This is a genomic window from Micromonospora sp. NBC_00389, from assembly GCF_036059255.1.
Taxonomy (GTDB): Bacteria; Actinomycetota; Actinomycetes; order Mycobacteriales; family Micromonosporaceae; genus Micromonospora.
The window spans coordinates 7,411,843-7,468,617 of the sequence record NZ_CP107947.1; the positions used below are offsets into that span (position 1 = coordinate 7,411,843).

Here is a 56,775-nt window from a genome sequence, read left to right on the forward strand (position 1 = left end):
TCGGGTGGTGCGGAGGAAGACGCACCGGGTGTGGCCGGCCGGGTGTGGATGCTTCCCCACACCACACCCGGCCGGCGTACCGGCGGGTTCGTCGCCCGCCGCCCGGGGGTCGTGGGCGGCGAGCGACGCTCCTGCCTGATGGGACCGGGCTCGCGACTGCCCGGAAACCCAGGTGCGGCCCGCGGAGCCACACCGCCCGGAGGTGGTGCCGCGAAACACCGCGCTCCGGCTGGTTGGAACGGGCGTTCGAGGCAATCGAACACTCGTTCTAACTGCTGCTGACAGTACACCTCCCCTCCGACGAAAATGCAACGTGTGACGCGCCGGCCGGTGCACCAGAGTGAACCCGGCACCGCGGACCGGGAAGAATGGCGGGATGCAGCCACACCCGAACGTACGGGCGGTGCAGGACGCGCTCACCGACGCCGGCGCACTCGACGGCGCTGGCCAGCCCAGCACGGTCCGCCTGCTGCCCGACGCGGTGCACACCGCCGCGGCAGCCGCCGAGGCGCTCGGCGTCCAGGTCGGCCAGATCGCCAACTCGCTGATCTTCGACGCGGACGACGCGCCGCTGCTCGTGCTCACCTCCGGCGCGCACCGGGTGGACACCGCCGGTCTGGCCGCGTCGATCGGGGTCACCCGGCTGCGCCGGGCCACCCCGGAGTTCGTCCGGACGCACACCGGGCAGCCGATCGGCGGGGTCGCTCCGCTCGGGCACCCGCGCGTACTGCGCACCCTGGTGGACACCGCGCTGGCGGCGTACCCGGAGGTCTGGGCCGCTGGCGGCGTACCGCAGGCGGTCTTCCCGACCACCTACGCCGAGCTGCTGCGGGTCACCGCCGGCACCCCGACCGAGGTGGCGTGAGCGAGCGAACCAGCAGGCACAGCAGCGAGGCGCTCGCGAAGCCGCGAAGCGGTGGCGTGAGCAGCGTCGGAGAGCTGGTCACCCTGCACGTGTGGCGGACGTCCCGCGGCGCGCTGCCCCGGGCGCTGACCCGGATGGCGGTGGACCCGGGCCGACTGCGTGCCCTCCCGGGCGTCCGGTTCGGCAAGCTGCTGGGCACCGGGACCGGCACCGGCTTCGGCCCGGGTGACGCCGACCTGACCCGGTGGGCGGCGCTGACCGTCTGGGACTCCCCCGCCGCGGCGGCCGGCTTCGACGACTCGCCGGTCGGGCGCGCCTGGGCGCGGATCGCCCACGCCCACGCCCGGGTCGACCTGCGCCCACTGAGCAGCCGGGGTGAGTGGTCCGGGCAGCGGCCGTTCGGCGAGCCGTCGGGCGGCCGGGTCACCGGGCCGGTGCTGGCGCTGACCCGGGCCCGGCTGCGGGCCCGCCGGGCGGCCACCTTCTGGCGGGCGATCCCCCCGGTGGCTGCCGCCCTGCGCGACGCTCCCGGGCTGCTGGCCCGGTTCGGCGTCGGCGAGGCGCCACTGGGTTGGCAGGGCACGGTGAGCGTGTGGCGCGACCCGACGGACCTGGTGGCGTTCGCGTACCGTCACCCGGAGCACCGGGCGGCGATCATGCGAACTCCCACCGCGGGCTGGTACGCCGAGGAGTTGTTCGCGCGGTTCGAGGTGCGCGACGTGGTCGGCGACCGGACGGTGCTCGGATGGGTCGCCGACGGCGACCCGGGAACGGTGAAGGGTGGACGGGCATGAGGTTGGTGCGCTGGACGCCGGACGATCTCGTCCGGCGGCTGGACGACGTGGTGACCGTCTACGGCGAGGCGATGGGTTACCGCACCGACCTGCTGGAGGCCCGGCGCGGCTACATCGCCACCCACGTCCGCCGACCCGGGTTCCGGGCCGTGGCCAGCCTGACCAGCGAGGGGCACCTCGCCGGCTTCGGCTACGGCTACCTGGGCGGCCCCGGCCAGTGGTGGCACGACCAGGTGCACCGGGCACTGGACGTCCCGACCCGGCAGCGCTGGCTCACCCACTGCTTCGAGGTGGTCGAGCTGCACGTCCGGCCGCCCGCGCAGGGGCACGGCCTGGGCGCCGGCCAGCTGCGCGCGCTGCTCACCATGGCCGAGGGCGACACCACGCTGCTGTCCACCCCGGAGGCCGAGGAGCAGACCTCGCGGGCCTGGCGGCTGTACCGGCGGTTCGGCTTCGTCGACGTGCTGCGCGACTTCCACTTCCCCGGCGACGAGCGACCGTTCGGCGTACTCGGTCGGGACCTGCCGCTCGAGCCACCGGCGTCATGACCCGGCGGGTCTCCTGGACGCTGCTCGCGGTCCTGGTGCTCGCCCAGATCTGCTACCCGCTCACCAGCGGCGCCACGCGGGCCGGGCTCACCGTGGCCACCGTCGTGCTCGGTTGGCTGCTCTCGGTCGGCCACGCGCTGCTCAGCCGGGGCCTCCGGGCCGCGGCGGCGCTGGTCGCGGTGGCCACCGGCGGCGGGTTCGCGATCGAGGCGATCGGGGTGGCCACCGGCGTGCCGTTCGGCAGCTACGACTACTCCGGGGAGCTCGGTCCCAAGCTGGCCGGGGTGCCGCTGATCATCCCGCTGGCCTGGACCTGGATGGCCTGGCCGGCCTGGCTGGCGGCGGTCCGGCTGACCGGCGGCAACGGGTCGACGGCTGGTGGCAACGGGTCGACGGCTGGCGGCAGCGGGTCGACGGCTGACCGGCGGGTCCGGCGGGTCGCGCTGGCCGCACTGGGGTTGGCCGCCTGGGACCTCTTCCTCGATCCGCAGATGGTGGCCGAGGGCTACTGGACCTGGCGGAACGCCACCCCGGCGCTGCCCGGCCTGCCCGGCATCCCGGTCAGCAACTACCTGGGCTGGCTGCTCTTCGCGGTGCTGCTGATGAGCGCGCTGCGCCCGCTGGCCGGCCTGACCGCCGAGCACACCGACCAGCGGGATCACCCGATGATCGCGCTCTACCTGTGGACGTACTTCTCCAGCATCCTGGCCCACGCGGTCTTCCTCGACCTGCCCGCCTCGGCGCTCTGGGGCGCGGCCGGCATGTCGGTGATCGCCGTGCCGCTGGCGGTGACCCTGCTGCGCGCCCGCCAGGCCCGCGACAACCACCGGGTGGATCACCAACCGCACCGGCCCGGCGTCGACGCGACCCGATGACCGTCCTGCTCGCCCTGCTGCTCGCCGTCGCCGCGCTGACCGGGCACACCTGGCTCAACGCCGCCCGCTGGCTGCGCCGGCCCACCGACCGATCGGACGAGGTCGGTGAGCTGGTCGCCGTACTGCTGCCGCTGCGCGACGAGGCCGCCCGCGTCACCGGATGCCTGCGCGCCCTACTCGCCCAGCGCGGCGTGCCCGGGCTGCGCGTCGTGGTCCTCGACGACGGGTCCACCGACGGCACCGCCGAGGTGGTCCGTGCGGTGGCCGGCGACGACCCTCGGGTCACCCTCCTCACCGGGGTCGCCCCGCCGCCGGGCTGGCTGGGCAAGCCGCACGCCTGCTGGCAACTGGCCACCCGGGCCGACCCGGCGGCCACCGCGCTGGTCTTCGTCGACGCCGACGTGGTGCTCGCCCCGCACGCCGTGGCGGCGGCCGTCACCGAACTGCGCGCCGCCCGCGCGACGCTGCTGTCGCCGTACCCCCGGATCGTGGTGACGACGGCGGCCGACCGGCTGGTGCAGCCGCTGTTGCAGTGGCTCTGGCTGACCTTCCTGCCGTTGCGCGCGATGGAACGCTCGCCGCGGCCGTCGCTGGCCGCGGCGGGCGGGCAGTTCCTGGTGGTGGACCGGGCCGGCTACACCGCCGCCGGCGGGCACGCCGCGGTCGCCGACAAGATCCTGGAGGACATCGAGCTGGCCCGGGCGGTCAAACGGGCCGGCGGGCGCATCGCCCTGGCCGACGGCTCCCGGCTGGCCACCTGCCGGATGTACGACGACTGGCCGCAGCTGCGCGATGGGTACTCGAAGTCGCTCTGGGCGTCGTTCGGGCACCCGGGCGCGGCGGCCGCCGTGGTGGCGCTGCTGCTCCTGCTCTACACCGCACCGCCGCTGGTCGCGCTGGCCGGCGTGGCGGCCGGCGCTCCGGTGGTGGCCGCCGTGGGTCTGGCCGGCTACCTGCTCGGAGCGGCCGGACGGGTGCTCACCGCCCGGGCGACCGGGGGACGGTGGTGGCCCGACGCGCTCGCACACCCCGTGTCGGTCGTGGTCCTCGGTTGGCTGACCCTGCGGTCGTACCATCTGCGAAAGCGTCGCCGCCTGACCTGGCGGGGCCGCCCGGTCAGCTAGGAGGGCGCGACATGGCGCGGATCGTGGTCGTCGGCGCCGGGGTGGGTGGCCTCGCCACCGCCGCCCGGCTGGCCGCCACCGGGCACCAGGTGACCGTCTTCGAGCGGGCCGACACGGTCGGCGGCAAGCTCGGCCGGTACACGCACGACACCCCGGCCGGGTCGTTCCACTTCGACACCGGGCCGAGCCTGCTCACCCTGCCCGAGGTCTTTCACGACCTGTTCGAGGCGACCGGGGCGAAGCTCGACGAATACCTCGACCTGGCCCCGCTGGACCCGATCGTCCGGCACGTCTTCCCCGACGGCGGCCCGGCGCTGGACTCCTGCACCGACCCGGTGGAGTTCGCCGCCCGGATCGGGGCCGCCTTCGGTGATCGGGCAGCGGCCGACTGGCAGCGGCTGTGGCGCCGGGCCGCACGGGTGTGGCACGCCTCCTCGCGGGACATCCTGCGCCGTACCGTCGACTCCCCCCGCGACCTCGCGTCGCTGGCCTGGCGCATCGGCGACCTGGCCGCCATCGCCCCGGGCCGCACCCTGCGCGGGCTGGGCCGCCGGCACCTGTCCGACCCGCGGCTGCGGATGCTGCTGGACCGGTACGCCACCTACACCGGTGCCGACCCGCGCCGGGCGCCGGCGGCGCTGGCCGCGGTCCCCTACGCCGAGCTGACCTTCGGCGGCTGGTACCTGCGCGGCGGGCTGGGTACGCTCGCCGACGCGCTGCTGACGCGCTGCCTGGACCTCGGCGTGGTCGTGCAGACCGGCGCCGCGGTGACCCGGATCGACGCCACCGGCGGCCGGGTCCACGGGGTACGCCTCGCCGGCGTCGCCGCGCCGGTGCCCGCCGACGTGGTGGTGGCCAACGTGGACGCGCTCACCGTCTATCGCGACCTGCTGCCGCATCCGCGCCGGTTGGCCGGGCTGACCGACCGCAGCCTGGCCGGTTTCGTGCTGCTGCTCGGCGTCTCGGGCAGCACCGGGCTGGCGCACCACAACGTCTTCTTCCCGCGCGACTACGACGCGGAGTTCGACGCGGTCTTCGGCGACCCGGGACGCGGCGTACGGGCCCGGCCGGCGGCCGACCCGACGGTGTTCGTCACCGTGGCCGACGACCCGATGGTCCGCCCGGCCGGGCACGAGGCGTGGTTCGTGCTGGTCAACGCCGCCCGGCAGGGCACCGCAGCGGGCGCGGTCGACTGGCGACGCCCGGGGCTGGCCGACGCGTACGCCGACCGGATCCTGGACGTGCTGGCCCAGCGCGGCGTCGACGTGCGCGACCGGTTGCTGTTCCGCGAGGTCCGCACCCCGGCCGACCTGGACGTGGCGACCGGCGCGCCGGGTGGCTCGATCTACGGCACCGCCGGTGGGCTGCTCCGCCCGGCCAACCGGGGCCCTGCGCACGGACTGTGGCTGGTGGGCGGCTCCAGCCACCCCGGTGGCGGGCTGCCGATGGTGACCCTCTCCGCGCAGATCGTCGCCGACGAGATCGGCCCGGCCTGGTAGGGACGTTGTTGACGCCTGCGGGCAGCGCGAGGTCAGCCGGCGTCGAGCAGCGCGAGGTCAGCCGGCGTCGAGCAGCGCGCGGCGGACGGTGGAGAGCAGCTGCCCCAGGCCGAAGCCGGCCAGCAGCACCCACACCGCGGTCGCCATGGTGATGGTGCCGGCGGCCAGGTCCGGCTCGATCAGCCCGGCCAACCCGGCGACCAGCAACCCGACCAGCGCCACCGAGACCCGGGTGGGGCGTTCGCCCACGGTCACCGCGCCGATCTCGCGCATGCCGGCGGAGATCGCTCGGGACCGGACGTACTCGTGCAGCCAGGACAGCGCGCCGCCCGCGACGACCAGCGCGCCCGGCGCGCCGACCAGCCAGAACGCCAGCAGCCAGGCCACCTCACCGAGCCGGTCGGCGAGCGAGTCGTAGACGTAGCCGAGCCGGGTGGTGCGACCGGTGGCCACCGCCACCGCCCCGTCCACGCTGTCGGCCACCGAGGCGAGCAGCACGAACAGCGCGCCGAGGAACGGCCCGTCCCCCGGCCGGGTCGCCAGCAACGGTACGCAGAAGCAGAGCAGCACCCCGGCCACGGTGACCGGGGTGGGGGTGACCCGCAGCCGGCCCAGCACGTACCCGACGTGGTACGAGAACCGCAGCCAGGCGCGCACCACCGGCGCAGCGGTCCGGGGGTCAAACCCGCCGTGCAGCCGCGCCCACGCCGTGGCGTACTGGTCCCAGTTCAGCTGTGTGCCCACCACGGATCAACCGTCGTGCCGGTCATCAGGTGTCGCGGACTTCCTGGTCACACCCGCGCGCCGGCCTTGAGGTTCTGCCAGACCTCGCGGGTCGCGGTGGACCGGTTGAGGGTGATGAAGTGGATCCCCGGCACGCCCTCGTCCAGCAGTCGGCGGCACATGTCGCTGGCCTGCTCGATGCCGAGCTGGCGGACCGCCTCGGGGTCGTCGGCGACCCGCTCGAAGCGCGTCGCAAGCGCCGACGGAAAGGGCGCCCCGGACAGCTGCACGGACCGCTCGATGGTGCCGATCTGGGTCACCGGCATCACACCGGCCAGGATCGGCGTGTCGCAGCCGGCGGCGGCGACCCGGTCGCGCAGCCGCAGGTAGTCATCGGCGTCGAAGAACATCTGGGTGACCGCGAACTCGGCGCCGGCCCGACACTTGCGGACGAAGTGCGCGGTGTCGCTGGCCACGTCGGCTGAGCGGGGGTGCTTGTACGGGAAGGCCGCCACACCCACGCTGAAGTCACCGGAGTCGCGCACCAGGCGGACCAGGTCCTCGGCGTAGTCCACGCCCTCGGGGTGGCGCACCCATTCGCCGCCCGGATCGCCCGGCGGGTCACCGCGCACCGCCAGCACGTTGCGGACGCCCACCCCGGCGAGCCGGCCGATCACGTGCCGTAGCTCGGCGACGGAGTGGTTGACCGCGGTCAGGTGGGCCATCGGCAGCAGGGTGGTTTCGGTGGCGATCCGCTCGGTCACCGCCACGGTGGTGTCCCGGGTGGAGCCGCCCGCGCCGTAGGTGATCGACACGAACGACGGGCGCAGCGACTCCAGCTCGCGGATCGCCTGCCAGAGCAGCCGCTCCCCCGCCTCGGTCTTGGGCGGGAAGAACTCGAACGAGAAGGTCGGCTGGCGGTCACGGATGAGCTCCCCGATCGCCGGCTGCGGATTGGGGAGTACCGAGGGAAGACCGAGCGCCACGACTCGACTCTAGCGGGCGGCGCCACCGCCACCCAGACGCTTCCCACGCCGGTATACGGATCGACAGGTCCGTGGGCGTATCCGGGCCCCGCCCGGCGACCGGCGGGGGCCCGTCCGCCCGGCCCGGCGGGCGCGAAGCCGTCGTACCCACGGGGTAGGAATGGGTGGCGCGGGAGGGGCGGCGGGGGCGGCCCGGGGGCACGCGCGGGGGTCAGCAGCCGACCGGTGACGCCGGTCCGTCCGCTCAGGCGGGCGGGTCGTCACCGCACCGACCCCCGCCGGGAGGACCGATGACCCCGTCCCCACCACCGCGCCCGCCACAGCTCGGGCCGCTGCTCGCCCTGCGCCGGTCGGCTCTGGGCTGGAGTCAGCAGCGCACCGCCGCCGAGTTGTGTACCGCCGCGGGGGTGCCGACGCTGAGCCGGCACGAGGTGTCCCGGTGGGAACGGCAGCGGCGTGTCCCCGGAGGGTTCTGGCTCGGCTGGCTCGCCATCGTGCTGGACGTGCCGCTGGTGGTGCTCGCCGAGGCCGCCGCGAGCACCCGGCGAGCAGGCCCGACGCGGGTCGGCGGGCCGGGGCGGGCAACCGTGGCCAGCGCGCGGCCGGTCGGGCGGACGGGTCCGGGCCGCGCCGCCGGGCGGGCCGGCGGGACTACGCGTGGCGGTGGAGCGCGGGCCATGACGACCGGCTAGCGTCGTGGCGTGACCCACGCTGCTCCCGTGTCTCCCGTCGACCGCGCCGGCCTGCGACAGCGGGTCGACAAGGCCCTCACCGAGTTCCTGGCCGGCCAGCGGGCCCGGTTGACCCGGGTGGACGACGCCCTGGTCCCGGTGGCGGAGGCGATCGAGGCGTTCGTGCTCGGCGGCGGCAAGCGGCTGCGTCCGGCCTTCGCGTACTGGGGCTTCCGAGGCGCCGGCGGGGTGGACTCCGACCAGGTGCTCACCGCCCTGGCCGCGCTGGAGTTCGTGCAGGCCAGCGCCCTGATCCACGACGACCTGATGGACCGCTCCGACACCCGGCGCGGTGAGCCGGCGGTGCACCGGCGGTTCGCCGCCCGACACCGGGCGGCTGGCTGGGGCGGCGACCCGGACGGGTTCGGTGACGCCGCGGCGCTCCTGCTCGGCGATCTCTGCCTGGTCTGGTCCGACGAGCTGCTGCACTCCGCCGGGCTGGACCTACGGGCGGTGGTCCGCGCCCGGCCCGTCTTCGACGAGATGCGCACCGAGGTCACCGTCGGGCAGTACCTCGACGTGCTGACCCAGGCCACCGGGGACACCTCGGTGGAGCGGGCCAGCAAGGTCGCCCGGTACAAGTCGGCGAAGTACACGGTCGAACGTCCGCTGCTGCTCGGCGCCGCACTGGCCGACGCGACGGCCGACGTGCGGACGGCCTATTCGGCGTACGGGCTGCCGTTGGGCGAGGCGTTCCAGCTCCGCGACGACGTGCTGGGGGTCTTCGGCGACCCGGCGCAGACCGGCAAGCCCGCCGGGGACGATCTGCGCGAGGGCAAGCGCACGTACCTGGTCGCGGCGGCCGTGGAGGCCACCGACGACGCCGGCCGGGAGCTGCTGCTCGGCCGGCTCGGCGACCCGGAGCTGGACGAGCAGGGGGTGGCCCGGCTGCGTGAGCTGATCTCCGCGAGCGGCGCGCTGGCCCGCACCGAGCAGCGGATCGTCACGCTCACCGACAGCGCGCTGGCGGCGCTGGCCGCCGTAGACCTGGACACCGAGGCCCGCCAGGCCCTGGTCGACCTAGCCATAGCCGCCACCCGCCGCGCCGACTAACCCCCCTCCCCCCTCCCCCCTCCCGGCTCGGGCCTCCCGCCCCGGTCGATCATGAAGTTAGCGGCACGACTCGCCGGTGCGGACGCCGCTAACTTCATGATCGACGCGGGGCGCGCGGGGAGGGCCGGGGGCGGGGTTAGAAGCCGAGGGCTTGGGCTCGGCGTTTGACTTCGCGGGCCTGGTCGCCGGAGAGGGCTGCGGCGGGGGTGGCTCCGGGGAGGGTCTCGTCCGGCTCGTAGAGCCAGCGCAGCGCGGCCTCGTCGTCGTAGCCGTTGTCGGAGAGCAGGTTGAGCACACCGGGCAGGTGCTTGAGCACGGTCTGGTTGGCCACCAGATCCGCCGGGATCCGCCGGATGCCGTCGCGGCGGACCGCCAGCAACTCCCGGTCGCGGATCATCTGGTGCACCTTGCTGATCGACACGTCGAGGCGCTCGGCGACGTCGGGCAGGGTGAGCCAGTCGGCCAGGTCGGCGGGTCCGGCGAGCGCGAGGCCGGGTACGGCCTGGTCGGGTATGGGTTCGGTCACCCGATCACCCTGCCACGCCACTGCCCGGACGAGCCACCGGCACCCCGGATGACCGGCACCAACCCGTCGGGACGGGGGCGGCGAACGCGGCGGGACGGACCAGGCCCAGCCCCGGCCTGTAGCATCCTGTTCAAACTTCGCCCCTTGGACACATAGACTCCCTGCCGATGGACACACAGGTCGCCGACACGTTGCTGGGCTCGCTTATCGACGGGCGCTACCGCATTCGCGGTCGCGTGGCCCGTGGCGGCATGGCGACCGTGTACACCGCCACCGACGAACGCCTCGAGCGCACCGTCGCTGTAAAGATCATTCATCCGACCCAGGCCCCCGAAGCCCGTGCCCGGATCGCGAACTTCGTGACCCGGTTCACCGACGAGGCGAAGACCATCGCCCGGCTGACCCATCCGAACGTGGTGGCGGTCTACGACCAGGGCACCCATGCCGGTCTGCCGTACCTGGTGATGGAGTACGTCCGCGGCCGCACGCTGCGCGACGTGCTGGCCGAGCGACGCCGGCTCAACCCGGACGAGGTGCTGGCCATCTCCGAGCAGATGCTCGCCGCGATCGCCGCCGCGCACCGGGCCGGCCTGGTGCACCGCGACGTCAAGCCGGAGAACGTGCTGGTCGCCGAGGCGCCCACCGGCGGCGTGGCCAACCTGGTGGACAGCGTCGTCAAGGTGGCCGACTTCGGGCTGGCCCGGGCGGTCGAGGCGAGCGCCGACGAGGAGCAGGGCAACCAGCTGATGGCCACCGTGGCGTACGTCGCCCCGGAGCTGGTCACCGAGGGTCGGGCCGACCCGCGTACCGATGTCTACTCGGCCGGCATCGTGCTGTTCGAGATGCTCACCGGTCGGGTGCCCTACGACGGGGACCGTCCGGTGGACGTCGCCTGGCAACACGTCGACCGGGACGTGCCGGCACCCTCGACGCTGGTGCCCGGCCTGCCGTCGATCCTCGACGACCTGGTTCAGCGGGCCACCCGGCGCGATCCGGGTGCCCGGCCAGCCGACGCTGGCGTGCTGCTGGCCGAGGTGCAGGTGGCCCGGGACGCCCTGGGCGACGCCAACAGCCGTACCACCGTGCTGCGCCGGGTGACCGACGAGCCGCCGGTCTCCCAGCCGACCATGATGGTCGCCACGGTCCGCCCGGCTGAGCGCCCTGCCTGGGCCCGGCTGCCCGAGGGCGGCAACCAGGGGCCGGGCCGGCGGCGGGCCGCCCCCGAGCCGGCGGAGGGGCTGTGGTCCCGGCTCGCCGAGCTGCGCAGCACGGTGATGGGCAACCCGCGGGGCCGGCTGGCCGTCGCGGCCGTGGTGGTGGTGCTGGGTCTGGTGGCCGCCGTCGGCGGCTGGTGGTTCGGCGTCGGTCGCTACACGGCCGCCCCGCAGTTGGTCAGCCTGAGCAACGCCGACGCGCAGGCGCGGGCCGACCGCGCCGGGCTCACCCTGGCGTACGGCGAGCCGCGCTACGACGAGAAGGCCCCGAAGGACAGCGTGCTGGGGCAGAGCCCGGCGTCGACCACCAAGATCGTCAAGGGTGGCACGATCACCCTGACCCTCTCCCTCGGCCCGGAGCGCTTCCCGGTCCCGGACGTGATCGGCAAGGAGTTCGAGCTGGCCGAGGCGGACCTGGTCAACGCGAAGCTGGTGGTGGCCAAGGGCACCGCCCGTTACGACGACAGCCTGCCGGCCGGGGTCGTGGTGGACAGCTCCCCCAAGGTGGGCGCCGAGGTCAAACCGGGCGCGAAGATCACCCTCATCCTGAGCCGGGGCCGGGCGCCGGTGTCGGTGCCGAACCTGGTCGGCAAGAGCCTGACCGAGGCCCGGACCACCCTGGCCCAACTCAACCTGGTGCCGGTGGAGACCTACAAGGACTCCGACAAGCCCAAGGACGAGATCCTGGGTCAGAGCCCGGCCGACGGCGCCGGCGTGGAGAAGGGCACCCAGGTCAAACTGGAGGTCAGCAAGGGCCCGCCGGCGGTGGTCGTACCCCGCGTGATCGACCTGCCCTGCCCGCAGGCCAAGCAGGTGCTGGAGAGCCAGGGCTTCCCGGTGGCGATCCAGTTCAACCCGAACGCCGTGGTCCGGTTCCAGAACCCCGGCGAGAACTCGCAGGTGCCGCCGGGCACCCAGGTCACCATCGGATGCTTCTGAGATGCCGGTGACCCGCTCCCGACCGGTCGGCGCACACACCCCCACCTCCGGTGGGCTGGCCAAGGCCGCCCTGCCGTACGTCGACGCGACCGGCGCCGAGGTGGTGCAGGTGTACGTCTCCAACTCGCGGGGCTGGGCGCTGCCCGCCGGTGACCCGACGCAGGACGTGCTGTTCCGCGACGGCTGCGCCGAGCGGGGCATCCCGACCTTCATCCACGCCTCGCTGCTGGTCAACCTGGGCTCGCCCACCCCGGCCACGGTCGAACGGTCGGCGCAGACGCTGGCGCACGCGCTGCGCCGGGGGGTTGCGATCGGCGCTCAGGCGGTGGTGTTCCACGCCGGCAGCTCGGTCGACGAGGGGCACGCCGAGGCGGCGATGCGACAGGTCCGCCAGGAGCTACTGCCGCTGCTCGACTGGGCCGCCGAGGCCGGCGGGCCGATGCTGCTGGTGGAGCCGAGCGCGGGCGGCGGGCGGTCGCTCGCCTCCCGGGTGGAGCAGCTCGGGCCCTACCTGGACGCGGTGGACCGGCACCCCATGCTGGGGGTCTGCTTCGACACCTGTCACGCCTGGGCCGCCGGGCACGACCTGGCCGTCGAGGGCGGGATGACGGCGACCCTGGACACGCTGGTGGCCACGGTGGGGGCGGACCGGCTGCGGCTGGTGCACGCCAACGACTCGAAGGATCTGTGCGGTTCCACCCGGGACCGGCACGAGAACATCGGCAAGGGCACCATCGGCGAGCCGGCCTTCGCCGAGCTGATGGCCCACCCGGCCACCGCCGGCGTCCCGGTCGTCGTGGAGACCCCCAGTGAGAAGCAGATCGGCCACGCCGCCGACATCGCCACCCTCACCCGCCTCCACCCCTAACCCCCACCCCACCCCGCCCAACCTGTTGATCAAGAGGTTTGCGTCATCCGGAGGCCGGAATCTGACGCAAACCTCTTGATCAACAGCGAGGACCGCGGGGTGGGGTCAGGCGGACAGGACGCTGGTCAGGACGGTGGTGGCGCGGCTGATGTCCGTGTCGTCGAGGCCCAGGTGGGTCACCAGGCGGGCGGTACGGGGGCCGAGCACGGAGATCAGTACGCCCTCGGCCCGCGCGGCGGCGGCCAGGGCGCGGGCGTCCAGCGCGTGCTTGGTCAGGTCCAGCGGGACCAGGTTGGTGCGGACTGCGGTGGCGAGCACGCCGAACGGCGCGACCGCCTCGGCGAGCCGGGCCGCCCTGGCGTGGTCCTCGGCCAGCCGGTCGACGTGGTGCGCGAGCGCGTACCGGCCGGCGGCGGCGAGGATGCCGGCCTGACGCATGCCGCCGCCCATCCGCTTGCGGATCAGCCGGGCGCGTTCGATCTTCTCCGCGCTGCCCACCACCAGCGAGCCGACCGGTGCGCCGAGGCCCTTGGAGAGGCAGACCGACATCGTGTCGAAGAGCCGGCCGTACTCGATCAGGGGCACCCCGTCGGCGACGTGCGCGTGCCAGATCCGGGCGCCGTCGCAGTGCAGCGCCACCCCCGCGTCGTCGGCGACCCGGCGCAGCGCCCGGAGGGTGGAGAGCGGGATCACCCCGCCGCCGCCTCGGTTGTGGGTCTGCTCGACGGCGATCGCGCGGGTGGGGACGGCGAAGTAGCCGTCCGGCCGGATCATCCCGGCGACCGTCTCCGGGTCGATGTCCGCGCCGACCGCAGGCCAGGTCCGCGAGGAGATCCCGCCGTACGCGGCCGCGGCACCGATCTCGTACGTGACCACGTGCGCGTCGGCGTCGCAGAGCAGCTCGTCGCCGGGCGACACCAGCAGTTGCAGGGCGATCTGGTTGGCCATCGACCCGCTCGGGGCGAACAGCGCCGCCTCGTGCCCGAACAGCGCGGCGACCTCGGCCTCCAGCGCGTTGACGGTCGGGTCCTCGCCGTAGACGTCGTCACCGACCTCTGCGGTGGCCATCGCCTCCCGCATGCCAGCGGTCGGCCGGGTCACCGTGTCGGAGCGCAAATCCACGAACATGTCAGCCACAGTTGTCCTTTCGGCTGCCGACTGCGGGGCTCGCAAGCTCACTCCTCGCGTCAGCCACGGAGCATCTCCGCTACCAGGAAGGCCAGCTCCAATGACTGCTGGGTGTTCAGTCGCGGGTCGCAGGCGGTTTCGTACCGGTCGGGCAGGTCGAGGTCCTCGATGCCCTGGGCGCCGCCGAGACACTCGGTGACGTCCTCGCCGGTCAACTCGACGTGCAGGCCACCGGGGTGGGTGTCCAGCCCCCGGTGCACCTCGAAGTAGCCGAGCACCTCGTCGACGATGCGGTCGAAGTGCCGGGTCTTGTAGCCGTTGGACGACTCGTGCGTGTTGCCGTGCATCGGGTCGCACTGCCAGACCACCTTGGCGCCGGCGGCGGTGACCTTGGCCACGATCGGCGGCAGGGCGTCGCGCACCCGGTGGTTGCCCATCCGGCTGATCAGGGTGAGCCGGCCGGGGACATTGTCCGGGTTGAGCTTCTCGCACAGCTCGATCGCCTCGTCGGGGGAGGTGGTCGGGCCGAGCTTGACGCCGATCGGGTTGGCGATCCGGGAGATGAAGTCGATGTGCGCGCCGGTGATCTGCCGGGTGCGCTCGCCGATCCAGAGGAAGTGCCCGGAGAGCCCGTACGCCCGGCGGTCGGAGACCCGGGTGAGCGCCCGGTCGTACTCCAGGGCCAGGGCCTCGTGGGAGCAGTAGAGGGTGACGGTGCGCAGCGCCTCGTCCTCGGTCATCCCGCAGGCCCGGATGAAGGCCAGCGCCCGGTCGATCTCCCGGGCGATCGCCTCGTAGCGCTCCCCGGCCGGGGAGTTCTTCACGAAGCCCTTGTTCCAGTCGTGCACCGCGTGCAGGTCGGCGAGCCCACCGGCGAGGTACGCCCGGAGCATGTTCATCGCCGCCGCCGAGTTGGCGTACGCCCGGATCATGCGCTGCGGGTCGGCGACCCGGGCGGCCGGGTCGGCCTCCAGCGAATTGATCATGTCGCCGCGGTACGCGGGCAGGCCGCGCGCGTCGGTGGGCAGCGAGCGGGGCTTGGTGTACTGTCCGGCGACCCGGGCCACCTTGACCACCGGCAGCGAGGCGCCGTAGGTGAGCACGATCGCCATCTGGAGCAGGGTCCGGGCGTTGGCCAGCAGGTGGCTCTCGGTGTTGTCGGCGAAGGTCTCGGCGCAGTCGCCGCCCTGGAGCAGGAAAGCCTTGCCCTCGCAGACCAGGGCCAGCTTCTGCCGGAGCTGATCCACCTCGTAGGGCGCGACGACCGACGGAACGGTGTCGAGCACCTTGCAGACCTCGGCGACCGTGGCCGGGTCGGACCACGGCGGGGTCTGCTCGCGGGGCAACTCCCGCCATCGGTCCAGGCCGAGGGCCGCGTCCTCGGCGGAGTCGACGGTCGGTCGGCTGGTCTGCAGGCCCGGGCTGCCCACCCCGGGATGGCTCAGCTGATGCCACTCATGGCGCATGACAGAAAGCCTACGGCGGCCGTCGGGGTGCCCGGGCGGCGAGGGTGACGGTTCCGGCTGTTGGGAGATCAATCCCAGCGGGCGCAGGTCAGGACGCGGGCGAGGGGGCGACGCCGGTCGGCGTCGCGGCGGCCGGGACGCCACCCGGCGCCTCCCCCGCGATGCACCAGTCGCCGCCGTCGCGGGTGACGGTGAACACCAGCGGTCGGGTGACCTTGCGCGTGCCGGCGGTGACCGAGACCGAGACGCTGACCTCCTGGCCGCGCGAGCCGGACCGGACATCGGTGATGGCCGCCTCGGGCACCTCGAAATGGTCCGCGAAGTCGCCGTTGGGGCCGGTGGCACCCAGGTCGAAGCCCTCGTGCAGCAGCGCGCAGAGCTGGCTGCGGCCGGCCGCGACATCCTTGGCGGTCATCGCGTCGAGGTACGCCTGCACCCGCTCACGGGACCGGGTTGCGGCCTCCTCGGCGGGGGCACGCTCAGGCTTGGCGGCCGGCTCATCGCCGCCGCCGCCGATCCCGCAGCCGACCAGGGCGACCGGCAGCAGCACCAGCCCAGCGGCGGTCGCGGCCAGCCTGCGGTGGGTCGAGCGCATGATCACCTCCGTCGACGGGGACATCGAGACTGCCGAGCCGCGAGTCTGCCACATCGGGGCCGGCCCGCCCAACGCCAGCGGCCCGGCCGACGCTGTGCGTCGACCGGGCCGGTCCGTCACGGGCGGGGAGGGACGGTGCGGCCCCTCCCCGCCGTGTGGGTGGTGCGTCGGCCCTCGGCTCAGCCGAGACCGCCCTTGATGGCGCCGATGAGCTCGCCGTTGCCGGTGTCACCGGAGAGCTCCCAGAAGAACGCGCCACCGAGGCCCTGGTTGTTCGCGTACGTCATCTTGCCGTTGATGGTCGACGGGGTGTCGTAGCTCCACCAGTTGTTGCCGCACTTGGCGTACGCGGTGCCGGCAACCGTGCCGGTGGCCGGGCAGGTGTTCTTGAGGACCTTGTAGTCCTCGATGCCCGCCTCGTAGGTGCCCGGTGCCGCACCGGTGGCGCTGCCGCCCGGGGCGGCCTGGGTGACGCCGGTCCAGCCCCGGCCGTAGAAGCCGACGCCGAGCAGCAGCTTGTTGGCCGGTACGCCCTTGCTCTTGAGCTTCTGGATCGCCGCGTCGGAGTTGAACCCCTGCTGCGGGATGCCGGTGTACGAGGTGAGCGGCGAGTGCGGGGCGGTCGGGCCCTGGGCGTTGAACGCGCCGAAGTAGTCGTACGTCATCGGCATCAGCCAGTTGAGACTGCCCATGGCCCCGGCGTAGTCGGTGGCGTCGATCTTGCCGCCGTTGCTGCCGTCCGCGGTGATCGCGGCGGTGACCAGGGCGTTGGAGCCGAACTTGGTCCGCAGCGCGCCGACCACGTTCTTGAACGCGTTCGGACCGCTGCTGTCACAGGTCAGGCCGCAGGCGTTCGGGTACTCCCAGTCGACGTCGATGCCGTCGAAGACGTCCGCCCAGCGCGGGTCCTCGACCAGGTTGTAGCAGCTCTCGGCGAAGGCGGCCGGGTTCTGCGCGGCCTGCGTGAAGCCGCCGGACCAGGTCCAGCCGCCGAAGGACCAGATCACCTTCAGGTGCGGGTTCAACTGCTTGAGCTTGCGCAGCTGGTTGAAGCTGCCGCGCAGCGGCTGATCCCAGGTGTCGGCGACGCCGTCGACACTGTCCGCCGCGGTGTACGCCTTCTCGTAGTCGGCGTAGCTGTCGCCGATGGAGCAGCGGCCGCCGGTGGTGTTGCCGAAGGCGTACAGGATGTGGGTCAGCTTGGCTGCCGAGCCGCTGGTCTGGATGTTCTTGACGTGGTAGTTGCGGGCGTAGACGCCCCACTCGGCGAAGTAGCCGACGACCTTCTTGGCACCCGGGTTCGGCGGGGGCGTGGTCGGCGGCGGCGTCGTCGGCGGCGGGGTGGTCGGCGGGGGCGTGGTCGGCGGCGGAGTGGTCGGCGGGGTGGTGCCTCCGCCGCACGCGGCGCCGTTGACGGTGCAGTTCAACGGCGCCTTGTAGGCGCCGGTGCCGTTGTAGCCCCAGCTGAACGAGGCGCCCGGGGCGAGACCGCCCGCCCAGCTCTTCTTGACCGCGACGTAGTGGTTGCCGCTGCTGGTCACATCGGCGTCCCAGGCGCTGCTGATGGTGGTGCCCGACGGTAGGTCGAACTCGATGCGCCAGGTGCTGACCGTGGCGCTCGACCCGTTGTTGACGGTCACCCTCGTCTCGTGACCGGTCCCCCAGTCCTGTGCCTTGGCGAACGTGGCGGTGACGGTGCCGGCGCCGAACGCGGTGGTCATCGGCACCGCGGTGAGGGTCAAGGCGACCACGGCACCGGCCCAGAGGGCCCGGCGGAGCGATCTTTTCATGAGGCGTCTCCCGAACTGTTAGGAAACTTTCCAAAAGAGATGGTGAGACGGTACTCAGCGCGTCATCACTTCGTCAAGATGTGCATGTATCGATTTCTCCTGGTGCGTGGAGTGCACCTGCTCCACCCGTCACCGGCGCCCCGTCGGCCGGCAAGTAGCCTCGAACCATGACCGTCTTCGACATCCCGATCGACGCTCTCAGCGGCGGCCCCGCCGACCTGGCCCGCTACCGCGGCAAGGCGCTGCTGGTCGTCAACGTCGCCTCCCGCTGCGGCCTGACCCCCCAGTACGCCGGCCTGCAGGCCCTCGCAGACTCCTACGCCGACCGCGGCCTGGTGGTGCTCGGCGTGCCCTGCAACCAGTTCGCCGGGCAGGAGCCCGGCAGCGCTGCCGAGATCAGCGACTTCTGCCAGGTCAACTACGGGGTCACGTTCCCGCTGACCGAGAAGGTCGACGTCAACGGCCCCAACCGGCACCCGCTCTACGCCGCGCTGGTGGACACCCCGGACGCCGACGGGCACACCGGGGACGTCCGGTGGAACTTCGAGAAGTTCCTGGTGGCCCCGGACGGCACGGCCGCCGCTCGGTTCGCCCCCACCGTCGAGCCCGGTGCCGACGAGCTACACGCCGCCATAGAGAAGCTGCTTCCCCCCACCCCCTAACCCACAACCCGACCCACAACCCGACCCACGGGCCGATCATGGACTTGTGGTGCCCGACGCGTCATGGTTCGCCGGATTCGTCCCCCGCCACAACTCCATGATCGACCGTGGGAGGGGCGTTAGCGCGCGACGAAGCGCCACTGGGGCACGTCGACCTTCGGGCGGTAGCCGAGCACCTGGTAGATCCGGTTGCTGGTCGGATTGGCCAGGTCGGTGTAGAGCGTGCAGGCGGCGGCGCCGGTATTCAGCGCGTACCGGCTGACGTGCGCGACACAGGCGCTGGCGAAGCCGTGCCCCCGCCACTTTGGCGGGGTGTACACGCCGCTGACCCGGACCACCCCCGCCACCGGCCGGCTCAGCCAGGCCGTCGCGACCGGCGTACCGGCCTGTTCCCACAGCCAGAGCAGGTCGCCGTGCGGCAGCCGGGCGTCGATCTGCCGGGCGGGGTCCACCGGCGGCCCGCCGGGCGCCGTCTCGGCGAGGAACGCGGCGGCCCAGGTAATCAGCAGGTCCCGGTCCGCGGTGGTGGCGGGTCGAGCCCGCCCGGGTACGCCGACCGGCGACCGGACCGCGGCCAGCTCGAAGATCCGCTGCGCCGTGCCGGGTACGGCCACCAGGTGGGCGCACTCGGCGTACCGCTCGGCGAACTCCCCGACGGCCGGAACCGGGCCGTGCACCTCGGCCAGCGGTGGCGCCGCCCGGACGAAGTGGTCGGCCAGTGCTCGCGCGGCGGCCACCGACACCGCGCCGAGCAGCGGCCCGCGCGGCGGGGTGTGCACCGCCACGCCCACCGTCGCGCCGCCGTCGACCACCCGGACGAACTGCTCGTCACCGGAGAGTGGCACGTCCCCGGACAGCCGGTCCGCGACCAGCGTGAGCAGTACGTTGTGCAGGACAGGCTCGCGGCGCAGCCAGGCGTCGGCTGCGGCGGTGAAGGTCGCGAGATCCTCGGTCAGACACTGCACGGACGGGATTCTGCGCACCGGTCGGCACGCCGGCAACCGGAATAACCCACCGCACCAGTCGGGAATGTGTCGCGGGTGGACGGAGTTGGGAACGAGCATGACAACTGTGGGACTGATCGGCAGTGGCCACATCGGTGGCAACGTGGCCCGGCTGGCGGTGGCCGCCGGGTACGACGTGGTGCTGAGCAACTCGCGCGGGCCGGAGACGCTCACCGACCTGGTCGAGGAGTTGGGCAAGCATGCCAGCGCCGGCACGGCACAGGACGCGGCGCAGGTGGGCGATCTGGTGGTGGTCAGCGTTCCGCTGAAGGCGTACCGGGCGGTGCCGGTGGAGCCGCTGGCCGGCAAGGTCGTCATCGACACCAACAACTACTACCCGCAGCGCGACGGGAACTTCCCGGAGCTGGACTCCGGCGAGATCACCAGCAGCGAACTGCTCCAGCAGCACCTGCCGGAGTCCCGGGTGGTGAAGGTCTTCAACAACATCTTCTTCAAGCACCTGGCCGCGCTGCCCCGGCCCGGCGGCGCGGCCGACCGCAGCGCCCTCGCGATCGCCGGCGACGACGCCGCCGCGAAGGCCGAGGTGACCGCCTTCCTGGACCGGATCGGCTACGACGCGGTGGATGCCGGGTCGCTGGCCGAGGGGTGGCGCTACCAGCCGGACACCCCGGCCTATGGGACCATCTACTCCGCCGACCCGACCAACTGGGAGCACCCGGCCCAGAGCGACGCCGAGAAGCTGCGCACCGCCCTGGCCGCCGCCACCCGCTGACCACCACCGCCGGGCGGGCCGCCCTCGGCCCACCCGGCGACCGGTCGGCTCCGCGCAGTTCTCATGGGGACCGGCACTCTTCTCCCAGCCATTCGACGCGCCACTCCGAGAGACGGAAGAGGTTGGCCAACTCGTCCCGGTCCTTGGCCCAGTAGTCTCCGCCGCCGGAGGGATTCGCCAGGTCGTCGACCAGATGGACGTAATACCCGCCGGTGATCTCAGCGTCAAAGTGGACGTGAATGAGGTATCCCTCGTTCTCTCCGGTCACTATTCGGCCGTACCGGTCAAGCGGAATGTCCGACACCTCGCGCAGCCTCCCCTATCGGGTGGTCGTGCGGAGGGCGGCGGCGAGTTCGTCGTCGTAGTTGGCGATCGGCTGGCCGTCCGAGGCGTACGCGATGAGCCGACCCTGCGCCATGCTCGCCGACCGGAACGAGAACGTCCGGGTCCCCGGATACGCGTCGAGCAGGGGGATGGCCCGGGGCGCCCCGCCTGGCGCGGAGTAGTACTCCAATCGGGCCACCTGCGGGGAGACCACGCCGTTGACCCGTACCTTGGTCTTCTCGGCGCGGGTGCCGAAGGTGACCGGCGCGTCGGTGCGATAGGCGGCGCACTCGACCGGGCCCCGACAGACGAAGAAGTACCGCGGGTTGACCACGTCGTCGAGGTTGTACGCCTTGAAGGTCGGGTCCGCTCCGGCGGGCAGGGGTTGGACGGCGAAGAACGCGACAGCCACCGTGGCCGCGATGCCCACCCGCCACCAGGCTCGCCCGGTGGCCGGCCGCCGGTTCGTCCGGGCGGCGGCGACCGCGACGCCCCCGAAGCCGGCCAGGCACAGCAGGCACACCCCGACGGCGCGGGCGTTCTCGAACAGGAACTGCACGCCCGGCCGCGTCGATACCGGGCTGAGGACCGCACCCAACGAGACGACCATCGTGCCGAGCAGCGCGGCGCCAGCGGCCCGCTGGGTGACGCCGGACGCGCCGATCAACAGCATCGCGGCGAGCACCGGCCACACCTGGTGGTGGGTCCAGGACACCGGGGACGCGGCCACGGTGGCGCAGCCGACGAGCACCGCGCCGTGTGCGGAGCGGCCCTGCGCCGTCAACTGCCGGGCCCGCAGCAGCGCCGCCGCGCAGATGAGCGCCACCAGGCCGGCCCAGAGCAGAGGCAGCGATGCCTCGTCGACACCGACGCGCAGCAGCATCCCGTGCAGGGACTGGTTGCCCAGCGACGCCAGGTTGCCGATCCGGGAGGTCTGCCGCACGGACTCGGTCCAGTAGGTCCAACTCTCCCGGGGTAGCACGATCGCGGCGAGCCCGGCGCAGGCCACGAACGTCGCCGCCGCACGGCCGGCGTCGCGGTAGCGGCCGGTGGCGAGGAAGTACACCACGAACAGCAGCGGGGTCAGCTTGATCGCCGCGGCCATGCCGACCAGCACCCCGCGCAGTCGGGGTGGGACGACGCCCATCCCGTCGAGCAGAGCCATCAGCACGATGAAGATGCTGACCTGGCCGAAGCGCAGGTTGCTCTGCACCGGCGCGGAGAGCATCAGCACCGTGGCCGCCACCGCCACGACGAGCGGGCGCCGGGACCGTCGGGCGGTCAGCGCGACGCCGACCGTCCCGGCGATGGCGACGACCGCCGCGCACGTCGCGACCAGCCAGATCCCCTGCAGTACGCCCTCGCTGACGGCGGTGATCGGCCTCAGCACGAGCGCGGCGAACGGCGGATAGGTGAACGGGCCGCCGTTCTCCGCCTTGTACCCGTACAGCGGCCGGCCGGAGTGCAGGTCGGACAGCGCCCCGTAGTAGATGTGCAGGTCGGAGAGGCGGTCCTCGCGCCGCAGCACGAGCACGCAGGACAGCAGCGCGACGACCACAAAGGCCGCCCACGCCAGCGCCACCCGGCGATCCCGCATCGACCGAGAATAAGGGACCGCGACGACCGGCGGCGGCCCGCCAGCGCCGCGTCTGCCCTCGGGAGAACGGATGCCGCGCGGCGCGTCCCGATCCCTAGCATCGGCTGATGGGAGCGACGAGCACACCCGCGTACGACGCCCACGCGGACTGGTACGAGGACTTCATCTCGGCCGGGGGTGGATATCTCCGGCGGGTGCACACGACGGTGGCGGACCTGCTGGGCGCGGGCGAAGGCCCCTGCCTGGACATCTGCTGCGGCACCGGCGCGCACGCCGCCGTGCCGGCGAGTCTGGGTTGGACACCGGTGGGCGTGGACCTGTCCGGCGGGCAGTTGCGGCACGCCTCCGGGCGGCTGCCGGTGACCCGGGCCGACGCTGTCGCGCTGCCGATCGCCGACGCGTCGCTGCCCGCGGCGATGTGCGTGCTGTCCAGCACGGACGTACCCGACTACCCGGCCGTGCTGCGCGAGGTCGCCCGGGTGCTACGCCTTGGCGGGCGGTTCGTGCACGTGGGCGTGCACCCCTGCTTCGTGGGGGCGTTCGCGGACTGGAGCCAGCGGCCGAGCGTCGTCGTGGACGAGCGGTACGCCGACCGGTCACGCAGCTTGGCCAGTTGGAACACCAGCGGTGTCCGGGTGCGGGTGGGCGCCTGGCACGTGCCACTCGCCGACCTGCTCAACGCGACGGTGGCCGCCGGCCTACGGCTGGTCCGGGTCGCCGAGGCTGGCCCGGGTGGCGTCCCGGATCTGCTCGCTTTCCTCGCCGTCAAGGACTGACCGGCCCGTCACGCACTCGGCACGGGTGACAAAAATCCGGCGACATCCCCGGGGCGACTTGCGTGATGGTCCCGTACACGGGACTCTGTCCGTGGGTTGCCGCCCGCTCACCGAACGTGCCTCGGAGGCGACATGCACACGCTCCGTACCGTGCCCCGCCGGCTGCTGGCCGGCGCTGGCGCGCTCCTGCTCGGCACCACCCTCGCCGCCGCCGGCACGCCGATGCCGGTCAGCGCCGCGACCGGCGCGGCCACCGTCGGATACGTCCGGCTCGCCCATCTCTCCCCCGACACCCCGGCGGTGGACGTCTACCTGGCCGCCCCCGACGCCGCGAAGCCGCAGGTCTTCCCCGGGGTCGGCTATGGCGTGGTCTCCGACTACCTGGAGCTGGCGCCCGGCCGGTACGCGGTGGCGATGCGCGAGGCCGGCGCCCCCGCCAGCGATCCCCCGGTGCTCACCACCGAGGTCGCGGTGACCAGTGGCGACGCGTACACGGTGGCCGGCGTCGGTCGGCACGCCGACCTGGGGCTGCGGGTGCTCAACGACGACCTCAGCGCGCCCGCCCAGGGCCGGGCCAAGGTGCGCGTCGTGCAGGCGTCGGTGCGGACCCCGGTGCTCGATGTGGCCGCCGCCGACGGTCCGATGATCGCCAACGGCGTCCAGTTCGCCACCACCACCGCCTACCAGCAGGTCGAGCCGGGTAGCTGGCGGCTGAAGCTGACCGGCGCCGGTGGGCCGAGCACCGACACCGAGGTGCAGCTGACCCGAGGCGTGGTCTACTCGCTGCTGGTGCTCGACGCGAAGCAGGGCGGGCTCACCGCCGAGCTGCGCCGCGACGCTGAGGGCGGCACCGTCGTACCGGCCGGTGGCGTGGACACCGGCGCCGGCGGCACCGCCGGGACCGGGCGTGGCGCGTACCCCCTGGTGGCCGGCGGGCTGGCCGCGGCGGCCGTCGCGGTGAGCCTGCTGCTGTGGCGCCGGCGGCGGCGCACGACCTGGTGAGCACCGGGCCCGACCTCGCGATCCGACGGCACCGCGACCGCCGGGTGCCGCTGGCCGCGCTGGTCGCGGCCGGCGCGGCGCTCTGCCTGGCCGCCGGTACCGGGGTCGGGCTCGCCACCACCGGCCCGGCGCTGCCGCCGCCGTCGGCGAGCTGGCAGCCGGGCTGCGCCGACGACTGCCCGTCGCCCGCCGCCGTGCCCGCGCCGCAGGGCCCACCCACCCGGGTACGCGTGCCGCGGATCGGCGTCGACTCGACGCTCACCGTGCTGGGCCTGGACCGGGCCGGCGCGCTGATCCCGCCGACCGACTTCGAGACCGCCGGCTGGTACGGCGGCGGCCCGGCCCCCGGCGACACCGGCCCGGCCGTGCTCGCCGGCCACCTGGACTCGCGGCGCGGCCCGGCGGTCTTCGCGCGGCTCGGCGAGCTTCGTCCGGGCGACCGGGTGGAGGTGTGGCGTGGCGGGCAGCGACTGTCGTTCCGGGTGACCGGGTCGCTGCGCACGCGCAAGGACCAGTTCCCCACCGCCGTGGTCTACGGCCCGACGCCCGGCGCAGAGCTACGCCTGGTCACCTGCGGCGGCGACTTCGACCGACGGCGCGGGCACTACCGGGACAACGTGGTGGTGTTCGCGGTGACCGACGCCGCCGGCCCGGTGCTGCCGGACTCCGCCGCGGGTTGAGCACCCGGTCGCCGGCCCTGGCCAGTGCGCACTCAGACCGGGCGGCGGCCGGCGAAGCCGCACTCGGCCCGGTGGTACCAGCGCACGTCGGAGTCCCCCTCCAGCCAGCACCAGAGCACGGCGCGGCCGGCCCGCTCGCCGGGGAAGTCGAGCAGCACCGGTGCGATGCCCTTGACCTGGATGTCGTGCTGGTGCAGCTCGTCGACGACGCCGTGCAGCCGGGCCTCCAGCCCCTTCACCTCGGCCAACCCGCCGAGCGCGCTGACGCCGTGGTCGGTGAGGTCGGCGCGCAGCTCGGCCAGGTCGGCCCGCAGCCGGATCAACTCGTCGACACGCGGCTGCAGGGTGGCCACCAGGTGCCGGGCCTGGGCGAGTGTGAACACCGGGCCAGTATGCGGCACCCACCCGGGCGTGCAGGGCCCCGCGACGGGCGACAGTCTCAGTCGGCCTGGGCGGCCAGCTCGCGGGCGCGGTCCCGGGCAGCCTCCAGCGCCGCCAGCATGGCCGCCCGGACGCCGTGCTTCTCCAGCTCGCGGATGGCGGAGATGGTGGTGCCGGCCGGCGAGGTGACCGCCTCGCGCAGCTTGACCGGGTGCTCGCCGGAGTCGCGCAGCATCACCGCGGAGCCGATCGCGGTCTGCACGATCAGCTCGTGCGCCACCTGCCGGGGCAGCCCGAGCAGGATCCCGGCGTCGATCATGGCCTCGACCAGCAGGTAGAAGTAGGCCGGACCGGAGCCGGAGAGCGCGGTGACCGCGTCCTGCTGCGACTCGGGCACCCGGATCGTCTGGCCGAGGGGCTTGAACATCTCCTCCGCGAGGGCCAGGTGCGTCCCGGTGGCGTACGCGCCCGCCGAGATCGCCGTCATCGCCTCGTCGACCAGTGCCGGAGTGTTGGTCATCACCCGGACCACCGGGGTGCCCTCGGGCAGCCGGCGGTTGAAGAAGCTGGTGGGCAGCCCGGCGCAGAGCGAGATGACCAGCTTGTCGGCGGGCACCTTGGGGCCGATCTCGTCCAGCAGCGCGGCGGCGTCCTGCGGCTTGACCGAGACCGCGAGCACCGCCGCCTCGTCCACCGCGGCCAGGTTGTCGACCACTCGGACGCCGTAGCGGGCGGTCAGCTCCTCGGCGCGTGCCGGTCGGCGGGCGGTGGCCAACAGCCGGTCGACCGGCCATCCCGAGCGCAGCAGCCCGGAGAGCATCAGCTCACCGATCTTGCCTGCGCCGATCACCGCGACCGTGTGCACACCGGCGGACATCTCGGTCGTACCCCCTCGCGTCGGGTCGCGGCACGGCGGACCCGCAGGCCCACCGCGCCGTCGACCGTCGATCAGCTGCCGAAGAAGACCTCAGCCTCGGCGTACCGCTCCAGCGGCACGGTCTTCAGCTCGCGGGTGGCCTCGGCCAGCGGCACCCGGACGATGTCGGTGCTCTGCATCGCGACCATCTTGCCCCAGTCACCCTCGTGCACCGCGTCGATGGCCTGCAGGCCGAGCCGGGTGGCGAGCACCCGGTCGAAGGCGGTCGGGGTGCCACCGCGCTGGATGTGACCCAGCACCACGGTGCGGGCCTCCTTGCCGGTCTTGGCCTCCAACTGCTCGGCCAGCCACTGGCCGATGCCGCCGAGGCGGACGTGACCGAACGAGTCCAGCTCCTGGTTGGCCAGCACCATCTGGCCGTCCAGCGGCTGGGCGCCCTCGGCGACCACCACGATCGGGGCGTACTGGTGCTGGAAGCGCTTCTCGACGTAGCCGGCCACCTGCTCGACGTCGAACTGCCGCTCCGGCAGCAGGATCACGTTGGCGCCACCGGCCAGGCCGGCGTGCAGGGCGATCCAGCCGGCGTGCCGGCCCATCACCTCGACGACCAGGGTGCGGTGGTGGCTCTCCGCGGTGGTGTGCAGCCGGTCGATGGCCTCCATCGCGATGTTGACCGCGGTGTCGAAGCCGAAGGTGTAGTCGGTGGCGCCCAGGTCGTTGTCGATCGTCTTCGGTACGCCGACCACGTGCACGCCCAGCTCGTAGAGCTTGGTGGCCACGCCGAGGGTGTCCTCGCCGCCGATCGCGATCAGGGCGTCCACGCCCTGCTCCGCGAGGTTGTCCTTGATCCGCTCGACGCCGTTCTCGATCTTGAACGGGTTGGTCCGGGACGAGCCGAGGATGGTGCCACCGCGGGGCAGGATGCCGCGGACGTCGGCGATGTCGAGCGGCCGGGACAGACCCTCCAGCGGGCCCTTCCAGCCGTCCCGGAAGCCTACGAACTCGTGACCGTAAGTGGCGACGCCCTTGCGGACGACCGCCCGGATGACCGCGTTGAGACCTGGGCAGTCGCCGCCGCCGGTGAGCACGCCGATACGCATGATCCGCTCATCCTCCTGGAGCATCAGGTAAAGCCCGATATGCCCCAGGATATGTGTCAGGTCAGACCATCGGCGCCGTTGCCGGCCCGGGGCGGGCCGTCACTGCGCACTGTAGTCGGCCTGCCTGTGCGGTGACAGCGCGCCCCGGGTCGACCGGCCACCTCTCGCGGGTCAGAACGTCACCTCGTGGTTCTCGCCGGCCTCCGGCGGCCGGCCCGTGACGGCGGCCCTGGCGAAGCCGAGCAGGTTGACCACGGTGCTGCTGGGCGAGTCCCAGTACTCGGCGGAGCTGGCGTGCACCTTGATCATCGTCAGGCCGGAGGTGTCCAACCCGTCCGGAAACCAGGCCTTGAGCACCGGGCTCCAGAGCCGGTCCGCGCGGGACCGGTCGAACCCCTCGTTGGCGGTGCCGGAGATCGATACCCAGGCGTTGTGCCTCTGGTCGGAGAAGGCGACGTTGACCTCCGGGTTCACCCGGATCTGGCGGACCTTGGCCGAGTCCGCGGAGGCGAAGAACCACAGGTCGCCGTCGAACTCGGCCTCCTGCAGGCCCATCGGCCGGCTCACCTGCCGCCCGTCCAGGGCGATCGTGGTGAGCATGCAGACCCGCGCGGCCCGGGCCAGCTCGGTGACTCGGGCCCGGGCCTCGGCGGCGCTGGTCGACTCGTTGCTCATGGCACTCTCCCTCGGCTCGACTCGTCGAACCGGTGCCCTGGACAGAACCGGTCAAACCTCCGCCGGTGCGGCCGTCACCGGTCGCCGCTCAGCGGGCCGTCATCGCCCGCCAGCGGGCCAGGTTGTGCCGGGCGTCGACCAGGGCGTCGTGCCGGGCCGCGTCCGCGTCCGGCAGGGTTGGCCGGCCACGGTCGTCCCAGAGCTGCCGCAACTCCTTGGTGAATCGGGGGATCTCCCGGGGCAACGCCGGCATCGCACCCCAGAGCTGGGCGAGCACCACGTGGTCGTACGCGGCGAACCAGGCCCACAGCTCCAGCTGCTCCCCCGGCCGGTCCCGGACCGGTTCGACCAGGAAGTCGTACAGGTCGTCGCGGATGCGCTCCCGCGAGCGCCAGGCCCGGTCGGCCGGCGACGGCAGCTTGTCCAGCACGTTGCGCCGGACCCAGGGCACGGCGCGGGAGTCGTCGAACTCGGTGGAGACCGCGTAGAACTCGCGGCCGTACTCGTCGACGACACCGATCGAGACGAGGTCGACGGTCTGGCCGTCCTCGATGAACTCGCAGTCGTAGAAGTAGCGGTAGACCATTCCGGCCATCCTCGCCCACCGCCACGCGGCGCTGACCGGCGGGGCCGGCGGACGGCCGCGGGCCGCGCCGGCGAAGACCCGTGCCGCCGGCCTGGATCTGCACCCCAGAAAGCGGTACGCCGCAGCTCGGGACGGTCACGGAAGTGCTTCGAGGGGTGTACAGCAAGCGACCGGACCGTCATGATCTGATGTGTACCGCTACCGGACGCCGAACCGGTGTCAGTTCACCTTGTCGGGGCCATCAGGTTCGCCCGGTGAGCGAGTTGTGGTCCTTTACCGGGGAGGGGTTGGCCCGTGGAGGTTCGCCTGCCGGAGCCGGGTGACGCGCTCACGGGTGTCGAGATGTTCGCTGGGCTGGAGCCCGAGGTGCGGCAGCGGGTCATCGCCGCCGCCGTCCCGCGCACCTACCGCAAGGGTCAGTTGCTCTTCGTGGAGAACGACCCGGGCGAGTCGTTGATCGTGCTCCGCCGGGGCGCGGTGGCCGTCTTCCGCACCGCACCCACCGGCGAGCGGGCCGTGCTGTCGGTGATCCGTCCACCGGACGTGCTCGGCGAGGTCTCCCTGCTCGACGCCTCCACCCGGTCGGCCTCGGCCGAGGCCATTGAGGACTGCGCGGCGCTCGCGCTGTCCCGGGGGGCGTTCATGGAGCTGGTGCACTCCAACCCGCGCATCCTGGACGCGGTGATGCGCTCGCTGGGCGGGCTGATCCGCCGGCTCACCGAGCAGAACGCCGACCACGTCTTCCTCGACCTGCCCGGTCGGGTGGCCAAGACGCTGGTCCGGCTGGCCGGCGAGAGCCAGGCGCCGATGATCACCATCGAGCTCAACCAGAGCCAGCTGGCCGAGATGGCCGGCGGCTCCCGGCAGAGCGTCAACCAGGCGATCGGGTCGTTCGCCAGTCGTGGTTGGCTGCGCACCGAGGGGCGCCGGATCGTGGTGACCGACGTGGCCGCGCTGCGTCGACGCGCCGGCATGAACGACCGCTGATCCCGCCCGACGGGCGACGCACCGAAACGGACACGACGCGGCCGGGTCACCCGTGGGTGACCCGGCCGCGTCGTCGCTTCACCAGCGCTGAGTCAGACCCCGGAGCTGCCGGGACCGGCCCACTTGTCCGGGCCCTTGCCGTCGCCGCCCGCCCCGTGGGACTGCTCGATGACGATGCCCTCGGCCTGCAGGGTGGCGAGGGTGGCGGCGTCGACGTCCACCGACTCACCCGCGGAGTGGCTGACCCCGTTGCCGTCGGTCCAGTCGCTCTCCAACTTGACGTACACCATTGACCTGTCCCCCTGTGCTCGCTGAACGACATGTGGCTGCCTGAATCTAGTCCGTGAATGCCCGGGTGGACTGTCCACAAGCCAACAGGCCGGTACCCGACAGCCGCGTCGGCGTTGATACTTCCACTGACGGGACGCGGTGCGCGTCCGCCTGTTCGTCAGTGGAGGATGTCATCGCCGCGCAGTGTGGGCGCTGTGGACGCACGGCCGCCGACGGCGACCGCTTCTGCGGTGGCTGCGGTGCCGAACTGGGCGCCGTCTGCCCGCACTGTCTGCGTCCGCTCGCCTCGGACGTCACCTTCTGCACCTCGTGCGGGTCGCCCAGGCCGGGCGCGGACCGACCGGCCGCGGTCACCCCGCAGGAGGATCGCCGCCGGGTGAGCGTGCTCTTCGTCGACCTGATCGACTTCACCCCGTACGTCGAACGGGCCGACCCGGAGCAGGTCCGCGGCATGCAGACCGGGTTCTTCTCCGCCGCCCGCCGGGTCGTCGGCCAGTACGGCGGGGTGGTGGAGAAGTACATCGGCGACGCGGTGATGGCGCTGTTCGGCGCCCCGATCGCCACCGAGACCGACGCGTTGCGCTGCGTACGGGCCGGGCTGGAGCTGCAACGGGTGCTCACCCGGTTCGCCCCCACCGGCAGCACGGAGCTGCGGTTCCGGGTCGGGGTAGCCACCGGCGAGGCGCTGGTCGACGTGGCCGCCGCCCGCGACGGCGGGCAGGCGATCGTGGCCGGCGACGTGGTCAACACGGCCTCCCGGATGCAGTCGGTCGCGCCGCCGGGCGGGGTGCTGGTCTGCGGCAGCACGCACGCGCTGACCAAGGACGCGATCCGCTACGAGGAGCAGCCCCCGGTCACGCTGCGCGGGCGGTCGTCGCCGACCGAGGTGTGGCTCGCCCTGTCCCCGCTGCGCCGCCAGCCCACCGACCGGGAGCCGGACACCACGCCGCTGGTCGACCGCGAACACGAGCTGGGCATGCTGGTCAACGCCCTGCACCGGTCACTGCGCGACAGACTGCCGCAGGTGGTGACCATCTTCGGCCGAGCCGGCATCGGCAAGAGCCGGCTGCTGCGGGAGCTCTACCGGCACACCGGTCGGCTGGTCGACGAGCCGCTGACCTGGCGGACCGGGCGGTGCCCGCCGTTCGGGGAGAACGTCACGTTCGCCGCGCTGGCCGACATCGTGAAGTCCGAGGCCGGCATCCTGGACACCGACCCGGCCAGCAGCGCGGCGCAGCGGCTGACCGCGGCGGTCGGCGAGCTGATCGGCCCGGGCGAACGGGGCCGGGTGGTGGACGCGCTGCGACCGCTGGTCGGGCTGCCCGGCACACCGTTGCCGGCCGAGGAGGCGGAGTCGGCGTGGCGGCGCTTCCTGCTGGCGTTGGCCGCCCGCCGCCCCACCGTGCTGGTCTTCGAGGACCTGCACTGGGCCGACGACGCGATGCTGCGCTTCGTGGAGCTGCTCGGCGCGGCGGCCCGCGAGGTGCCACTGCTGCTGCTCTGCACCGCCCGGCCGGAGCTGGTCGACCGGGACCCGAGCTGGGCCGGCACCATCACCGGCTCGGTGACCATCACCCTGCCGCCGCTGCGCGACACCGGCATCGCCGCGCTGTACGCGCACATGTTCGGCCAGGCGGCGTTCTCCGCCGACATGCTGAGCCCGCTGATCGAAGTGGCCGGAGGCAACCCGCTCTACGCCCACGAGTACGTCCGGATGCTGATCGAGCAGGGCGCGCTGCGCCAGTCCGGACGGGGCTGGTCGCTGGACAAGCAGCTCGAACTGACCATGCCGGAGAGCGTGCACGCGGTGATCGCCAACCGGGTGGATCTGCTGGACGCCAAGGACCGCGCCGTGCTGCTGGCCGCCTCGGTGGTCGGGGTGCAGTTCTGGCCCGGCGCGGTGGCCGCCGCGCTGGGGCAGCCGGTCGAGTCGGTCGAGCGCTCGCTGCGTCGGCTGGAGCAGCGCGACTTCGTGCACGAGCAGGCGGCGTCGACGATGGCCGGGCAGGCGGAGTTCCGGTTCCGGCACGTGCTGGTGCGCGACGTCTGCTACCAGCGGCTGCCGCGCACCGAGCGGGTGGCCCGGCACGAGCGGGCCGCGGACTGGCTCGACGCGCTGTCGCACAGCCGCGACACCGATCTGGCCGAGGTGCTCGCCCACCACCGCTGGGCGGCCCACGAGATCGCCCGCTCGCTCGGCATGCAGGTCCGCCGGTACGCCGGGCCGGCGCGGCAGGCGCTGCACCGGGCGGCCCGCCGGGCGTACGCGCTGCACGGGTTGGACGCGGCGGCCAGCCACGCGGGCCGAGCGCTGGGCCTGGCCGACGACAGTGACCCGCTGGGCCGGCTCCAGCTGGAGCTGCTGAGCACCGAGATCTCGTTCTACCGGGACGGCAACGGGTTCCTCTCCGGCGGTGGGCCGGAGCAGGTGCACGCGCTCGCCGACCGGTTGCTGGCACACGGCGACGACGCGTGCGCCGCCCGAGCGTGGACGCTGCTCGGCCAGGCCGCCTGGCTGCGCGCCGACCGGAGCGACGCGCTGGCCTGCCTGGACCGCGCGGTGCAGCTGTTCGAGCCGCTGCCGGACACCCCGCAGAAGGCCGACGCGTACGCCGAGCTGGCCCGGTTGCACATGCTCAACTACGAGCGGGACCCGGCCGTGGCGGCGGCCGACACCGCGGCCGAGATCGCCGAGCGGCTGGGCCTGACCGAGACCCGCACCAACGCCCGGATCACCGCGGCCACCGCCCGCTACCAGTCCGGCGACCGGGTGGGACTGGACGAGTTGCACGCGATCGTCGAGTTCAGCCGCGCCAATCAGCTGCTCGCGCTGCCCCGGGCCACCCAGAACCTCGCCTGGGCGATCAGGGAGGAGGGCGACTGGCTGCGCTCCAACGCCCTGCTCTCGGCCGCGCCGGCCCGCACCGCCAGCGGCCAGACCCTGACCACCAGCTACTCGGCGGAGGCGATGCTCGCCTGGTTCGACGGCGACTTCGGCCGGCTGCTCGCCGCGGCGGAGGCATTCGTGGACACTCCGACCGGCAGCTGGGACATGCAGGTACGGGGGCTGCGCTGCTGCCTGCTGGTGCTGCGCGACGACGAGGACCCGGACGACGTGGCCGCCGCCCTGGACACCGCACGGCGCAGTGGGTTCCACCGCCTGCACTGGACGATGCTGGGCATGGCCGCGCTGTGCCGGGCGCTGCAGGACCGCGCCGACGAGGCGGCGGAGCTGATCGAGGAGTTGGACCGGTCCTGGTCGGCGGTGCCGGCGCTGGCCAGCGGGGAGTGGATCGCCGCTGCCGCGTACGCCGCCGCCCTGGCCGGCCGGACCACCGCGGTTCGGGTCCGGGCGATGCTGGACCGGGTCGGCCACCGTACCCCGTGGTCGGAGGCGGCGCTGCGGACCGTGACGGCCGCCCTGGCCGCGGTCGACGGCGATCACCGGCGCTCGGCCGAGCTGCACCTGGCCGCCGCCGAGACCTACGGCCGGATCCCGGACGCCAGCGACCGGGTGCTGGCGCTGGCGTTCGCGGCGGCGGAGCTGACCCGTGCCGGTGACCCGGCGGCCGCCCGGGTGCCGCGCGCCGAGGTACGCACCTTCGCGCTGCGCAACGACGCCCCCGGGCTGCTCGCGCTCGCCGGCCGGCCGATCAGCCCGACCGGGCCCGCGGTGGCCTGCTGAGGCCGGGTCAGGCGGCGACCGGTGCGGGGACGGGCTGCTTGAGCTTCTGCGCGTAGATGTCGACGTACTCCCGGCCGGAGAGCTCCATCAGCTCGTACATGATCTCGTCGGTGACCGCGCGCTCGACGAACCGGTCACCGGACAGACCGGCGTAGCGGGAGAAGTCCAGCGGGGCACCGAAGCGGATCTTCACCCGGGCGACCTTGGGGATGAGCTTGCCCGGCGGCTGGATCTCGTCGGCGTTGAGCATCACCACCGGCACCACCACCGCGCCGCTCTCCAGCGCGAGCCGGGCCACGCCGGTCTTGCCCCGGTAGAGCCGCCCGTCCGGGGAGCGGGTCCCCTCCGGGTAGATGCCGGCCACTCCCCCGGCCCGCAGCACCTGCAACTGGGTGTCCAGCGCGGCGCGGGCGGCCCGGCCGCCGGAACGGTCGACCGGGATGGTGCCGGTGCCGACGAAGAACATCTTGGTCAGCCAGCCCTTGATCCCCTTGCCGGTGAAGTACTCGGCCTTGGCCACGAAGGTGACCTTCCGCGCGGTGATCAGCGGCGTGAAGATCGAGTCGGAGAAGGAGAGGTGGTTGCTGGCCAGGATCACCGGACCGGTCGCCGGCACGTTGTGCAGGCCCTCCACCTGCGGGCGGAAGATCAGCTTGAGCAGCGGACCGAGGATGACGTACTTCAGTAGCCAGTAGAGCACCGGCGTCCTTTCCCGTGATGTGCCCGCGACAGCGCCAAGCCCGGGAACGCCGCCGTCGCCGACGAGCCTACGAAGCGCGGGCCCTGACCACAACGGACGAAGGTCGGGGCTGACGCACCGGACCGGGCCGGGTCCTCACCACCACAGCGCGTTGGCCGCGGTCAGCAGGGTGGCGACCGCGTAGTCCGGTGTCTGGGCCAGCATCACCGCCCGCCACAGCCGGCTCTGCGGGTTCCACCGGTGCTCCGGCAGGTACCAGACCACCACCATCTTCACAGCGTGCACAGCCGCCATGAAGAGCGGGAAGAAGATCACCCAGTCGCCGATGTCGAACGCCAGGTCCTTCACCCGCTCGCTGGCGAAGACGGACACCGGAATCACGACCACCATGGTGGCGGCGAACGCCACACCGCTCAGGATGAACCAGGCCACCGCCCGGGTCACGTGCCGCAGGCCGAGGTCCTCCACCTCGTCCCCCGGCAGGCCCGCGGCCTCGATCACCTCGGCACGCCGCTCCTCGGGCGTCTCGCCGTCGACGTCGAGCACCCTGGCGACGGGACCGGCCAGCCAGCAGGTGACCCTCATCGCCAGATCCATCCCGACCCCTCGATGCAAACCCGTGACCGACGATGGGCCAGCTACTCGCCCTGCTCCCGCTTCCACTGTAGGTAGTGGCGGTACAGCCTCTCTTCCCGCCTTCGCTTGCGCTTGTGCAGCACCCGGGAGGCGATGAGGAGCACGGCACCGCCGCCCAGCATCAGGTAGCCGATGATCCGGTCGTCGGGGACCTTCGGGGCTGTGCTGAACAGCAACCCCAGAAGGGTCGAGCCCAGGCCCAGATAGAGGGTGATCCCGGGTGGCGTCTGCCGGTATTCGAGGTGATGACGGTCCGCGAAGGTCTGGAGCTGCGGCGGGACGTCCAGTTCCTCGTAGTCACCACCAGCCACGTGCACCTCTCCAGTCGCTGAACGGGCACCGCCCGTCTGGATCCGGGGGTTCCAGACGGTACGCCATGGAATCGCGGCACAGCCGCCACGGCGCCCGTACGCTCGGCGACGCCGACGGGTCGACTCCTGCCGGCGAGGTGCTGGACAGCTCCATCGGGTAAACCCCTGTTAGCACTTGTTGAGCAAGAACGGACAAAGAGCCCTGCCGCGACCTGCGGCACCGGCTCTGACTTTGGAAGACGCGACACAACGCACTCCCGGAACCGGCCCCTGACGTGTCACGATTCAGAGCACGGCGTGCGGACGGACGTCGAGGGGGCTGGGGCGGCCGCGCCGAAGGCGCGTTGAGGGAGGATGTCCGGGTGTCAGCGGGTGGGGCCCGCCGGGGACGGCGGGACAACGGGCTCGACGCGAGTGAGTACGCCGTCGTGGGCGACGTCGATCCGCGCGTCGGTGAGCACCTGCTCGACGTGCTGGCCGCTGGTGGGATCGCCGCCTACCTGCAACCCTCCGCCGACCTCAACCCGGTCACCCGCACCACCACCGTGCCGGCCCGCCCGGTCGACCGGCTCTACGTCGACCGCTCGCACCTGACCACCGCACGCGACTACCTCACCCAGCTCTCCGACGAGACCGCCCCCGAGCAGCCGCCGGCCCGCGACGAGCCGGACATCGACGCCGAGTGGACCCGGATCGTGGCCGGCTTCCACAGCACCGCCACGGTCGGCGAGCGCCCGTGGCCAGCCGCGGAGGACGTGGAGGAGCGGGACGAGCCCGCCGCCGGTCCGCTGGCCCGTTCCGGCACCGACGAGGCCGGCCCGACCGCGACCGACGTCCGCCGGCTGCCGTCCGCCACCGACATCTCCGGGATCTCGATCGGGCGTGGCACCCGCCCGGACGAGCCGTCGCTGCTGGACGGGCTGGACACCTTCGGTGCCGACCTGCCCGACGACGAGGACGAGGACGAGGGTTACCACCCGCCCCCGCCACCGCCGCTGCCCCGGTTCTCCAAGTACGCGGTGGTCGGCGTGCTCGCGGTGGTCGTCGGGTTCGTGCTCTTCCTCTTCCCGTCGCTGCTCCCGGTGGACCGCTCGGCGGTCACGCTGTTCGGGTTCACCGGCATCCTGGCCGGTTTCGTCACCCTGATCTGGCGGCTGCGCCCCGGTGACGAGGACGACGACGACCCGGACAACGGCGCGGTCGTCTGACTCCGGCGGGCCACCGCCGACCGCATCCCGGGACGACGACGCCCCGCCCCGGGCGTAACAGTGGTGTAACTTACTGTCAGTAGGAATACCGCTGTACGTCACTTCCCCCGCTGACTGACCGGTTTTTCCTTGCTCGCGGCGGTCAGCCCTCTGCTGATCGGAATGCCCGAGATGCGACAGAGTTCCCTCGTGGTGGTGGCCAACCGCCTCCCCATCGACGACAGCGTGGCGCCCGACGGGGCCTGCGAATGGCGGCGCAGCCCGGGAGGGCTGGTCAGCGCGCTGCACCCCCTGCTACGGCACACACCGGCGACGTGGGTCGGCTGGGCCGGCGGCACCGGGCCGGCACCCGCACTACCGGACGTGGACGGCGTCCGGATGCTCAGCGTCGCGCTCAGCCACGAGGACCTGCGCGACCACTACGAGGGGTTCGCCAACGCCACCCTCTGGCCGCTCTACCACGACGCCGTCGAGCAGCCACAGCACCACCGCCGCTGGTGGGAGGCGTACCAGCGGGTCAACCAGCGCTTCGCCGAGGCGACCGCCGAGGTGGCCGAGCAGGGCGCGGTGGTCTGGGTGCAGGACTACCACCTGCAACTGGTCCCCGGCCTGCTCCGCGCGCTCCGGCCGGACCTGCGCATCGGGTTCTTCCTGCACGTGCCGTTCCCGCCGCCGGAGTTGTTCATGCAGCTGCCCCGCCGGGCCGAGCTGCTGCGCGGCATGCTCGGCGCCGACCTGGTCGGCTTCCAGCGCGCCCAGGCGGCGCACAACTTCGCCCAGCTGGTCACGAAGGTGCTGGAGCTGCCGGCCACCGACCGGCGGATCGGAGTCGACGACCGGGTGGTGCGCATCGGCGCGTTCCCGGTCTCCATCGACACCGCCGAGATGGCCGCGCTCGCCGCCCGTCCCGACGTGGCCGCCCGTGCCCGCCGGCTGCGCCAGGACCTCGGCGACCCCCGGCAGGTCATTCTCAGCGTGGACCGGATGGACTACACCAAGGGCATCGAGCAGCGACTCAAGGCATACAGCGAGCTGCTCGCCAGCGGCGACGTCAAGGTCCGCGACACGGTGCTGGTGCAGGTCGCCATGCCGAGCCGGGAACGCGTCGGCCAGTACCAGATCCTGCGCGAACGGATCGAGCGCGAGGTGGGCCGGATCAACGGCGAGTTCGGCCGGGTCGGCGAGCCGGCCATCCACTACCTCACCCAGCCCTTCGACCGGGCCGAGCTGGCCGCGCTCTACCGGGTCGCCGACGTGATGGCGGTGACCCCGCTGCGCGACGGGATGAACCTGGTCGCCAAGGAGTACGTCGCCGCCCGGGTGGACGACTCCGGCGCGCTGCTGCTCAGCGAGTTCGCCGGCACCGCCGCCGAGCTGCCCCAGGCGTACCTGGTCAACCCGCACGACCTGGAGGGGCTCAAGCAGGGGTTGTGCGCGGCGCTGCGGGCCAGCCCGGCCGACGTCACGGAACGGATGCGTGCCATGCGCGCCTACCTGCACCAGCACGACATCCGGGCCTGGGCCCGCTCCTACCTCAGCGCGCTGGACGAGAAAGGTGCCGTGGTCGGCCGCCTGACCAGCACCGACGGCAACCCGGACGAGGCCGCCCGGGTGCCGCTGCCGACGAGCCGGGCCACCCCGGCCACGCACCGCGCCGGCGGCTGACCGGCGCGCGCCTGCCCAGCCGGTCAGGTCGCTCAGTGCGCCGCGGGCTCCTTCTCCAACCAGTCCAGGATCGCGTCGATCGGCTCCGCCCAGCGCGCGTCCAGCATCAGGTCATGCCCCATCCCCGGGAAGAGCAACGGGGCCGACCCGTAGTGCCTTGCCACCCCGGTCAACGCCGACGTCGGCACCACCCGGTCATCCGGGCTGCCCAGCACCAGCACCGGCGGCGCACCCACGGCCGGTTCGGCGTCCGGCGCACCCAGCAGCGCCCACTGTGCCCGCCGCCCGGCCCGACCGAGCCGGGCGACGTGCCGCCGGGCCTCCTCGTCGGGGAGCTCGCGGCTGAACAGCTGGCCGCGGCTGAGCCGCAACGGGCCGCCGAACACCGCCGGCAGCGTGCCGGCCGGATTGCGGCGCAGTGCAGCGCCCAGCACTCCCCAGCCGCCGAAGACCGGCGCCACCAGCACCGCGCCCCGCGCCGGGTAGCGGGCCAACGCGTGCGCCACCACCAGCGCCCCGGCGCCGTGCCCCACCAGCACCGCCTGGCGCGGCAGGCCCGCGGCCACCTGGACCACATCATGGGCGTACGCGCGCAGCGTCGCCTCCGGCGCCGGCTCGCTGCCGCCGTGCCCGCGCAGGCTCATCGCGTACGCCGGGAACCCCCGCGACGCCGCGTGCCCCAGCCAGTGCTCGGCGAACGCCCACGCGCCGTGCCCGAACCCGGGGACGAAGAGCAGCGGCGGGCGCCCCTCCTCCAGCTCGGGAGTAGCGCTGAGCACCTCACGCCGGGCCGGCCGAACCGGACGGGACCACTCCCGGCCCCGCATGATCCGCAGCTCACTCATCAGGCCGACCTTTCGTTCGCGACTGCGGGGCTCGCAAGCTCACTCCTCGCGCTCACTTGCCCTCCAGGTCGTGGAGGGCGCGCTCGACGGCGCGCAGGTAGTCGGCGTGACCAACCTCGAACCAGTGCCGGCTGCTCTCCTTGACCTGGCCGGAGTAGCGCTCCCCGGCCCGGTCGCGCACCCGCTGCGCGAACGCCGCGGCCCGCTCCGGGCGGTCCCGGCGGGCCTGGAGCAGCCGGGCGAAGAGCACCGTCTGCCAGTGCGACAGGGTGAACATCCCGGAGTCCGGTTGGACCAGGCCAGCCACCGCCAGCGTCGGATGCCCGGGGGTGAACGCGTTGAGCCACAGCGTCGGCCGGCCGGCGCCGGCGCTGTCGCCGAACACCGACGCGTCGAGGAACTCGAAGCGCGGCAGGTAGCCGGTGGCGAAGATGACCAGCTCAGGGTCGATCTCACGGCCGTCGGCCAGCTCCACGGCGTACGGGTGGAACCGGGCGACGTCGGGCACCGGGCCGATCGCGCCGTGGCCCACGTAGTAGACGAGCTGGCTGTTCGCGATCGGGTGCGTCTCGTACACCCGGTGGTCGGGCTTGGGCAGGCCGAAGCGGGTCAGGTCGCCGACGGTCAGCCGCAGCGTCCAGTGGTAGAGCCACTGGCGCACCCGCAGCGGCACCCGCAGCGCCAGCAGGGTGTCGTTGACCTGGTCGGCGGGGCGGCCGAGCACGTACTTCGGCGCGTACCAGTAGCCGCGCCGGGTGGAGTGCCAGCAGCGCGACGCCTGCTGGGCGGCCTCGACGGCGATGTCGCAGCCGGTGTTGCCGGCGCCGACCACCAGCACCCGCTTGCCGCGCAGCTGCGCCGGGTCCTTGTAGGACGAGGCGTGCATGATCTCGCCCCGGAACTGCTCCAGCCCCTCGTAGCGGGGCAGCTTGGGTGACCAGTTGTGGCCGTTGGCGATCACCACGGCGGCGTACTGGGAGGTGCGCTCCGGCCCGTACCCGCCGGTGGAGCGGGTGGTCACGTTCCAGCGGTCCCCCGCAGCCGGCTCGACCCGGATCACCTCGGTGCCGAACCAGATGTGCGAGCGCAGGTCGAAGTGGTCGGCATACCGCTCGAAGTACGAGAGCAGCTCACTGTGGTGCGGGTAGTCCGGCCAGGAGTCCGGCATCGGGAAGTCGGGGAACTGGGTGAACGGCTTCGACGACAGCAGGTGGGTGCTGGCGTACACCGGGCTGCGGTCGTGCCGCCAGTTCCAGGCGCCGCCGATGCCGGTCTCCCGCTCGTAGCAGTCCACGCCGAACCCGTGCTCGCGCAGATTCTTGATGGCGGTCAGGCCGCTGGCCCCGGCGCCGATGACGCAGACCGTGTCGCCCCGGTCGGAGACCGGGCGATCGTCGCGGCTCAGCGCGGACGGGGTCGCCTCCGGGTCGGGCCGGCCATGGTCGGTGGAGGTGGACACCGGGACATCTCCTTTTGTGCGGCACACGTGCCGGTCGCCGCGAAATCCTCTCCACAACGGAGCCGGATGTCCAGCCCCGGCGCGGGCCGGATCGACGGGTCGGGCCGGTGCGGGGTCAGTCGGTGGTGGGCAACAGCAGGTCGACCAGGACCGGGAAGTGGTCGCTGGCCCGCCGGGTCTGGGGGGTGTCCACCACGTCGTAGTCGACCACGGTGATCCGCGGGTCGACGAAGAGCGCGTCGATGCGGCGGCGCGGGTCGGCGCAGGAGTAGGTGAGCCGGTCCGCCTGGTCGGCCGCCACCGCGGCGTCGGTCAGCCCGCTCGCCACGGTTGCCCAGGCCGGCCCGTCCGGGCCCTCGTTGAGGTCGGCTCCGGCCACCACCGGGCCGCTCGCCGCGTCCAGCCCACGCTTGAACTCGGCGGCCTGCCCGGGACGCTCGGCCGGGTCGGTGGACAGGTGCGAACCGGCGAGGGTGAACCGGGCGTCGCCGACCCGGCAGTCGGCGTACGCGGCGCCGCGCAGGTGCCGGCCCGGGGTGAGCGGGAAGCGCTGGCAACGGGTGCCCCGCACCTGGACCCGCAGGCTCGTCAGCACCAGGTTGCCCAGCGCGGGCAGCCCACCGGCGGCCACCACCAGGCCGAAGGACTCGGCCAGCGTGGCGGACTTCTGCCGCCACCGGAACCGGCGCGGCCCCTCCTGCACGATCACCACGTCCGGTGTCGCGGCCCGGACCACCGCCGCCAGCGCGGCGGTGTCGTCGCGCTGGCCGTGGATGTTGTACGACACCACGCGCAGCGGTACGCCGGCACCCTGACCCATCCCGGCCCGCCTCAGATCCGTCGGGCCAGGTCGGCGGCGCCGATCACCCCGGCGCTGTTGCCCAACTCAGCCGGGAGCACGTCGGCCACCGGCAGCCGTCCCCGCTGGGAGAGCGCGTCGAGGTACGAGCGACGCGTCGGGCCGAGCAGCAGGTCACCGGCGTCGATCACGCCGCCGCCGACCACCAGGGTCTGCGGGTCGAGGATCTGCGCCATGTCGGCGAGGCTGGTGCCCAGCCACCGGCCGATCTGCGCGAACGCCTCGGCGGAGACCGGGTCACCGCCCTGCGCGGCGGTGGTCACCATCGGGCCGGTGATCGCCTCGGCCTCCCCGCCGGCCAGCTCCAGCAGCGCGGTGGCCCGGTGCGGTTCCTGCCGGGCGCCGGCCCGGGCGAAGCGGACGAGAGCGCTGCCGCTGGCGTACTGCTCGATGCAGCCCAGCCGACCGCAGCCGCACTGGTGTCCGTCCGGCACGGCCAGCATGTGGCCCAGCTCCGCGGCGACGCCGTGCGCGCCGCGCATCAGCTCACCGCCGAGCACGATGCCGCCACCGACACCGGTGCCGATGGTGAACATGATCATCGAGTCGTCGGCGGCCCGGGCAGCGCCGTACCGGAACTCGGCCCAGGCGGCCACGTTGGCGTCGTTCTCCACGATCACCGGCAGGCCGACCGCCGCGCTGACGTACTCGCGCAGCGGCTCGTCCCGCCAGGCCAGGTTAGGGGCGAAGAGCACCGTCGAGCGGGTGGCGTCGATCCAGCCGGCCGCGCCGATGCCGACCGCCTCGATCGTCCGCCCGGCAGCCAGCTCGCCGACCAGCTCGATGATGACGTCACGGGTCTTGCCGACGTCATCGGCGGGAGTGTCCCGTCGGGTCTGCACGAGGACCTCGCCGGTGTCGTCCACGACACCGCCGGCCACCTTCGTGCCACCGACGTCGACTCCGATGGTCAGCGTCACCGCTGCCGCTCCCCTCTGCTGTGCTGTCCGGCCCGCGCACCGACGGCACGCCGGTCCGGGTCGTAGGTTCCCGCGCTCAGGCGCGGTCGCCCGGCTCGTGCGCGTCGGTGTCGTCGGGCACCCGCGAGGCGGGCACCACGGGTCGATTGGTCGGTGCCGGTGCGGACACCGGCCCGGCCTCGTCGACGGGTGGTGCGGCGGCCGGGGCGGATGGGTCCGCCGTCCGGGTGGCGGCCGACCAGACATCCCGCTCCGGCGCCGGCTGAGAATCATGCCCGGTGCGGGTGGCATCGCGCCACACGTGATCGTCGTCGGCTCCGGCGGAACGGTCTGCCGGGGCGGGCTCCGGGACCTCGGTGCCGGTGCTCGGGCCGGCGGTCGGGTCGGGCCCCGGCCGGGGTGGCGCCGGTGGGCTGGCGGCGGGCGGCTCGGCCGGGGCGAACGCGCGCAGCAGACTGGCGACGCCCGCCGCGAGGTCACCGGCGCCGGTGGCCAGCCGTTCGGCGAATTCCGGACTCGGGTCACGCAATGCGGCGATGCCCCGACAGACCGGGCAGATGCAGCATTCAGCCGTGCCGGTGGCGAAACCGCCGCCGGCACCGGACCGACCGTCCGGGGCGGCACTGTGACCGAGGACACCGGCCACCATCCCGCCCAGCGGGCCCCACGCGCCGCCCGCCGACCCGGCCGAGGCCAGCCGCGCCCCCGCGAGCAGGGTGGCGACCAGCCGCTCCGCCTCTTCCCGGGCCGAACCCGGATCCGTTCCGCCCATGGTCGGCTCCTCTACCGTGCCGCCGGACGCGTCAGTGCGCCGCACCGGGTGCTTCTACCCGGCGCTTGAGCTGCTTCAACGCGGTGTCCATGATCATCTTCTCGGCTTTGCGCCGAAACATGCCGAGCATTCCCACGGACAGCTCGACCTCCAGGGTGTAGGTCACCGTGGTGCCGCCGTCCGCGTTACCCACCAGGTCGTACGAACCGCGCTGGCTCTTCTGCATCTTCGAGGGGGCGACCAGGTGCCACTCGATCCGGGACAGGTCCTCGGCGTATTCGTAGGCGAGCACGTACTCGTCGGCCATCACGCTAGCGTCGATGGTGAAGCGCACCTGGCTGGCGTAGCCGTCCTCGTACTCCTCGATGACCTCAGCGTGGCGCACCGCCTCGGTCCACTCCGGGTAGCGGGCGAAGTCGCAGATGACCGCCGCCACCCGGTCCGGTGCGGCGCCGATGATGATCGACTGGGTGGAGGAGTCCGCCATGGGGGGAGGCTACCCGGCGGGCATCGCGCACGCGCCGCGCCGCCCCCGCCGCGCGCCGGACCACCGCGCCACGACCGTACTGGGCAGCCTGCCTACTACACCCGCCCCGGCGGCCGGGTAGGTTTCGACAAAGCCGACGCCCACGGTGGCGGCCGGTCCGGCCAGTGTGAGCACGAGGGAGTGCAGGTGCGCGAGTTCTCCGTTCCGCCGATCGTCACCGTCGGCGACGCGGCCAACCTCACCGATCCGGTCTGGAAAAACGCCGAGGTCGCGCCGGACGCCGTCCAGTTTGCCCGCGCCACCCCGGCCGCCGACGGCACCGGCACCAGCTGGTCCGACGTGACCTGCCTTCAGTTCCGTGACGAGGTGGTCGCGGTGGCCCGCGGCCTGATCGCCGCCGGGATCCAGCCGGGCGAGCGGGTCGCCCTGATGAGCCGGACCCGCTACGAGTGGACGCTGCTGGACTACGCGATCTGGGCGGCCGGCGCGGTCACCGTACCGATCTACGAGACCTCCAGCGCCGAGCAGGCCGCCTGGATCCTCTCCGACTCCGGCGCGGTCGCCGCGGTGGTGGAGACCGCCGACCACGCCGCCCTGGTGGCCGGCGTCCGGGACCGGCTGCCCGAGCTGAACCAGGTCTGGCAGTTCGACCTCGGCGCGGTCGATGAGCTGGTCACCACCGGTGCCGCGGTCGAGCTGACCGAGGTGGACCGGCGACGCGAGGCGGTCCACTCCGGCGACCTGGCCACCATCATCTACACCAGTGGCACCACCGGCCGGCCCAAGGGCTGCATGCTGACCCACCGCAACATGTACGCCGACATCGCCAACGCGGTGCCGGTGCTGCCGAACCTGTTCAACGCCGGCGCGGCCACCCTGCTCTTCCTGCCGCTGGCGCACGCCTTCGCCCGGCTGATCCAGATCGGCGTGGTGCAGGCCCGGGCCACCATGGGCCACTGCGCGGACACCAAGAACCTGGTCGCCGAGCTGCAGGGGTTCAAACCGACCTTCGTGCTCTCCGTACCCCGGGTGTTCGAGAAGGTCTACAACGCGGCGAAGCAGAAGGCCGAGGCCGACGGCAAGGGCGCCATCTTCGCCCGCGCCGAGCAGGTCGCCATCGCGTACAGCGAGTCGCTGGAGACCTCGCGGGGGCCCAGCCTGGCGCTCCGCGCGCAGCACGCCCTCTTCGACCGGCTGGTCTACCGCAAGCTGCGCGCCGCGCTCGGCGGCCGGTGCCGGGACGCCATCTCCGGCGGTGCACCGCTCGGTGCCCGGCTCGGTCACTTCTTCCGCGGCATCGGGGTGACGATCCTGGAGGGCTACGGCCTGACCGAGACCTCACCCGCCGCCGCGGCGAACCTGCCCACCGGCACCCGGATCGGCACCGTCGGCCGCCCGCTGCCCGGCGTGACCGTGCGGATCGACGACGACGGCGAGATCCTGCTCTCCGGCGACCTGATCTTCCAGGGCTACTGGCACAACGAGTCGGCGACCGCCGAGGTCCTCAGCGCCGACGGCTGGTTCCGCACCGGCGACCTGGGCCAGCTCGACAACGACGGCTACCTCAGCATCACCGGCCGGAAGAAGGAGCTGATCGTCACCGCCGCCGGCAAGAACGTCGCCCCGGCGGTGCTGGAGGACCTGGTCCGGGCACACCCGTTGATCAGCCAGTGCGTCGTCGTCGGCGACCGGCAGCCGTTCATCGCGGCGCTGGTCACCGTCGACGAGGAGGCGCTGCCGAAGTGGCTGGAGAGCGCCGAGTTGCCCGCCGACACCCGGGTCGAGGAGCTGCGCGCGCACGAGGGCCTGCGCGAGGAGATCCAGTCCGCGATCGACACCGCGAACCAGGCCGTCTCCAAGGCTGAGGCGATCAAGGTGTTCCGCGTCCTGCCCCGCGACTTCACCGAGGCCACCGGCGAGTTGACCCCGTCGCTCAAGGTCAAGCGCCAGGTCGTCCACAAGACGTACGCGGCGGAGATCGCCGATATCTACCGGGGCTGACTACCATCCGTCACGTGCCCGTATCCACATCCGTCGCACCGCACCCGCATCCCCTCGCCGCGGCCGCCCGCCTGGTGATGCTGGCGCTGGTCGCCGTCCTGACCCTGTTCGCCACCCACGACGTCAGCCAGCTGTGGTGGATCGCGCTGCTGGCGGTCGCCGGGCTGCCCGCGTCGCTGGCCCCCCAGCACCGGCTGATCGGCCCGCTCAGCCGGGTGGCCGAGGTGGTCGTGCTGGGGCTGGCCGCGAGCCAGGTGGCCGCGGTCGCGTCGATCGGCGGGACGGTGGACGGGCTCGGCGCCTCGGCGATGCTGCCCTACCTGGCGGTGCCGGTGACCGTCACCGCGCTGCGCCGCCGGTTCCGGGAGGGCGCCGCCCTGCTCGCGGTCACCGCCGCCACCCTCCTGGTCAGCGGCGCGCTGACCGAGGTCGGCGGAGGGCGTCAGCTCGGCCAGCCTGGCTACCTGGCGGTCTGCGCGCAGTGGCTGATCCTGGCCGCGCTGGGGCTCTACGCCGCCAGCACCCTGCACCGGGTGATGGCGGTACGCGGTGAGGGCAAGCCCCAGCCGTACGCCGAGGCGACCCGGCTGCTGACCCAGCTGCGCACGGTGGCCCGCCAACTGCCCGGGGCGACCCTGGACCCGGGCGGCATCTCCGAGCACCTGCTGGACGAGCTGCGTACGGTGGCGCGGGCCGACCGGGCGGCGGTGCTGTCGGCCAGCGGCGGCGGCCGGCTCGTGGTGCTCGCCCAGGCCGGGGTGGACCGGGTGGACTGGGAGACGACGCTGGACGCGGACTCGGCGATCGCCGACGCCTGGGCCAGCCAGCAGGCGCAGACCGCTGCCCGCTCGCAGTCCCGCTCGCACCGCGGCGGCGACGTCTCCGCGCTGATCGTCCCGCTGGTCGCCGGTGTGCGCACGGTGGGGCTGGTGGTGCTGGAGGCGGACGCCGCACACGCGTACCCGCCGCCCGTGGTGTCCCGGGTGACCGCGCTGACCCGGCCGGCCGCGCTGCGGCTGGAGGCGGCGCTGCTCTTCGACGAGGTCCGCTCGCTGGCCACCAACGAGGAACGGCAGCGGCTGGCCCGGGAGATCCACGACGGGGTGGCGCAGGAGCTGGTGATGGTCGGCTACGGCATCGACAACGCCCTGGCCACCGTCTTCGACGACGCCGACGAGACCGCCGAGGCGCTGCGTACGCTGCGCGGCGAGGTGACCCGGGTGATTCAGGAGCTGCGGCTGAGCCTCTTCGAGCTGCGCAGCGAGGTGGACCGGCAGGGCGGGCTGGCCGCAGCGATCGCCGAGTACGCGCGGACCGTGGGCGCGTCCGGCGGGCTGCGGGTGCACCTGTCGTTGGACGAGTCCACCGCACGGCTGCCGGCGGCCACCGAGGCCGAGTTGCTGCGCATCGCGCAGGAGGCGGTGACCAACGCGCGCAAGCACGCTGGAGCCTCGAATCTCTGGGTCACCTGCGAGGTGGACCCCCCGTACGCGCAAATTGAAGTGTCGGATGACGGTCAGGGGATGGCTGACCAGCGCCCCGACGGGCGGTACGGTCTTGCGATCATGGCCGAGAGGGCGGAACGTATCCGGGGCCGGTTGGAGATCAGGCCGCGGCAACCGAGCGGCACGACCGTGGCGGTAGTTCTCGGCACGTCGTCCCGGCGCGATAACGTGCGCGGTAGCGCAGCACCAGAAGGGGAGTAACCCGAGGATGACCACAAGTCCGACACCGGCCACCCGCACCAAGGTCCTCCTTGTCGACGATCACGACCTCATTCGCAAGGGCCTGCGACACGCCTTCGAGCGCGACCGTCAGTTCGAGGTCGTCGGTGAGGCCGCCACGGCGGCGGAGGGGGTACGTCAGGCGGGCGCCCTGCAGCCGGACGTGGTGATCATGGATCTGCGGCTGCCTGACGGCAGCGGCCTGGAGGCCACCCGCGCGCTGCGCAAGTCCAGCGCGTCGATGGGCATCGTGGTACTGACCATGTACGCTGGCGACGATCAGCTCTTCGGCGCTCTGGAGGCCGGCGCGAGTGCCTTCGTGCCGAAGACCGCGCCGGCCGACGAGGTGGTGGCCGCCGCCCGGCACGCCGCCTCCTCCCCGAGCGCGTTCACCGCGGCCGACCTTGCCGAGGCGATGAAGCGCCGGCTCGCCCCGTCCGGTCCGCAGCTCTCGCCCCGGGAGGGTCAGGTGCTGCGGCTGCTCGCCGACGGGATGAGCGTGGCCGGCATCGCCAAGCAGCTGTTCGTCAGCGAGTCCACGGCCAAGACCCACATCTCCAAGCTCTACGAGAAGCTCGGGGCTGCCAACCGGGCGCAGGCGCTGATGACCGCGCTCCGGCTCGGCCTGCTCGAGGCGCCGGACGCCCCGAAGTTCTGATCTGCCCCCGCTCGTCGAGCGGGACGCCGTGACCGAAGGTCCGCGCCAGCCTCCCCGGCCGGCGCGGACCTTCGCGTATCGACCGAGGTCGGCGGCAACATGGGCGGCACGCTATGGTCTGGCGGGCACAGCGGGGGCACAATACCCGCGCGGGCGACGACGCCCGCGTCGCGGACTAGGGGTGAAGCGCATGCAGCGGCCGGACTGGGCACCCGACACCATCGACATCGAGCGCCCAAGCGTCGCGCGGATGTACGACTACTACCTCGGCGGCTCGCACAACTTCGCCGCCGACCGGGCCGCGGCCCAGGCGATGGTGTCGGCGGTGCCGGAGGCGCCGCTGATGGCCCAGGCCAACCGAGCGTTCCTACGCCGAGCGGTGCACCACCTCGCCGAGGCCGGGATCCGGCAGTTCCTGGACATCGGCTCGGGGATCCCGACCGTCGGCAACGTTCACGAGATCGCCCAGCGGATCGACCCGGAGTCGCGGGTGGTCTATGTGGACGTCGACCCGGTGGCGGTGGCGCACAGCCGCGAGATCCTGGCCGGCAACGACCGCGCGGTGGTGGTGCAGGAGGACCTGCGGCACCCGGAGAAGATCCTGGCCCACCCGAGCGTGCGGGGGTTGCTCGATTTCGGGCAACCGGTGGCCGTGATGATCGTGGCCGTGCTGCACTTCGTCCCCGATGACGACCGACCGGCGGAGCTGCTGCGGACCCTGCGCGACGCGCTGGCCCCCGGCAGCTACCTGGTGCTGTCACAGGCCAGCGACGACGGGCGCAGCCGGGACGAACGGGCCGAGGCGGAACGGGTCTACCGGCGTACCGACAACCCGCTCTGGGTCCGCAGCCGAGCTGAGCTGACCGCGCTCTTCGACGGGTTCGAGCTGGTCGACCCGGGCGTGGTCTGGGTGCCAGAGTGGCGGCCGGACACCCCGGAGAGCGCGGAGGACGCCGAACGTGCGGTCTTCATGGGCGGCGTCGGGCGGCTCGGTGGCTGAGTCGCCAGAGGCGACCTCCTACCCGGGCAGCTTCGCCCGGGCCTGGGCCAAGGCGGTCTCCGGCACCAGCTACCTGCCGATGACCCAGGCCCAGCTCGAGACCCTGCTGCACCGGCTCACCGGGCAACTGGCCGGTGCACTGCTCGCCGAGCCGTTCGACCTGCGCACCGGGCACCGGGTCGGCGCTGAACTGGTCGCGGCGCACATCGCCTCCGCGGAAGGGTTGGGCCGTACCGTCGAGGTCATCCAGCTCCGGCTGGTGCGCGACCTGGGGCTGGTTGCCGAGGACGTCGAGGACCGGATGGCGCGGCTGCTGGCTGCCGTGGCGACCGGCTATGCCCGCGCGCTGCGGGACCGGACGCTCGACGAGCAGGAGTCGATCCGCCGGGCCGCCATGATGGCCCGGACGCACGCCGAGCGGGCGTTGCGGGCCAGTGAGGCGCGGTTCCGCCACCAGGCCACCCACGACCCGCTCACCGGCCTGCCCAACCGGACGCTGTTCACCGAGCGGCTCACCGCCGCGCTGAACGAGCCGGGCCGGGGGGCGCAGCGGGTCGGGGTGTGCTTCCTCGACCTGGATCGGTTCAAGGTCGTCAACGACACCCTCGGGCACCAGATCGGCGACCGGCTGCTGACCACGGTGGCCGAGCGGCTGTGCCAGGCCCTGGGTGAGCACCTGGTGGCCCGGCTCGGTGGGGACGAGTTCGTCATCCTGGTGGAACACACCGCTGGCACCGACGACATGGTGAAGGTGGCCGAGGCCGCGCTGGAGGCGGTCCGGACACCGGCGGTGGTCGACGGGCACGAGCTTCAGGTCTCGGCGAGCCTGGGCATCGTCGAGCGGCAGGTGGCCGGTGCCAACCCCAGTGACCTGATGCGGGCCGCCGACAGCACCCTGCACTGGGCGAAGTCGGCTGGCGGTGCGCGCTGGGCGCTCTACGACGCCGAGCGCAACCGGCGCGAGCTGGCCCGGTACGCGCTCTCCGCGGCCATCCCGGCCGCCTTGGAGCGGGGCGAGTTCTACCTCGACTACCAGCCGCTGACCTCGCTGCGCGACGGCCGGCTGATCGGCGTGGAGGCGTTGGTCCGCTGGCGCCACCCGGAGCTGGGGGTGCTGCGGCCGGACAGCTTCATCGGGCTGGCCGAGGAGACCGGCCTGATCGTGCAACTGGGCGGGTGGGTGCTGGCCGAGGCGTGCCGGGAGGCGAAGGCCTGGTCGGCCGGTGGCGCGGCGGCGCCGTTCGTGAGCGTCAACCTGGCGGTCCGCCAGGTGCACCGGCCCGGGCTGGTGCAGGAGGTCCGCGCCCTGCTGGGGCAGACCGGCCTGCCGCCGGAGCGACTCCAGTTGGAGATCACCGAGAGCACGATGATGAGCACAGCAGAGGAGCCGGTACGCGCCCTGCGGGTGCTGGCCGACCTCGGGGTGCGGATCGCCATCGACGACTTCGGTACCGGCTACAGCAACCTGGCGTACCTGCGGGACCTGCCGGTGACCGAGCTAAAGGTGGCCGGGGAATTCGTGGCGGGGTTGCAGTCGCCGGCGGTCGGACGCACCGACGAGCGGATCCTCGCCTCGCTGGTCTCGCTGGCGCACGCGCTGGACCTGACGGTGACCGCCGAGGGTGTGGAGACCGCCGGGCAGGCCGAGCGGCTGCGGGCGATCGGCTGCGACGCCGCCCAGGGCTGGCACTTCGGCCGGCCGGCCCCCGCCGACCGGATCCTGGCCCGCATCCGCTGACCGCCGGCGCGCCACTCGACGGCGCGGATGGCGCGCCACTCGACGGTGCGCGGACTGCGCGGATGGCGCGTCACTCGACGGCACGCGGACTGCGCGGACGGCGCGGACGGCGATACCTCAGAGGTATTTTATGACTCTGAGGTATCACGCTCAATGCGGCGAGGCCGCCCTCGGGCTCGCCGGTGGCCACGGCCGTCGTCTCATGCTGCGGAGAGTGGGCAGCGAGGGCTGGGTAGACACTGTCTACGCACACATGGTAGACAGTGTCTATGAGCGAGGAGGCGAGTGTCCGGGCGCGGCTGGTGGCGGCCGGGGTGGACCTGGTGCTGCGCGAGGGCCAGTCGGCGGTGTCGCTGCGGGAGATCGCCCGCCAGGCCGGGGTCTCGCACGGCGCACCACGCCGCTACTTCCCCACCCACGTCGACCTGCTCTCCGCCATCGCCCGCGAGGGCTTCGCCGACCTCGCAGCCCGGGTCGAGGAGACGACGCGCGACGCCGGCCCCGACCCGCGTGCCCGGCTGACCGCGCTGAGCCGGACGTACCTGGACTTCGCGGCGGCCCACGGCGGCATGTTCGAGCTGATGTTCCGGCACGACCTGCTGGGCAGCGGCCGGCTCCGGCTACGCGAGACGAGCCTCCCCCTGTTCGCCGTCGTGACCGACCTGGTGGCCCAACTGCGCCGGCCGACCGACGCGCCAGCCCCGGTGCTGGCCGGCGCGCTCTGGGCCAACCTGCACGGCATCGCCCAGCTCTGGGCCTGGGGCAGCCTGCCGCTGGCCACCGGCGCCACCGATGACGAAGCCCTGCTGCGCGCCACGTTGGACGCCCACCTCGGCCCCGCCCCCGCCTGAACCATCCACCCCCGCAACCCGGAGGACACGTGCCCCTGCTGTACGACCTCACCAAGCTGACCGTCGGCACGACGCTGCGGCTGGGCTGGCGGCCACGCGTGGAAGGGCTGGAGCACCTGCCCCGGCACGGCGGCGCGATCCTCGCCGGCAACCACCTCTCCGTCGCCGACGAGCTGTTCCTGGTCTGCGCGACGCCCCGGCACGTCACCTTCTGGGCAAAGGCCGAGTACTTCACCGGCCGCGGCCCGGGCGGCTGGCTCAACCGGCAGATCGTCGCCGGCATGGGCGCCATCCGGGTGGAGCGCGGCGGCGGCCGGGCCGCCCTCAGCGCCCTCGACGCCGCCGTGCCGGTGTTGCGCTCCGGCGGCCTGGTCGCCGTCTACCCGGAGGGCACCCGCTCCCCGGACGGGCGGCTCTACCGGGGCCGCGTAGGAATGACCCGGCTGGCCCGCGACGCCGAGGTGCCGATCATCCCGGTCGGCGTGCTCGGCACCGCCGAGGTGCTGCCGGTCGACGCGCGGCTGCCCCGCCGACACCCGATCACCCTGCGGTTCGGCCCGCCGATCCCGGTCGCCGGCCGGATCAACGGGCCACGCGACATCCGGACGGTCACCGACGAGGTGATGGCGGCGATCCAGCGGCTCACCGGCCAGGAGTACGTGCCCCGCTACGCACCGTCCCGGTCGAGCCCCAGCTGAGCGCGGGTGGCGGTCAGCCGGCGAGCAGGGCTGCCATCCGCTGCGCCTGCGCCTCCCAGCGCCACTCCCGCTCCACCCACGCCCGGCCGGCCGCGCCCAACTGGCGGGCCAGGTCCCGGTCGGCGAGCAGCCGGGCCACCCGGTCGGCGAGCTGGGCGACGTCCCGGCCCCGCACCACGTAGCCGGTTTCGCCCTCGCGGACCGCGTCCGGCGCGCCCCCGGAATCACCGGCCACCACCGGCAGGCCGGTCGCGGACGCCTCCAGGTAGACGATGCCCAGCCCCTCCACGTCCAGCCCCCGGTTGCGGGTGCGGCAGGGCATCGCGTAGACGTCGCCGGCCGCGTAGTGCGCCGGCAGTTCGGCCGCCGGCACCGAGCCGGTGAAGACCACGTCCCGCTCCACGCCGGCCTGCCGGGCCAGCTTCTCCAGCGTCGCCCGGTACGGGCCGCCGCCAACGATCAGCAGCGCCGCGTCGGGCACCCGACGGCGGATCTCCGGCAGCGCCCGGATCAGCATGTCCTGCCCCTTGCGCGGCACCAGCCGGGACACGCAGACCACCACCGGCCGGTCGGCCAGCCCCAGCCGAGCCCGCACCGGCTCGCCGTCCACAGTCGGGTGGTAGGTGTCCACGTCCACCCCGGGCGCCAGCCGACGCAGCTCGGTCACCCCGTCCAGCACCCGGGCCAGCCGGCTACGGGTGTACTCGCCGAGGTAGGTGGTGACGTCGACGCCTCGACCGATGCGCCGCAACGCCGGCCGTGCGGCGGGCAGCGCCGCCCAGCCGACCTCGTGGCCGTGGGTCTGTGCCACCACCCGGCGTACCCCGGCCCGTCGGCGCAGGCCCGCGGCGAGCAGCCCGAGCGGGGCTGCCGCGCCGAACCACACCGTGTCGCAGTCGTACGCGCGGGCCAGCCGCGCAGCCCGGCGGGCGATCAGCGGGGTGGGCAGCAGCACCCGGGTGCGTTCCCGGATCACCTCGAACGGCTGGTCGGCGTCGAACTTCGCCGCCCCGCGCCAGCTCGACGCGTACACCACCACCGAGCCGGCCGGCTGACGCACCGCGAGGTTGTGCACGAAGGACTGGATCCCACCGGGACGGGGCGGGAAGTCGTTGGTGATCAGCAGCGTGCGGCTCATCGGCCGGCCTCCCGGGCGTACGCGCGGGCAGCGGCCATCCGCTCCACGGTGGACGGATGTGTGGCCGAGTAGAGGTATTCCCAGCGCGGTGGGTCGGGGTCGCCGAGGTTGACCGAGCCGAGCCGGCGCTGCATCGACTCGAAGGCAGCCGGGTCACCGGTCAGCGCGAGCGCGTGCGCGTCGGCCCGCGCCTCCACCCGCCGGGACATCAGCGCCTGCACCGGCGCGGCGAGCAGCCCGACCACCGTGACCAGAGCGACCAGCAACGGGAACGCGCTCGGTTGGGCGACCGAGTCGACACCGGCCAGCCGCAGCAGCGGCCCCCACGAGCCGAGCAGGTAGAGCGCCACCACCGCGGCGGCAGCGCCCAGCGCGCCGGTCAGCGTGCCGACCGCCACGTCCCGGTCCTTCGCGTGCCCCAGCTCGTGCGCCACCACGGCGGTCACCTCGGCCGGGGTCGCCTCGCGCAGCAGCGTGTCGTAGACGACCACCCGCCGGGTCGGCCCAAGACCGGAGACGTACGCGTTGACCGCCTTGGTGCGCCGGGAGGCGTCGGCCACCAGCACGTCGCGTACCGGCACCCCGTCGCGGGCCGCCATGCTGATCAGCTCGGTGCGCAGCGGGCCCTGCTCCAGCGGGGTGAACCGGTTGAACACCGGCTCCACCAGCACCGGCAGCACGAACGACAGCAGCACCACCAGCAGGGCCGCACCGGCCGCGCCGAAAGCCCACCACCAGCGCGGGGCGAGCCGGATGACCGCGTAGAAGCCGAACAGCGCCACCGCGCCGATCACCGCACTGACGGCGTACGACTTGAGCAGGTCGACCGCCCAACCGCTCCAGCCGTTGGTGCTCAGTCCGTAGCGGGTGAGCACGCTCTGCCGCCAGGCGGAGAACGGAAGGGTGAGCAGGTCGGCGACGAGCACCACAGCCAGCCCGCCGAGCACCGCCTGCGCGGCCCAGTGCCCGCCGAACGGCCGGCCCACCAGCTCGACCAGGCGGCTGCCCAGCGGAGTGAGCCCGAGTGCGAGGGCGACCAGCAGCCCGACGGCGAGCGCGGAGTAACCACCGGGGCGCAGCGCGGCGCGGAACTCCCGCCCCCGGGCCACCTGGTCGGCCGGCAGGTCGCGCAGCGCCGCGAGCTGGTCGGCCCGGGGCGCCGGCGGTCGGTGCCACGGGATGAGCAGCGCGGCGGTCACCACCAGCGCGACGGTCAACCCGGCCAGGGTCAGCAGCGCCCAGCCGCGCGGGCTCACCGGCGCACCACCGTACGCACCGCGCGGCGGACTTTCTCGCCGCTGCCGGCAGGCCCGCCGTCGTCGCGTCGTACCCCGCTCATCCCGCCGCTCCTCCCGCCGTGACCGCCCATCCTATGGTCCGCGAAAAGCCCGCTCCGGGCGCGGTGTGGCGGTCAGGCGACCCGGCGGGAGGCGCGGCGACGAGCAGTGCCGGGACGCGCGGGCGCCGCCAGCACCTCCACGTCGAAGCCGGCCCGGGCGAACACCTCGATCGCCTGGACCTCTGCGGCGGCCAGCCCGGCCGCCGGGGACGACTCGTCGAACAGGGCGGCCACCAGGCAGCCGGAACAACCGCCTCCCTGGGTCGGGCACCCCTCGCAGTCGATGAGCATCACGCCTCCTGATCGGCTCGCGATGCGCGGCCGGCGCACTGTCGTCGCCACCCGAGCACCGTCGGTCACATCGACGCTAGCCACCGGGTATGACAGAAACCCGGACAACCACCTCGACCGGCCGTTTGGGGGCGAGATCGACTCCAGGTCAGCGATATCGGGGTATCCCGACCGCCGGACACCCCAACATCATCGACCTCGTGTCGATCACGGCCGCCGGCCGATCCGCCGGCGGATGCGGTCAGGAGCGGGCGAGCCGCCGCAGTAGCGAGTCGGCCCCGAGCGGGTAGGCCCCGTGTCGGCGTACGCCGTCGGCGACCTCGCGGTCGGACGAGACCACGACCACCGGACGCCCCGCCGGCTCGGCGCGGACCAGCCGCCGGATCAGCTCGTCGGCGGTCTCGCCCTTGCGGGAGAAGAGCACCCGTACGCCGCGTGGCGCCGCCGGCAGCCCGTGCATCCGCTCCGCACCGTCGAAGACCACGGTGACCTCGTCGCCGGTCTGCGCGGCGATCCCACCCAGCCCGGTGATGAGGCGCTTGCGCTGCTGCTCCAGCGACATCTCGCCGAAGCCGCGCTTGGTGACGTTGTAGCCGTCCACCACCAGGTGTGCCCGGGGCAGGGCGAGCAGTTGGTCCAGTCGGGCCGGGTCGTCGGTGTCCCGGGCGCGGGCGGACGGACCGGCCGGCGCGGTGCCCGGCTGCTCGGCGAACGCGTCGGCCACGAAGTCGGCGGGGAGTTTGTCCACCGGGTCGAGCGCCAGCTCCCGGCGCAGCCCGACGGCGGCCTGACCGATGGTCTCCAGCAGCAGCCAGAGCCGGGCGTCGTCGACCGAGCGGGCTTCCTTGGCGCTGGCCCTGGCCACGCCGGCCGCGGCCTCCGCCTCGGCCAGCCGGGCGCGGGCCCGACGCAGCTCGGCGTCCACGTCGGCGCTCGCCCGCGCGGCCCGGCCACGCTCGGTGGCCAGCACCTCGGTGGCCTTGCGCTCGCGGGCCTGGGTCTCCCGCAGCGTACGGGCCAACTGGCGGGACTCCTCGCGGAGCTGGCCCAACTCCTCCCGGACCCGGGCCAGCTCGTCGCGGAGCTTCTCCGCCTCCACCCGAGCCACCGCCCGGTCGTGCTCGGCCCGGGTGGCCCGCTGCTCGGCCTCGCGAACCAACTCGGCGACGACCGCGCTGTCGGCCTCGGCGCGGACCGCCGCGCCGCTGGCGTCGATCAGCTCGCGCCAGCCACGCGGCCGGGCCAGGTAGGCCAGCGCGGCCACCTCGACCGGGTCGGCGGCGGCCGGCGCGGTGCCCTCGACCACGGCTGCGCCAAGGTCACCAGCGTCGGCCAGCACCCGGGCGGTGACCCGCTGCCGGAACAGCGGGTCGCCGGCGAGCTGGGCGGCGATGGCCGGCGCGCCGAGCCGGGCCCGCCGGTTCGGGGCGAACTTGGCCACCCGGCGCAGCGGCACCGGCACCTCGTCGGAGGGCAGCCCGGGCAGCACCGCGGCGGTCAGCGCCACGATCCGCTGCCGGACCGGCTCGGGCAGGGTCGGCTCCGGCTCGACAACCGACCCGTCGCCCGCCGTCGTCGGGCCGGATGCGCCGGATGTCTCGCTGACTACGTTGTCGTCCGGGTTGCCCAGGGCCCCGTCGAGCGCGACCGGATCCTCCTGCGGGAGGTGGTCGTCGGACGGCTCGGTGAGGGGCATGTAACAAGTCTCCCACCGCGACCGGGCCCACCGCCCGGTGAGTGAGCCGAACTCTCATCCTAGCCCCCGTGGTGACTCAAGGGACCGTTGTGACGGGAGTGTCGGACCGGGGCGCTAGCGTGCCGCCGATGGCACAGTCGGAGTACGTCCAGGAGTCACTGGCCGGTCTCGACCCGGCGATGGGCGGGGTGGACCCGGCGCTGCCGCTCTACGCGACCACCTTCGTGGTGGTCGACCTGGAGACCACCGGCGGCGCACCGGACGGCGGCGGCATCACCGAGATCGGCGCGGTCAAGGTGCGCGGCGGCGAGCAGCTCGGCGTGCTGGCCACCCTCGTCAACCCGGGGCAGCCGATCCCGCCGTTCATCACCGTGCTGACCGGGATCACCCAGGCCATGCTCGTGCCGGCGCCGCCGATCGAGCAGGTGCTGCCGAGCTTCCTGGAGTTCATCGCCGACGCGGTGCTGGTGGCCCACAACGCCCCCTACGACGTGGGCTTCCTCAAGGCCGCCTGCGCCAAGCACGGCTACCGGTGGCCCAACCCGCGGGTGCTGGACACCGCGGCGCTGGCCCGCCGGGTGCTGACCCGCGATGAGGTGCCCAACCGCAAGCTGGGCACCCTGGCCGCCTACTTCCGCACCGCCACCCAGCCCACCCACCGGGCGCTGGACGACGCGAAGGCCACCGTCGACGTG

56 protein-coding genes (1 of these 56 only partly in view) are annotated in these 56,775 nt (G+C 73.4%); 27 read left to right on the forward strand and 29 right to left on the reverse strand.

Annotation, left to right across the window (positions count from 1 at the left end; translation table 11 throughout):
* Positions 1–376 precede the first annotated feature (376 nt).
* From OG470_RS34955 to OG470_RS34980, 6 genes are read left to right on the forward strand one after another with little or no spacing between them, the layout of a single operon-like run.
* A complete protein-coding gene (locus OG470_RS34955; protein WP_328418900.1) occupies positions 377–865 on the forward strand; it encodes a YbaK/EbsC family protein in 489 nt (162 codons plus the stop codon).
* A 56-nt stretch (positions 866–921) separates the two neighbouring features.
* Positions 922–1,659, forward strand: coding sequence for a monooxygenase (locus OG470_RS34960; RefSeq protein ID WP_328418901.1), 738 nt, complete (start codon positions 922–924; stop codon positions 1,657–1,659).
* Positions 1,656–2,207 (forward strand): GNAT family N-acetyltransferase, encoded by a 552-nt coding sequence (locus OG470_RS34965; RefSeq protein ID WP_328418902.1) that lies wholly within the window; start codon positions 1,656–1,658, stop codon positions 2,205–2,207. Before OG470_RS34960 ends, OG470_RS34965 begins: the two co-directional genes overlap by 4 nt.
* Positions 2,204–3,082, forward strand: coding sequence for a carotenoid biosynthesis protein (locus OG470_RS34970; RefSeq protein WP_328418903.1), 879 nt, complete (start codon positions 2,204–2,206; stop codon positions 3,080–3,082). Before OG470_RS34965 ends, OG470_RS34970 begins: the two co-directional genes overlap by 4 nt.
* The gene (locus OG470_RS34975) at positions 3,079–4,206 is read left to right on the forward strand and encodes a glycosyltransferase (protein WP_328418904.1); all 1,128 of its coding nucleotides are present in this window, start codon (positions 3,079–3,081) and stop codon (positions 4,204–4,206) included. The genes OG470_RS34970 and OG470_RS34975 overlap by 4 nt, the downstream gene beginning before the upstream one ends.
* A gap of 11 nt (positions 4,207–4,217) precedes the next feature.
* Positions 4,218–5,705 (forward strand): phytoene desaturase family protein, encoded by a 1,488-nt coding sequence (locus OG470_RS34980; RefSeq protein ID WP_328418905.1) that lies wholly within the window; start codon positions 4,218–4,220, stop codon positions 5,703–5,705.
* Between the two features lie 57 nt (positions 5,706–5,762).
* On the opposite strand, the gene OG470_RS34985 is transcribed toward OG470_RS34980, so the two are convergent.
* A complete protein-coding gene (locus OG470_RS34985; protein ID WP_328418906.1) occupies positions 5,763–6,452 on the reverse strand; it encodes a CDP-alcohol phosphatidyltransferase family protein in 690 nt (229 codons plus the stop codon).
* 44 nt (positions 6,453–6,496) lie between these two features.
* Positions 6,497–7,414, reverse strand: coding sequence for a methylenetetrahydrofolate reductase [NAD(P)H] (metF, locus tag OG470_RS34990; protein ID WP_328418907.1), 918 nt, complete (start codon positions 7,412–7,414; stop codon positions 6,497–6,499).
* Positions 7,415–7,704: 290 nt separating this feature from the next.
* On the opposite strand from metF, the gene OG470_RS34995 reads away from it, so the two are divergent.
* On the forward strand, positions 7,705–8,106 hold the full coding sequence (locus OG470_RS34995) for a helix-turn-helix transcriptional regulator (protein WP_328418908.1): 402 nt from the start codon (positions 7,705–7,707) through the stop codon (positions 8,104–8,106).
* A gap of 9 nt (positions 8,107–8,115) precedes the next feature.
* Entirely contained in the window at positions 8,116–9,198 is a 1,083-nt protein-coding gene (locus OG470_RS35000) for a polyprenyl synthetase family protein (protein WP_328418909.1), read from the forward strand.
* A 136-nt stretch (positions 9,199–9,334) separates the two neighbouring features.
* Here OG470_RS35000 and OG470_RS35005 read toward each other — a convergent pair whose 3' ends face one another.
* A complete protein-coding gene (locus OG470_RS35005) occupies positions 9,335–9,712 on the reverse strand; it encodes an Rv2175c family DNA-binding protein (RefSeq protein WP_328426800.1) in 378 nt (125 codons plus the stop codon).
* Between the two features lie 179 nt (positions 9,713–9,891).
* Here OG470_RS35005 and pknB point away from each other — a divergent pair, with 179 nt between their 5' ends.
* Positions 9,892–11,877: a Stk1 family PASTA domain-containing Ser/Thr kinase gene (gene pknB, locus OG470_RS35010; protein WP_328418910.1), complete on the forward strand. Its 1,986-nt coding sequence runs from the start codon at positions 9,892–9,894 to the stop codon at positions 11,875–11,877.
* A gap of 1 nt (position 11,878) precedes the next feature.
* Positions 11,879–12,745 (forward strand): deoxyribonuclease IV, encoded by an 867-nt coding sequence (locus OG470_RS35015; RefSeq protein WP_328418911.1) that lies wholly within the window; start codon positions 11,879–11,881, stop codon positions 12,743–12,745.
* A gap of 105 nt (positions 12,746–12,850) precedes the next feature.
* Here the strand turns inward: OG470_RS35015 and OG470_RS35020 are convergent, their stop codons facing one another.
* From OG470_RS35020 to OG470_RS35035, 4 genes are all read right to left on the reverse strand, one after another.
* Positions 12,851–13,882, reverse strand: coding sequence for a threonine aldolase family protein (locus OG470_RS35020; protein WP_328418912.1), 1,032 nt, complete (start codon positions 13,880–13,882; stop codon positions 12,851–12,853).
* Positions 13,883–13,932: 50 nt separating this feature from the next.
* On the reverse strand, positions 13,933–15,339 hold the full coding sequence (locus OG470_RS35025; protein ID WP_328418913.1) for a class II 3-deoxy-7-phosphoheptulonate synthase: 1,407 nt from the start codon (positions 15,337–15,339) through the stop codon (positions 13,933–13,935).
* An 88-nt stretch (positions 15,340–15,427) separates the two neighbouring features.
* The gene (locus OG470_RS35030; protein ID WP_328418914.1) at positions 15,428–15,934 is read right to left on the reverse strand and encodes a hypothetical protein; all 507 of its coding nucleotides are present in this window, start codon (positions 15,932–15,934) and stop codon (positions 15,428–15,430) included.
* A 179-nt stretch (positions 15,935–16,113) separates the two neighbouring features.
* Complete coding sequence (locus tag OG470_RS35035) at positions 16,114–17,724, reverse strand: glycosyl hydrolase family 18 protein (RefSeq protein WP_328418915.1); 1,611 nt, start codon at positions 17,722–17,724, stop codon at positions 16,114–16,116.
* Between the two features lie 167 nt (positions 17,725–17,891).
* Between OG470_RS35035 and OG470_RS35040 the strand changes: the two genes are divergently transcribed.
* A complete protein-coding gene (locus OG470_RS35040; protein WP_328418916.1) occupies positions 17,892–18,386 on the forward strand; it encodes a glutathione peroxidase in 495 nt (164 codons plus the stop codon).
* A 119-nt stretch (positions 18,387–18,505) separates the two neighbouring features.
* On the opposite strand, the gene OG470_RS35045 is transcribed toward OG470_RS35040, so the two are convergent.
* Positions 18,506–19,351 carry a GNAT family N-acetyltransferase gene (locus tag OG470_RS35045; RefSeq protein ID WP_328418917.1) on the reverse strand — a complete coding sequence of 282 codons (846 nt, stop codon included), beginning with the start codon at positions 19,349–19,351 and terminating at the stop codon, positions 18,506–18,508.
* Between the two features lie 97 nt (positions 19,352–19,448).
* On the opposite strand from OG470_RS35045, the gene OG470_RS35050 reads away from it, so the two are divergent.
* On the forward strand, positions 19,449–20,123 hold the full coding sequence (locus OG470_RS35050) for an NADPH-dependent F420 reductase (RefSeq protein ID WP_328418918.1): 675 nt from the start codon (positions 19,449–19,451) through the stop codon (positions 20,121–20,123).
* A 61-nt stretch (positions 20,124–20,184) separates the two neighbouring features.
* Here the strand turns inward: OG470_RS35050 and OG470_RS35055 are convergent, their stop codons facing one another.
* Positions 20,185–20,427 carry a hypothetical protein gene (locus tag OG470_RS35055; protein WP_328418919.1) on the reverse strand — a complete coding sequence of 81 codons (243 nt, stop codon included), beginning with the start codon at positions 20,425–20,427 and terminating at the stop codon, positions 20,185–20,187.
* 15 nt (positions 20,428–20,442) lie between these two features.
* Positions 20,443–22,044: a glycosyltransferase 87 family protein gene (locus OG470_RS35060; RefSeq protein ID WP_328418920.1), complete on the reverse strand. Its 1,602-nt coding sequence runs from the start codon at positions 22,042–22,044 to the stop codon at positions 20,443–20,445.
* 107 nt (positions 22,045–22,151) lie between these two features.
* Here OG470_RS35060 and OG470_RS35065 point away from each other — a divergent pair, with 107 nt between their 5' ends.
* From OG470_RS35065 to OG470_RS35075, 3 genes are all read left to right on the forward strand, one after another.
* Positions 22,152–22,820 (forward strand): class I SAM-dependent methyltransferase, encoded by a 669-nt coding sequence (locus OG470_RS35065; protein ID WP_328418921.1) that lies wholly within the window; start codon positions 22,152–22,154, stop codon positions 22,818–22,820.
* A 132-nt stretch (positions 22,821–22,952) separates the two neighbouring features.
* Complete coding sequence (locus OG470_RS35070; protein ID WP_328418922.1) at positions 22,953–23,822, forward strand: DUF4397 domain-containing protein; 870 nt, start codon at positions 22,953–22,955, stop codon at positions 23,820–23,822.
* Positions 23,792–24,502 carry a class F sortase gene (locus OG470_RS35075; RefSeq protein ID WP_328418923.1) on the forward strand — a complete coding sequence of 237 codons (711 nt, stop codon included), beginning with the start codon at positions 23,792–23,794 and terminating at the stop codon, positions 24,500–24,502. Before OG470_RS35070 ends, OG470_RS35075 begins: the two co-directional genes overlap by 31 nt.
* A gap of 32 nt (positions 24,503–24,534) precedes the next feature.
* Here OG470_RS35075 and OG470_RS35080 read toward each other — a convergent pair whose 3' ends face one another.
* The 5 genes from OG470_RS35080 to OG470_RS35100 form a co-directional block, all read right to left on the reverse strand.
* Complete coding sequence (locus OG470_RS35080) at positions 24,535–24,885, reverse strand: DUF2203 domain-containing protein (RefSeq protein WP_328418924.1); 351 nt, start codon at positions 24,883–24,885, stop codon at positions 24,535–24,537.
* A gap of 56 nt (positions 24,886–24,941) precedes the next feature.
* On the reverse strand, positions 24,942–25,760 hold the full coding sequence (proC, locus tag OG470_RS35085) for a pyrroline-5-carboxylate reductase (protein ID WP_328418925.1): 819 nt from the start codon (positions 25,758–25,760) through the stop codon (positions 24,942–24,944).
* Positions 25,761–25,831: 71 nt separating this feature from the next.
* Positions 25,832–26,860, reverse strand: a complete 1,029-nt coding sequence (locus OG470_RS35090; RefSeq protein ID WP_328426802.1) for a 6-phosphofructokinase — start codon at positions 26,858–26,860, stop codon at positions 25,832–25,834.
* A gap of 171 nt (positions 26,861–27,031) precedes the next feature.
* The gene (locus OG470_RS35095; protein ID WP_328418926.1) at positions 27,032–27,535 is read right to left on the reverse strand and encodes a pyridoxamine 5'-phosphate oxidase family protein; all 504 of its coding nucleotides are present in this window, start codon (positions 27,533–27,535) and stop codon (positions 27,032–27,034) included.
* 88 nt (positions 27,536–27,623) lie between these two features.
* Positions 27,624–28,121, reverse strand: coding sequence for a polyadenylate-specific 3'-exoribonuclease AS (locus OG470_RS35100; protein WP_328426804.1), 498 nt, complete (start codon positions 28,119–28,121; stop codon positions 27,624–27,626).
* 294 nt (positions 28,122–28,415) lie between these two features.
* Between OG470_RS35100 and OG470_RS35105 the strand changes: the two genes are divergently transcribed.
* Positions 28,416–29,108 carry a Crp/Fnr family transcriptional regulator gene (locus OG470_RS35105; RefSeq protein WP_030337710.1) on the forward strand — a complete coding sequence of 231 codons (693 nt, stop codon included), beginning with the start codon at positions 28,416–28,418 and terminating at the stop codon, positions 29,106–29,108.
* Between the two features lie 92 nt (positions 29,109–29,200).
* Here OG470_RS35105 and OG470_RS35110 read toward each other — a convergent pair whose 3' ends face one another.
* Entirely contained in the window at positions 29,201–29,398 is a 198-nt protein-coding gene (locus OG470_RS35110) for a hypothetical protein (RefSeq protein WP_328418927.1), read from the reverse strand.
* A gap of 161 nt (positions 29,399–29,559) precedes the next feature.
* On the opposite strand from OG470_RS35110, the gene OG470_RS35115 reads away from it, so the two are divergent.
* Entirely contained in the window at positions 29,560–33,084 is a 3,525-nt protein-coding gene (locus tag OG470_RS35115; RefSeq protein WP_328418928.1) for an adenylate/guanylate cyclase domain-containing protein, read from the forward strand.
* Between the two features lie 7 nt (positions 33,085–33,091).
* On the opposite strand, the gene OG470_RS35120 is transcribed toward OG470_RS35115, so the two are convergent.
* The 3 genes from OG470_RS35120 to OG470_RS35130 all read right to left on the reverse strand — a co-directional run bounded on the left by OG470_RS35120 (position 33,092) and on the right by OG470_RS35130 (position 34,731).
* On the reverse strand, positions 33,092–33,784 hold the full coding sequence (locus tag OG470_RS35120) for a lysophospholipid acyltransferase family protein (protein WP_328418929.1): 693 nt from the start codon (positions 33,782–33,784) through the stop codon (positions 33,092–33,094).
* A gap of 135 nt (positions 33,785–33,919) precedes the next feature.
* On the reverse strand, positions 33,920–34,369 hold the full coding sequence (locus OG470_RS35125) for a hypothetical protein (protein WP_328418930.1): 450 nt from the start codon (positions 34,367–34,369) through the stop codon (positions 33,920–33,922).
* 53 nt (positions 34,370–34,422) lie between these two features.
* Positions 34,423–34,731, reverse strand: coding sequence for a hypothetical protein (locus tag OG470_RS35130; protein ID WP_328418931.1), 309 nt, complete (start codon positions 34,729–34,731; stop codon positions 34,423–34,425).
* Positions 34,732–35,093: 362 nt separating this feature from the next.
* Here OG470_RS35130 and OG470_RS35135 point away from each other — a divergent pair, with 362 nt between their 5' ends.
* Both OG470_RS35135 and OG470_RS35140 read left to right on the forward strand, forming a co-directional pair.
* Complete coding sequence (locus tag OG470_RS35135; protein ID WP_328418932.1) at positions 35,094–35,939, forward strand: DUF308 domain-containing protein; 846 nt, start codon at positions 35,094–35,096, stop codon at positions 35,937–35,939.
* A 171-nt stretch (positions 35,940–36,110) separates the two neighbouring features.
* Positions 36,111–37,604: an alpha,alpha-trehalose-phosphate synthase (UDP-forming) gene (locus OG470_RS35140; RefSeq protein WP_328418933.1), complete on the forward strand. Its 1,494-nt coding sequence runs from the start codon at positions 36,111–36,113 to the stop codon at positions 37,602–37,604.
* 32 nt (positions 37,605–37,636) lie between these two features.
* On the opposite strand, the gene OG470_RS35145 is transcribed toward OG470_RS35140, so the two are convergent.
* The 6 genes from OG470_RS35145 to OG470_RS35170 form a co-directional block, all read right to left on the reverse strand.
* The gene (locus OG470_RS35145; RefSeq protein WP_386984097.1) at positions 37,637–38,449 is read right to left on the reverse strand and encodes an alpha/beta hydrolase; all 813 of its coding nucleotides are present in this window, start codon (positions 38,447–38,449) and stop codon (positions 37,637–37,639) included.
* A gap of 52 nt (positions 38,450–38,501) precedes the next feature.
* A complete protein-coding gene (locus OG470_RS35150; protein WP_328418934.1) occupies positions 38,502–39,908 on the reverse strand; it encodes a flavin-containing monooxygenase in 1,407 nt (468 codons plus the stop codon).
* A gap of 115 nt (positions 39,909–40,023) precedes the next feature.
* Positions 40,024–40,728, reverse strand: coding sequence for an endonuclease/exonuclease/phosphatase family protein (locus tag OG470_RS35155; protein WP_328418935.1), 705 nt, complete (start codon positions 40,726–40,728; stop codon positions 40,024–40,026).
* Positions 40,729–40,739: 11 nt separating this feature from the next.
* Complete coding sequence (locus OG470_RS35160) at positions 40,740–41,687, reverse strand: ROK family glucokinase (RefSeq protein ID WP_328418936.1); 948 nt, start codon at positions 41,685–41,687, stop codon at positions 40,740–40,742.
* 76 nt (positions 41,688–41,763) lie between these two features.
* Positions 41,764–42,459 carry a hypothetical protein gene (locus OG470_RS35165; protein ID WP_328418937.1) on the reverse strand — a complete coding sequence of 232 codons (696 nt, stop codon included), beginning with the start codon at positions 42,457–42,459 and terminating at the stop codon, positions 41,764–41,766.
* 31 nt (positions 42,460–42,490) lie between these two features.
* Entirely contained in the window at positions 42,491–42,946 is a 456-nt protein-coding gene (locus tag OG470_RS35170) for an SRPBCC family protein (protein WP_328418938.1), read from the reverse strand.
* 186 nt (positions 42,947–43,132) lie between these two features.
* Between OG470_RS35170 and OG470_RS35175 the strand changes: the two genes are divergently transcribed.
* The 7 genes from OG470_RS35175 (at position 43,133) to OG470_RS35205 (ending at position 51,616) form a co-directional block, all read left to right on the forward strand.
* Entirely contained in the window at positions 43,133–44,947 is a 1,815-nt protein-coding gene (locus tag OG470_RS35175; protein WP_328418939.1) for an AMP-dependent synthetase/ligase, read from the forward strand.
* 14 nt (positions 44,948–44,961) lie between these two features.
* Positions 44,962–46,653, forward strand: coding sequence for a sensor histidine kinase (locus OG470_RS35180; protein ID WP_328418940.1), 1,692 nt, complete (start codon positions 44,962–44,964; stop codon positions 46,651–46,653).
* 7 nt (positions 46,654–46,660) lie between these two features.
* Positions 46,661–47,329: a response regulator transcription factor gene (locus tag OG470_RS35185; protein WP_007072219.1), complete on the forward strand. Its 669-nt coding sequence runs from the start codon at positions 46,661–46,663 to the stop codon at positions 47,327–47,329.
* Positions 47,330–47,519: 190 nt separating this feature from the next.
* Positions 47,520–48,329: an SAM-dependent methyltransferase gene (locus OG470_RS35190; RefSeq protein ID WP_328418941.1), complete on the forward strand. Its 810-nt coding sequence runs from the start codon at positions 47,520–47,522 to the stop codon at positions 48,327–48,329.
* Positions 48,330–48,408: 79 nt separating this feature from the next.
* Positions 48,409–50,067, forward strand: coding sequence for a putative bifunctional diguanylate cyclase/phosphodiesterase (locus tag OG470_RS35195; protein ID WP_328426808.1), 1,659 nt, complete (start codon positions 48,409–48,411; stop codon positions 50,065–50,067).
* Between the two features lie 269 nt (positions 50,068–50,336).
* The gene (locus OG470_RS35200; protein ID WP_328418942.1) at positions 50,337–50,918 is read left to right on the forward strand and encodes a TetR/AcrR family transcriptional regulator; all 582 of its coding nucleotides are present in this window, start codon (positions 50,337–50,339) and stop codon (positions 50,916–50,918) included.
* 29 nt (positions 50,919–50,947) lie between these two features.
* Positions 50,948–51,616, forward strand: a complete 669-nt coding sequence (locus OG470_RS35205; RefSeq protein WP_328418943.1) for a lysophospholipid acyltransferase family protein — start codon at positions 50,948–50,950, stop codon at positions 51,614–51,616.
* A 13-nt stretch (positions 51,617–51,629) separates the two neighbouring features.
* Here OG470_RS35205 and OG470_RS35210 read toward each other — a convergent pair whose 3' ends face one another.
* The 4 genes from OG470_RS35210 to OG470_RS35225 form a co-directional block, all read right to left on the reverse strand.
* Positions 51,630–52,754 carry a glycosyltransferase family 4 protein gene (locus OG470_RS35210; RefSeq protein WP_328418944.1) on the reverse strand — a complete coding sequence of 375 codons (1,125 nt, stop codon included), beginning with the start codon at positions 52,752–52,754 and terminating at the stop codon, positions 51,630–51,632.
* Positions 52,751–54,010: a M48 family metallopeptidase gene (locus OG470_RS35215; protein WP_328418945.1), complete on the reverse strand. Its 1,260-nt coding sequence runs from the start codon at positions 54,008–54,010 to the stop codon at positions 52,751–52,753. Before OG470_RS35215 ends, OG470_RS35210 begins: the two co-directional genes overlap by 4 nt.
* Positions 54,011–54,165: 155 nt before the next feature.
* Positions 54,166–54,384, reverse strand: coding sequence for a hypothetical protein (locus OG470_RS35220; protein WP_328418946.1), 219 nt, complete (start codon positions 54,382–54,384; stop codon positions 54,166–54,168).
* Positions 54,385–54,625: 241 nt separating this feature from the next.
* On the reverse strand, positions 54,626–56,080 hold the full coding sequence (locus OG470_RS35225; protein ID WP_328418947.1) for an NYN domain-containing protein: 1,455 nt from the start codon (positions 56,078–56,080) through the stop codon (positions 54,626–54,628).
* Between the two features lie 128 nt (positions 56,081–56,208).
* Between OG470_RS35225 and OG470_RS35230 the strand changes: the two genes are divergently transcribed.
* Positions 56,209–56,775 carry the 5' end (the start) of a DEDD exonuclease domain-containing protein gene (locus OG470_RS35230; protein WP_328418948.1) on the forward strand. The gene runs 1,188 nt beyond the window's last position, so the window shows 567 of its 1,755 coding nt (coding positions 1–567); it begins with the start codon at positions 56,209–56,211; its stop codon lies beyond the right edge, outside the window.

Coding starts and splice junctions, on each gene's coding strand:
- OG470_RS34955 (WP_328418900.1), top strand. CDS start 377: ATGCAGCCACACCCGAACGTACGGGCGGTGCAGGACGCGCTCACCGAC.
- OG470_RS34965 (WP_328418902.1), top strand. CDS start 1,656: ATGAGGTTGGTGCGCTGGACGCCGGACGATCTCGTCCGGCGGCTGGAC.
- OG470_RS34970 (WP_328418903.1), top strand. CDS start 2,204: ATGACCCGGCGGGTCTCCTGGACGCTGCTCGCGGTCCTGGTGCTCGCC.
- OG470_RS34975 (WP_328418904.1), top strand. CDS start 3,079: ATGACCGTCCTGCTCGCCCTGCTGCTCGCCGTCGCCGCGCTGACCGGG.
- OG470_RS34980 (WP_328418905.1), top strand. CDS start 4,218: ATGGCGCGGATCGTGGTCGTCGGCGCCGGGGTGGGTGGCCTCGCCACC.
- OG470_RS34995 (WP_328418908.1), top strand. CDS start 7,705: ATGACCCCGTCCCCACCACCGCGCCCGCCACAGCTCGGGCCGCTGCTC.
- pknB (WP_328418910.1), top strand. CDS start 9,892: ATGGACACACAGGTCGCCGACACGTTGCTGGGCTCGCTTATCGACGGG.
- OG470_RS35015 (WP_328418911.1), top strand. CDS start 11,879: ATGCCGGTGACCCGCTCCCGACCGGTCGGCGCACACACCCCCACCTCC.
- OG470_RS35025 (WP_328418913.1), bottom strand. CDS start 15,339: ATGCGCCATGAGTGGCATCAGCTGAGCCATCCCGGGGTGGGCAGCCCG.
- OG470_RS35030 (WP_328418914.1), bottom strand. CDS start 15,934: ATGCGCTCGACCCACCGCAGGCTGGCCGCGACCGCCGCTGGGCTGGTG.
- OG470_RS35035 (WP_328418915.1), bottom strand. CDS start 17,724: ATGAAAAGATCGCTCCGCCGGGCCCTCTGGGCCGGTGCCGTGGTCGCC.
- OG470_RS35040 (WP_328418916.1), top strand. CDS start 17,892: ATGACCGTCTTCGACATCCCGATCGACGCTCTCAGCGGCGGCCCCGCC.
- OG470_RS35050 (WP_328418918.1), top strand. CDS start 19,449: ATGACAACTGTGGGACTGATCGGCAGTGGCCACATCGGTGGCAACGTG.
- OG470_RS35060 (WP_328418920.1), bottom strand. CDS start 22,044: ATGCGGGATCGCCGGGTGGCGCTGGCGTGGGCGGCCTTTGTGGTCGTC.
- OG470_RS35065 (WP_328418921.1), top strand. CDS start 22,152: ATGGGAGCGACGAGCACACCCGCGTACGACGCCCACGCGGACTGGTAC.
- OG470_RS35070 (WP_328418922.1), top strand. CDS start 22,953: ATGCACACGCTCCGTACCGTGCCCCGCCGGCTGCTGGCCGGCGCTGGC.
- proC (WP_328418925.1), bottom strand. CDS start 25,760: ATGTCCGCCGGTGTGCACACGGTCGCGGTGATCGGCGCAGGCAAGATC.
- OG470_RS35090 (WP_328426802.1), bottom strand. CDS start 26,860: ATGCGTATCGGCGTGCTCACCGGCGGCGGCGACTGCCCAGGTCTCAAC.
- OG470_RS35095 (WP_328418926.1), bottom strand. CDS start 27,535: ATGAGCAACGAGTCGACCAGCGCCGCCGAGGCCCGGGCCCGAGTCACC.
- OG470_RS35100 (WP_328426804.1), bottom strand. CDS start 28,121: ATGGTCTACCGCTACTTCTACGACTGCGAGTTCATCGAGGACGGCCAG.
- OG470_RS35110 (WP_328418927.1), bottom strand. CDS start 29,398: ATGGTGTACGTCAAGTTGGAGAGCGACTGGACCGACGGCAACGGGGTC.
- OG470_RS35125 (WP_328418930.1), bottom strand. CDS start 34,369: ATGAGGGTCACCTGCTGGCTGGCCGGTCCCGTCGCCAGGGTGCTCGAC.
- OG470_RS35140 (WP_328418933.1), top strand. CDS start 36,111: ATGCGACAGAGTTCCCTCGTGGTGGTGGCCAACCGCCTCCCCATCGAC.
- OG470_RS35145 (WP_386984097.1), bottom strand. CDS start 38,449: ATGAGTGAGCTGCGGATCATGCGGGGCCGGGAGTGGTCCCGTCCGGTT.
- OG470_RS35155 (WP_328418935.1), bottom strand. CDS start 40,728: ATGGGTCAGGGTGCCGGCGTACCGCTGCGCGTGGTGTCGTACAACATC.
- OG470_RS35165 (WP_328418937.1), bottom strand. CDS start 42,459: ATGGGCGGAACGGATCCGGGTTCGGCCCGGGAAGAGGCGGAGCGGCTG.
- OG470_RS35170 (WP_328418938.1), bottom strand. CDS start 42,946: ATGGCGGACTCCTCCACCCAGTCGATCATCATCGGCGCCGCACCGGAC.
- OG470_RS35185 (WP_007072219.1), top strand. CDS start 46,661: ATGACCACAAGTCCGACACCGGCCACCCGCACCAAGGTCCTCCTTGTC.
- OG470_RS35190 (WP_328418941.1), top strand. CDS start 47,520: ATGCAGCGGCCGGACTGGGCACCCGACACCATCGACATCGAGCGCCCA.
- OG470_RS35195 (WP_328426808.1), top strand. CDS start 48,409: ATGACCCAGGCCCAGCTCGAGACCCTGCTGCACCGGCTCACCGGGCAA.
- OG470_RS35200 (WP_328418942.1), top strand. CDS start 50,337: ATGAGCGAGGAGGCGAGTGTCCGGGCGCGGCTGGTGGCGGCCGGGGTG.
- OG470_RS35210 (WP_328418944.1), bottom strand. CDS start 52,754: ATGAGCCGCACGCTGCTGATCACCAACGACTTCCCGCCCCGTCCCGGT.
- OG470_RS35220 (WP_328418946.1), bottom strand. CDS start 54,384: ATGCTCATCGACTGCGAGGGGTGCCCGACCCAGGGAGGCGGTTGTTCC.
- OG470_RS35225 (WP_328418947.1), bottom strand. CDS start 56,080: ATGCCCCTCACCGAGCCGTCCGACGACCACCTCCCGCAGGAGGATCCG.